The sequence below is a fragment of the Pseudomonas sp. BJP69 genome, from assembly GCF_007633355.1.
Classification (GTDB): domain Bacteria; phylum Pseudomonadota; class Gammaproteobacteria; order Pseudomonadales; family Pseudomonadaceae; genus Aquipseudomonas; species Aquipseudomonas juntendi.
This window is the reverse complement of the sequence record NZ_CP041933.1, coordinates 1660213-1716914: the sequence shown is the minus strand read 5'-3', so window position 1 is coordinate 1716914 and position 56702 is coordinate 1660213. Positions and strand designations below refer to the sequence as shown.

Genomic DNA, 56702 nt, shown 5'->3' with positions numbered 1-56702 from the left:
GGTCAATATCATGGCCAACTTCGTCGCCCCGGCCTTCGTGCTCAGCAACCTGGCGCCGCGCCACTTGAACTTCCGCCGTGCCGGGCTGATCAGCGCCACCGTGGCGGTGCTGATCCTGCCGTGGAACCTGTACAACAGCCCGCTGGTGATCGTGTACTTCCTGTCGGGGCTGGGCGCCCTGCTCGGCCCGCTGTACGGGGTGATCATGTCCGACTACTGGCTGCTGCGCAAAGGCTGCATCAACGTGCCGCAGCTGTACAGCGAAGACCCCGCCGGCGCCTACCACTACAGCAAAGGCATCAACCTGCGCGCCGTGGCCGCGTTCCTGCCGGCTGCACTGCTGGCCATCGTGCTGGCCCTGGTGCCCAACTTCCACAGTGTGGCGCCGTTTTCCTGGCTGATAGGAGCCGGCATCGCCGCCGCCCTCTACCTGCTGATCGCGCCGCGCAACCGCCAGTACCACGATGTCAGCGGCGAGTGCATCGCCGTCGACCACAGCAGCCATTAATCAGGGAAGACTGCCCATGCGTATTCTGATCGCCAACGTCAACACCACCGCAGCCATCACCGAGGCCATCGCCGAACAGGCCCGTACGGTAGCCGCGCCCGGCACCGAAATCGTCGGCCTCACCCCCTGGTTCGGCGCCGAATCGGTGGAAGGCAATTTCGAAAGCTACCTGGCAGCCATTGCGGTGATGGACCGGGTACTGGCCTACGAGGGCCCCTACGACGCCGTGATCCAGGCCGGTTATGGCGAACACGGCCGCGAAGGCCTGCAGGAGCTGCTGAATGTGCCGGTGGTAGACATCACCGATGCCGCTGCCAGCACGGCAATGTACCTGGGCCATGCCTATTCGGTGGTAACGACCCTGGACCGGACCGTACCGCTGATCGAAGACCGCCTGAAGCTTTCTGGCCTGTATGACCGCTGCGCCTCGGTGCGGGCCAGCGGGCTGGCGGTACTGGAGCTGGAAGCCGACCCACAGCGTGCTGTGCAGGCGATTGTGGAGCAGGCCGAACGCGCCGTACGCGAAGACAAGGCCGAGGTGATTTGCCTGGGTTGCGGCGGCATGGCCGGGCTGGACGAGCAGATCCGCCAGCGTACCGGGGTGCCGGTGGTGGATGGCGTGAGTGCGGCGGTGACCATTGCCGAAGCGCTGGTGCGCATGGGGTTGAGTACCTCCAAGGTGCGCACCTATGCCACGCCGCGGGTGAAGAAGGTGGTGGGTTGGCCGATGCGGTTCGGCCGCTAGTCCTTTAGTTGCCAGTGCCGGCCTCTTCGCGGGCACGCCCGCTCCCACAGGGCCCCCACAGCCTTCAGGCTTGTGGTTATCTTGTGGGAGCGGGCGTGCCCGCGAAGAGGCCGGCACTGGCCAACACATCACCCGGGCCAACCGCTGCACTGCCACAGCCAAGGACTAAAACCCTCATGTCGGGCAGCAGCGTGGCCAGGTCCAGCGCACGGTTGAGGCCCTGGCAGTTCAACTGGCCTAAGCCCTCGCCGGGTTTCTCGGCATGGCGCAGGAACACCAGCGTCTGGGTGCCATCCACCGGTTGCGCGCGGCTTTCGACAGCCTCCAGCGCCAGCGGCACGGCGACAGCTGTAAGCACCAGGCTCAGCAGCAGGTGACGGCGACGGCGGAAGAATGTTGGCAACTTCATCAAGGCAGGCTCGTGTGGCAGAGAAATCGGGTTACCCGCCACATCGCCCCGACAATTGCGGGACGCCATCAGTAGTGAATGCCATCCTGAGCGTTGCAAAACGGCCGCTCAATCATCCCGCGTCAGCACTTCCAGCAACTCGATCTCGAAGGTCAGGGCCGAATTCGGCGCAATCGCCCCCACACTGCGCTCGCCATAGCCCAGGTGCGCCGGTACCAGCAGCTTGCGTTTGCCGCCCACGCGCATGCCCATCAGGCCCAGGTCCCAGCCTTTGATCACCCGGCCGGTGCCGATCACGCACTGGAACGGCTTGCCGCGCGACCAGGACGAATCGAACTCACTGCCATCGGCCAGCCAGCCGGTGTACTGGGTAGTGATCAGGGCGCCTTTGACGGCGGCTTTGCCGTCCCCCTCGACCAGTTCGATGATCTGCAGTTCTTGGCTCACGGGCATACTCCAACGCTTGAAAACAAAGCCGCCCTTTTCTCAGGAATGCATCGGTTTGGCAAGCGCGCGTGGTGTTTCGTGCTGGCGCTTCGACCACAGCACACCGCCCAAATGTTTGCCGAGTGGCTGCTGGCGCAGGCCTGAATCAGCTGTTCTGCTCGAAGACTTCCTGGCCGGTCAGTTCCCTGGTCTGGTTGGCGAAGCAGTACCAGGCGGGTTTCTCTTCGACGAAAATCTGCATGTTGAAATCCCAGTCCTGGTCGCCCTCGAGCAGGCCGACCGGTATGGCATGGAAGTCGTTGGCCTTGAGCCGGTAGTACAAGTGCGTGCCGCACTGGCCGCAAAAAGCACGCTGTGCCCAGTCGGAGGAGTCATAAACGCTGGGCGCCCGCCCCTCGATCAGCGGGGGCTTGCTGCAATCAACCACCAGCAGCGGGCCACCGGTCCACTTGCGGCACATGCTGCAATGGCAGGCGCTGATGTGGGTATTGTCGACGGTGACAGTAAGCCGGGTGGCGCCGCACAGGCAGGTGCCGTGTTTTTCCAGGGCCATGGCTGGCTCCTTGAACAGGGGTTGGGCCATGTAGGAGCGGCCTTGTGTCGCGATGGGCTGCAAAGCAGCCCCCGGATTGACGCATCAACGCGAAAATCGAGGGGCCGCGTTGCGGCCCGATCGCGACACAAGGCCGCTCCTACAGGCAGACGGTGTCAGCCTGTTAAATATAGACAGTTCCGCGCAGGTACAACGCCGCCCGCCCGCTGATGATCACCCGGCCATTACCCGGTACTTCACACAGCAACTGCCCTTTGCGCGCCCCGCCCTGCTCGCACGCCAGCACTTGCTTGCCCAGCCGCTCGGCCCACAATGGCGCGAGCGAGGTATGCGCCGAACCCGTCACCGGGTCTTCGTTCACACCAACGTTGGGGCCGAACCAGCGGGTGACGAAATCAAAACCACGCCCTGCTGCAGTCACGGCAATGCCGCGCACATCGAAGGCCGACAGTGCAACGAAGTCTGGCTTCAGGGTATCGAGCAGCAATGCGTCATCGATCACCACCACAAAGTCGTCACTGCGGTACAGCGCCTGCGCCTGGCTCAGGCCCAGCGCTTGCAGCAGGCCCTGCGGCATGTCCTCGGCGAGTGGCTGCTTGGCCGGGAAGTCCATGGCCAACAGGCCGTCCGCACCGCGGCTGACGCGCAGTTCGCCACTGCGGGTATTGAAACGCAGCACCTGCGCCTGCTCGCCCAGTTGCTCGAACAGTACATAGGCCGAGGCCAAGGTGGCGTGGCCGCACAGGTCGACTTCCACGGCCGGGGTGAACCAACGCAGGTCGTAGGTTTCGCCATTGCGCACGAAGTAGGCGGTTTCCGACAGGTTGTTCTCTTCGGCAATGCGTTGCAGTACATCGTCCGGCAGCCAGCTTTGCAAGGGAATCACAGCTGCCGGGTTGCCGCCGAACGGCTCAGCGGAAAAGGCATCGACCTGGAAGATTTCGAGTTGCATGCACACGCTCCTTGTTGCCTGGGCGCTGCCAGGCAGATGTCTGAATAGGGTTACGGGCGTACCGGCGTCAATACCGGCTCACCGGCAAAGAACGCCTGCAGGTTGCGCAGCACCAGGGTCACCGTATCGCGCGCCGCCTCGGGTGACTGTCCGGCTACATGGGGCGTTAGCACGGTGTTGGCCAAGGCTTTCAATGCATCGGGCACAGCCGGTTCGTCGTCGAACACATCCAGCGCGGCGCCGGCCAGTTGGCCACGTTGCAGTGCGGCAACCAGGGCCTGGGTGTCGACCACGCTGGCCCGAGCGATATTCACCAGATAACCTTCGGCGCCCAGCGCCTCCAGCACCCGGGCATCGACCAGATGCCGGGTATTGGCACCACCGGGGGTGGCCACGACCAGGATATCCACGGCATCAGCCAGGTGTTGTGGGCTGTCATACCAGGTGTAGGGCACACCCTGGCGCGGGGTGCGGCTGTGGTAGCTGACGGGCATGTCAAAGCCGAGGTGGGCGCGTTTGGCGATGGCCAGGCCTACGGCGCCAAGGCCGAGAATGCCCAGGCGCTTACCGCTTACCGAAGGGCTGATCACCCGGTTCCACTCGCCGCGGCGAGTGCTGGCATCGCCGCGGGGGATGTCGCGCAGCAGAGCCAGCAGCAGGGCCAGGGTGTGGTCGGCAACGGCAGCAGCATTGGCCCCGGCGCCGTTGGTGACGGTAATGCCGCGTGTGGCGGCGGCGGCTAGGTCGACTTGTTCATAGCCGGCACCGATGACGCAGATGATCTGCAGGTTGGGCAGTGCATCGATTTCGACAGCGGTCAGGCCCAATGGGCCGCGGGTGAGCACGGCGTCGATTTGATTGGCGTGGCGCCGGATGGCATCAGCCCGCTGTTGGGGTGACGGGGCACGAATAAGGCGGTAACCGGCCTGCTCCAGCAAGGGCAGGTAATCATCGACGGTTTCCACGAGTACCAGGACTGTCTTATGCATGCCGCCTCCGTTCACGAAGGGGCATTATGCGGACTGACGCTACAGTACAGTCAATCGCTAATTATCGGTCGAACTGTACTGTACGGGCACCCCTGGCAGTGCGTGGGGCCTGGCAAGCTCGCTACTGCGCGAATGCACGCCCCAACCCACCTGGCACCCCGCTGCTGTCGGTTTCCTGCCAAGGGCCATTCGGGCTCAGCGACCAGCTCCAACCGTTGTCGAAGCGGTAGTAGGTCCGCTGCCGGTAGAACGTGTTGGGTTGTTTATCCAGCACATAGACGCCCAGTTTCGGATCCCAGTGGCTGGCACCACCCGGCGGTGGCGCGAAGCTGGCCGAGGTGCGCGGCATCGGCTTGGGAATGGCCGCCGGCTTGCCTGGCTGGGTAGAAGGCTGGCCGCCGGGCAATGGCTTGACCACCGGCCCCTGGGGCGGCACCCGCTCTATCGGCGGCTCGGGGTGCTCGTAGGGCTGCTGCGTCGTACACGCAGACAAACCCAGGGCCAGGGTAATCAGGGTCAGGCGGACGGCGCTGTGCATGGCATTGCTCTCTTACGGATCGGGGCTGTCGATGGTCAGGTGTTGGGTAGCCTGGGTCGCGCTGGACAGGGGTGCACCTTGGCCGATCCACTCACCTTGGGTCGGCTGACCAGCACGCGACACACGTGCCATCAGTTGGACTTCTGCAAAGTCGGACAGTTTCATCTGCGGCATCATCGCGTCCGCATCAGAAAGCTCCACCTCGATCGGCAACTGCGCCACCGTCACCCGCTTGGCCGCCAATGGCATCGGTGGGCCATTGCTGGCGCGGGCGAAGATGAACACGGTGTCGTTCGGCTTGACCTTGTCCCGCAATGCCGCCGCCAGCTCCACCCGCACCTTCAGGCGCGCCGCGACCGGCGCGGGTTCGTTCGCCCGCGCCGGCGAGCTGCCCAGGCGCTCGGCAGCGCGGTCGATGCCGCCTTGCAATGCCGCGCGCGATGCATCGCCCTCGGGCAACTGCGCCAGCAAACGCTGCCAGTAATCGATGGCTTGCTGGTAACGCTCGCCTTCGAAAGCGGCGATACCGCGCAGCCCCAGGCTGGTGACTTCGTTGGGGTCGCCCTTCAAGGCTTCGTCGGTGAGGGCCTGCAGCTGTGGGCTCCACTGTTTGTCAGCAGCAAAATACAGGGCTTGCGCCCACTGCCCCAGCAGCTCTGGCTGACGCCCGGCCAGGGCCACGGCACGTTCAAAGGTACGCGCAGCATCTGCCGGGCGCTGCTCGGCCATGTAGGCACGGCCGAGGAAGTACACGGCTTCGGCCGAGTCTGGCTGGGCTTTTACCACACGCTCCAGGCGCGTGGTCATTTCCTCCATCGACTTCGGCGCCTGGGCAAACTCCTGGGTCAGGGCCACCTTGTCGGCTGCGCCGAAATGCAGGTACAACCCCAACGCCAGCACCGGCACCAACACCGCGGCCAGCAGGGGGAGTGCCTTGCCCAGGTGGCCTTGGCGCGGGGCGTCAGCGCCCTCGGTGTCGGCCAGCAGCTCACGGGCGGCTTCGTCGCGGCCCTGGGCCAACTGCGCTGCGTCCAGTACCCCGGCAGCCTGCTGCGCAGCCAGTTCGGCGACCCGCTCCTGATACAGGGCCACGTTCAGGGCGGTGCGGTCTTCTTCCTGTTGGCGACGACGGCCACGCAGGATCGGAATCAGCAGGAAGCTGAGGGCAGCGAGCAACAACAGGCCCGCGCTAAGCCAGAATTCAATCATGGGTCGGTTCTTTTTCCAGCAGTTTGGCGAGACGCTCGCGTTCTTCAGCAGACAATGCATCGGTGCCTGGCGTGGCACTGCCACGGCGCCGGCGCACGATCAGCGCCAACACCACGAACCCGCCCGCCAGCAGCAGCCCTGGGCCGAACCACAGCAGCCAGGTGCGACCACTGAGCGCCGGCTTGTAGCGCACGAAATCGCCATAGCGGTCGACCATGAAGTCCACGATCTGCTGGTTGCTCTTGCCCTCGCCCAGCATGCGGAAGATCTCCCGGCGCAGGTCGGCAGCGATGGGGGCGTTGGAGTCGGCAATGTCCTGGTTCTGGCACTTCGGGCAGCGCAGTTCCTTGGTCAACGCCTGGTAACGCTGGCGCTCTGCCTCGTCGCGGAACTGATAGGTATCGATGGCCGCCTTGGCCACGCTGGCCAGGCTCATGCCCAGCAGCACCGCTGCCAGCCAACGCCTCATGGTTTGGCCTCGTCGACCAGGCCCTGGTACAGCGGCGCCAGCTGCTCACGCCACACCGTGGCATCGACGATGCCCACATGCTTGTAGCGGATGATGCCCTTGGCATCGATCAGGAATGTTTCCGGCGCGCCGTACACCCCCAGGTCCAGGCCCAGGCTGCCCTGCTCGTCACGGATGTCCAGCTGGTAGGGGTTGTGGAAATCGGCCAGCCATTTGCGCGCTGCGACGTTGTCGTCCTTGTAGTTGACCCCGTGAATCACCACGCCCTGCTGCGCCAGCTGGTTCAGGTACGGGTGCTCCACCTTGCACGACGGGCACCAGGTGGCCCACACGTTGACCAGTGCCGGGCGGCCGTGCAGGTCAGCCTCGGTCAGGGTACGGTCGCCCTGGGTCGAGGCCAGGGAAAACGCCGGGAACGCTTTGCCGATCATTGCCGAGGGCAGCTCGTCGGGCTTGAGGAACAGGCCCTTGTAGAGAAACACCGCCACCAGCAGGAACACTGCCAGGGGCACTACCATGATCCAACGCTTCATGCAGCTGCTCCAGACACGCCCAGGGCTTCACGCACCCGGGTCTTGACCTTGACGCGGTAGCGCCGGTCGAGGGCCGCCAGCAACCCGCCCAGGGCAGTCAACAGACCGCCCAGCCAGATCCAGCGGACATAAGGCTTGATATGCACGCGCACCGCCCAGGCGCCGTTCTCCAGCGGCTCGCCGAGGGCCACGTACAGGTCGCGGGTGAAGCCGGCATCGATGCCGGCTTCGGTCATCATCGACTGCTGCACGGTGTACAGGCGTTTTTCCGGGTGCAGGGTGGTCACAGCCCGGCCATCGCGGCTGACCACGATCGTGCCTTTGTCGGAGATGAAGTTGGGCCCTTCGAAGTGCTTGGCACCTTCGAACAGGAAGTGGTAGCCACCCAACTCGACGCTCTCGCCCGGCGCCATGCGCAGGTCGCGTTCGGCGCTGTTGTTGCTCGACAACACCACGCCCAGCGCGCACACCGCCAGGCCCAGGTGCGCCAGCTGCATGCCCCAGTAACTGCGGCCCAGCCCCGGCAGGCCCTTGACCAGCCCCTTGTGGCGCGTCTTGTCGAGGATGTCACGCAGCCCGCCGAGCACCACCCAGGCAGCCAGGGCGAAGGCAGTCAGCGTCGGCCAGTCGAAGTCATCGACGATCAGGCCGGCCAGCGGTGCAAGGATGGCGCTGCCCACCAGCACCGGGCTCATCATGCTCACCAGCCATTTGCCCGGGGTGTCCTTCCAGCGCACCACCACGCCAATGCTCAACACCACCATCAGCAGCGCCATCAACGGCAGGAACAACGCATTGAAATACGGTGGGCCCACCGACAACTTGGCCCCGGTAAGGGCATCGAGCACCAGGGGGTAAAGGGTGCCGAGCAGGATCATGGATGCCGCCACCACCAGCACCAGGTTGTTGGCCAGCAGCAGTGTTTCCCGCGACCACAGGGCAAAGCCTACCTGGCTTTTGACCACCGGCGCGCGCAGGGCGAACAAGGTCAGCGACCCCCCGACCACGAACAGCAGGAAGATCAGGATGAAAATGCCCCGCGACGGGTCTGCGGCAAACGCGTGCACCGAGGTCAGCACGCCGGAACGCACCAGGAAGGTGCCCAGCAGGCTCAGCGAGAACGCGGCAATCGCCAGGAGCACGGTCCAGCTCTTGAACACCCCGCGCTTTTCGGTCACCGCCAGCGAGTGGATCAGCGCAGTGCCCACCAGCCAGGGCATGAACGAGGCGTTTTCCACCGGGTCCCAGAACCACCAGCCACCCCAGCCCAGTTCATAGTAGGCCCACCATGAGCCCAGGGTAATGCCCACCCCCAGAAACGCCCAGGCGACGATGGTCCATGGCCGCGACCAGCGCGCCCAGGCGGCATCCAGGCGGCCACCGAGCAAGGCGGCGATGGCGAAGGCAAAGGCCACCGAGAAGCCCACGTAACCCATGTACAGCATGGGCGGGTGCACGATCAGGCCGAAGTCCTGCAGCAGCGGGTTGAGGTCGCGGCCGTCGGTCGGCACCTGCGGCAGCATGCGCTGGAACGGGTTGGAGGTGATGATCAGGAAGCTCAGGAAACCTACGCTGATCATGCCCATCACTGCCAGCACGCGGGCCAGCATCACCTGCGGCAACTGCCGCGAGAACACCGACACGGCAAAGGTCCAGCCACCGAGAATCAGCGCCCACAACAGCAAAGAGCCTTCGTGGGCGCCCCACACGGCGCTGAACTTGTAGTACCACGGCAAGGCGCTGTTGGAGTTGCTGGCCACGTAGGCCACCGAAAAGTTGTCGGTCATGAAGGCGTGGGTCAGGCAGGCGAAGGCGAACGCCAGGAACGCGAACTGCCCCCAGGCCGCAGGCCGTGCCAGGCTCATCCACAGGCTGTCGCCGCGCCAGGCGCCAAGCAGCGGCACGCTGGCCTGCACGGCTGCAAAGCAGATGGCCAGGATCATCGCCAGCTGGCCCAGTTCAGGTATCACCAGTGCGGCGTTCATGGCTTGCTCCCCCCGCCAGCGGCTGCCTGGCCGCTTTCCTTGAGGGCCTTGGTAACCTCGGGCGGCATGTATTTCTCGTCATGCTTGGCCAGCACTTCATCGGCTACCACCACGCCCTGGTCATTGAGCTTGCCCAGGGCGACGATGCCCTGCCCTTCGCGGAACAGGTCGGGCAGGATGCCGCGGTAGGTGATCGGCACCGATTTGTTGAAGTCGGTGACCACGAAGCGTACGTCCAGCGAGTCGGACGAGCGTTGCACCGAGCCTTTCTCGACCATGCCGCCCGCGCGGATACGGGTGTCCAGCGGCGCTTCGCCATTGGCAATTTGAGTGGGGGTATAGAACAGGTTGATGTTCTGCTGCAGTGCGCTCAAGGCAAAGCCGACGGCAACCCCGACGCCGACCAACAGGCCGGCGATGAGCAACAGGCGTTTCTTGCGCTGCGGATTCACTGGTTGTTCTCCCGGCGCAAACGGCGCGCCTCTTCTTGCAGGTAGCGACGGCGAGCCAGCAGCGGCGCGGCGACATTCAGCGCCAGCACCACCAGGCAGATGCCATAGGCCGACCACACGTACAGGCCGTGGTGGCCCATGGCAAGGAATTCGCCGAAGGTGGCAAAGCTCATGGTGCGGCCCTCCGCCCAAGGCTGTTCAAGACTTCGTCCTTGACCCAACTGGCGCGCGCCTCGCGCTTTAGCACTTCCAGGCGCATGCGCAGCAGCAGCACAGCGCCGAAGAAGCAGTAGAAACCCAGCGCCGTGCACAGCAGCGGCAGCCACATTTCTGCCGGCATCGCCGGTTTTTCGGTGAGGGTGAAGGTGGCGCCCTGGTGCAGCGTGTTCCACCACTCCACCGAGTACTTGATGATCGGGATGTTCACCACGCCGACGATCGCCAGCACCGCACAGGCTTTGGCTGCGCTGTCACGATTACTGATCGCCTGGCCCAGCGCAATAATGCCGAAGTACAGGAACAGCAGGATAAGCATGGACGTAAGTCGGGCATCCCACACCCACCAACTGCCCCAGGTCGGCTTGCCCCAGATGGCACCGGTGACCAGCGCCACCGCGGTCATCCAGGCGCCGATCGGGGCGGCACATTGCAGGGCGACATCGGCCAGCTTCATCTTCCACACCAGCCCCACCACCCCGGCCACGGCCAGCAGCACATAGCAGGACTGCGCCAGCATCGCCGCCGGCACGTGGATATAGATGATGCGGAAGCTGTTGCCTTGCTGGTAGTCCTGGGGGGCGAAGGCCAGGCCCCAGGTGATGCCGACCAGCAACAGAAGCACGGCGGCAGTGGCCAGCCATGGCAGCATGCGGCCGCTGATGGCATAGAACCATTTCGGGGAGCCCAGCTTGTGGAACCACGTCCAGCTTATTTTCATCAGGGTACATCCAGGGTATTTGCCGGGCTTGAGAGCCCGGGACTCGTTATTCGCCGACGCTGATCTTCAGCCCGGCCGCTATCGCAAAGGGTGCCAGGGTCACGGCCAGGGCAGTGAGGCTGGCGAGCCAGAGCAAATGGCCGGTTGCCGGCATATTCTGCAACGCCGCTTGCAACGCACCACTGCCCAGGATCAATACAGGGATATACAACGGCAAAATCAGCAACGCCAGTAACAAACCACCGCGCTTGAGGCCAACGGTCAGCGCCGCGCCTACTGCACCCAGCAAGCTCAGCACTGGCGTACCCAGCAGCAGTGAAGCAAGCAGCACCGGCAGGCAGTGGCCGGGCAAGCCCAGCATCAAGGCCAGCAGCGGCGCCAACAATACCAGCGCCAGCCCGGAAAAGATCCAGTGCGCCAGCACCTTGGCCAGCACCAGCAGCGCCAGCGGCTGCGGCGACAGCACCCACTGCTCCAGCGAGCCGTCCTCGAAATCACTGCGGAACAGGCCGTCCAGGGACAGCAGCACCGCCAGCAACGCGGCCACCCACACCAGGCCCGGCGACAAGGTTTGCAACAATTGGCTCTCGGGGCCAACCGCCAGCGGGAACAGGGCCACGACGATGGCGAAGAACACCAGCGGGTTGGCCAATTCGGCCGGGCGCCGGAACAACAGGCGCGCTTCACGGCGCAGCAACAGGATGAATACGCTCATGCCGCCCATTGCCCCAGGTTCAGTTCACGGTAACCGCCTGGCTTGCGCGTCAGCGTATGATGGGTGGTCAGCACGACGGTGCCGCCCTGCTCGCAGTGCGCCGCAAGGTGTGCTTCCAGTTGCGCCACGCCTTGCTTGTCGAGGGCGGTGAACGGCTCATCGAGAATCCACAGCGGCGGGCCGGCCAAGTGCAAGCGGGCCAGGGCCACGCGGCGCTGCTGGCCGGCCGACAGGGTGTGGCAAGGCACGTCTTCGAACCCGCGCAGGCCCACCGCCGCCAGCGCTGCCCAGATAGCGTCGCGGCTGGCCGGTTGATGCAGGGCGCACAGCCAGGTGAGGTTTTCCTCGGCGGTCAGCAGGTCCTTGATGCCGGCGGCATGGCCAATCCATAGCAGGAGGCTGGCCATGGCATGACGCTGCTCAGCCAACGGCTTGCCCCCCAGCAGGATCTGCCCGGCGGTTGGCTGCATCAGCCCGGCCAACAGGCGCAGCAGGCTGGTCTTGCCACTGCCGTTGGGCCCACTGATCTGCAGCATGTCGCCCGCGCCCAGCTCGAAATCGAGTTGCTCGAACAGCAGGCGCCAGTCGCGCTCGCAGGCCAGGCCTGCGGCTTGGAGGTGGAAGGTCACGGTTTCGCCTTATGTGTAGAGGGCCTCAGGTCGGTGTTGCCTGGTTGGCAGGCGAGCCAACCTGAAGCCCGTGTCTCAAGTCGCCCGGTGCGCTGCCGTTATACTGGCAACCACGGGCGGTCGGCATTATTGCACGCGCCGCTGCGCTGCCAAGAGGCCGGGTCCGACAGGTTGTATACAATCATGACTGAAATCAATAGTCTCGGCGCACAAACTGCGCTTGGCAACCAAGCCACCAAGGCGGCCATGACCGGCGAGGTCCTGCGCCTGGTCCAGCCCCAGCCCGGTTTGCTGGCGCCCGGCGAAACCGCGCAAGCCCAAGTGCTGGCGTTGCGTCAGAGCGGCCAGGAGTTCCAGCTGCTCCTGCGGCTGGTCCAGGCCAACGGCGCACAGACCCAGCTGCAGGCCAGCGCCGGCCAACCCCTGGCCCCAGGTAGCCAGGTTACCGTCAGCCAGACCGAAGGCAATCGCCTGGCCATTTTATTGCAGCAGGCCACTGCCAGCCAGGTCGCCACCCTGACCCGCCTGGATACCCGCGAGGTACCTGTCGGCACGCTCCTGCAAGGCAAGGTCCTGACCAACCAGGCATTGGCCCAGGCGCCTGGGCAGGCGCCGGTCTATCGGGCACTGATCAGTTTGCTCAACAGCGCCCAGGCCGGCGCCACCCTGAGCGTCGACAGCCCGCGCCCGCTGGCCGTTGGCAGCCTGCTCAGCGCGCTGGTGCAAGGTGATCAGTCACTGCGCTTCGTGCCACTGAGTGGCAGGCAGGACCAACTGAGCATCGCTCAGCAGCTAATGACCCAACAGAACCGCCAGGCCTCGCTGCCCAGCCTGCTCGACGCGCTGCAGCAGCTCACCCGCAGCGCCGATGCCCCTGGCGACCTGCGCGCCAGCGCCGAACGCCTGCTGGCCGGCCTGCCGGACGTACGGCAACTGGCGGACGCCAAAGGCGTGGCACAAGCCCTGAGCAACAGCGGCGCCTTCCTTGAAGCAAAATTGCTGGGGGGCTACCCAGCCGCTGTCGCCACCGACCTCAAGGCCCACCTGCTGCGGCTGGTGGCGCAGGCACCGAACCTGCCGCCCGGCACGCCAAGCCTGGCTCCGGACAGCCTGGCCGTGACCATGCCCGCCGTGGCACGCGGAGCCCTGAGCCTGCTCGAACGGGTCAGCCCCAAGCCACAGCCTGGGGCATTCCCGCTGCCGTCGCGGTTGCTGAACGCGCTGGAAGACGAAGGCGACCTGCAACAGCTGCTGCGCCTGGCCGCAGCGGCCATTTCCCGCCTGCAGAGCCACGCCATGAGCAGCCTGCAACAAAGCGGCACACTGGAAAACGGCAACCTGCAGACCACGTGGCAAACCGAAGTGCCGATTCGCCACGGCCAGGAGTTCATTCCCCTGCAGGTCAAACTGCAGCGCGAAGAAACGCCACGCCAGCAGGCCGATCGCGAACATGAAGCAGCGGACTCGCTGCGAGCCCTTTGGCGTATCGACCTGGCTTTCGACCTGCCCCCGCTGGGCCCCATGCAGGTCCAGGCCCAGTTGAATCAAGGGCAGCTGTCGGGCCAACTGTGGGCCGAGCGCGAGCAGACCGCGCGCCTGATCGACAGCCAGCTGGACAGCCTGCGCGAACGCTTGCTTGCCCGCGGCCTGGAGGTCGGCGACCTGGAATGCCGCGCGGGCATCCCACCGCAAGGGCCCCGTACCCGAGTAGAACAACGCTGGGTGGACGAAAACGCATGAACGACCGACAACCCCGCCAGGCCATTGCCTTGAGCTACGATGGCCAGCAGGCGCCGAGCCTGACGGCCAAAGGTGACGACAGCGTAGCCGAGGCCATACTGGCCCTGGCCCGCGAGCACGACGTTCCGATCTATGAAAACGCCGAGCTCGTACGCTTGCTGGCGCGCCTGGAACTGGGCGAGCAGATCCCCGAGGCGCTGTACTTGACCATCGCCGAAATCATCGCCTTTGCCTGGCAACTGCGTGGCAAGGTGCCCGTGGGCTTCGACGACGAACCGCCGGGCGAGCGCGACATTACCCCTGCGCCTTCGCCGATGAACGTGCTGCCAGGGGATGACAGCATTAATTAGCACTTGACCGGTGTGCCCGCTGGCTACCCTGCAACGCCCGATAGCCACGGACACCCAACGATGAACTTCCCACAACCCATGAAGCAGCGCCTGTTGCACAGTGCGCTGGCCCAGATGCCGCGCCCCGATACATTGGCCGACAAGTTATTGCGCGACTGGCTTGCGCAACGCGGTGTGCTCCTGTCCCCCGCTGACATCGACGTCGTCACCTTCCACTACCAGGACGCGGAGCGCGAAGAGGGCCAGCCCTGGCTACCTCCACAGGCCAAGGTGATTCAACGCACCAGCCTGACCGATGCCCTGCTGGCCAACTGGCAAGGTGAACCGAGTACAGGCAGCGGGGGGCTTCACATTGGCGATTGGGCGGGTATTGCCCCGCTGCATGCGGTGACGTTTGTCGACCGTATGCGGCCACCTCCCCTGCTTTCCAACGCGATGTCCTACCTGGTCTTCAACGGCCTGTACCGACGTACCGCGAATCAGGAGCTCAGCCCGGCGACACTGCTGCCCATCCGTGCCGAAGTTTTTCAGGACTATGTGTGGGGCTTGCACCTGCACGAACGGCTGAAGGCCCAACTGGACAGCTACTGGCAGCAAAGTCGGAAAGAATACGCACGCGCACTGGAAATGGCCTTCATCACCGCCTGCAACAAGCAAGTCAACGAGGGCAGCCTCAGTGTCCCTGCCTGGCGCCTTGCCTGGCAGGCCGCCGGCCTGTTGCCCCTGGATACGCGGGCGATAACCACCCGCCTGCTGAATGTGTACGGTTATCACAGTACATCGATCATCTACATCAAGGCCGACGACAGCAGCACCGTCGTCCTTTATATGCCGGGCAACGCGTCGCCCCTGCACGAATTCCCGGACCTGTCTGCGCTCAAGCACTGGTTTGCCGAGCAATGCAAAGACCCAGAACGCCGCGAGTGGCTACAACAATGTTTCTCACCCGCGGACTGGGAGGACGGGCTGGAATTCAGCGGCCTCGTCACGGCCTTGAAAGGGCTGGGCTGCTATCCCGCCGCGCATACCCTGCCCGACGATCATCCCGGCTTTGCCACCAGTGGTACATGGGCCCCTGAAAATACCATCGAGTTTGGCTCGCCAACCACCAGCTTACCTATCACAGGTAACCTGTTCGATCACTTGGCCAATCGCCAGAAGCAGCGCAGCTACGACGACCTGGATTACCGCGTCATCACCAACCGCCAGGTCGTCAAGACGCATTGGGGCAGCTACCTGAACGTTGCCCAGTGCTTGCTGGCACCTTTATGCGTGGTGGTGCCCGAGCTCCTTGCGGTGATGGTGCTGGGCGGCGTGGCACAGTTCAGCCTGGGCATGGACCAGGTGATCAACGGCCACTCGCTGGACGAGAAAGTCGAAGGGGTCGAGAACCAGGTCTTCGGCCTGTTCAATGCCTTGCCCTTGCCTATCGGCATCGCCCGCGCCAGCCAGGCGTTTCACTACCGTTTGCCAGGTTTGCTACGGCCGTCCCAGTTGGCGGATGTGCTGGGCGAAGCGGCCAATGTAAGCGTGCCGACGGATGCATTGCAGTTGATACCGGCACAAGCAGCGTTTCGTGAGACGGTACAGATTCCGACAGGCTCACAAAGGGTGGTAGTGACGCACGTTGGGGATGATATGGGCCACTATTTCGAAGGTGCATTCCAGTCGTCACAAGGGTTCAAAATGCAACCTGTGGTGTACGACTTGCACACCGATAGTTTTATCAAGCTCTCTGAATACAAGCAGGCAACGCCTGAGCGCTGGAAGATTGACACCGGCGAACCAGCGGGGCTAGTGCGCGTTGCCAATGCCCAGCGGGTCGTCACCGACGCACAGCGCATGTTCACCCTCCGGCAGTTGGGCATCGAACTGGATCTACCCATCGACTACACGTACTTCAACACCCTGGAACGTACGCCGATTCCGCGCATCGTTTCCAGCATTTGGGTGGGTGACAAGGCCATTTCCCCTGTTTTCCTGGAGGCGCTCGTACACAATGCCCAAGCGCTGGAAAACAGTGATTACCAGTACCAACTGTTCCTCTCGCGGCAAAGCCCCAGGGCCTATGACGCCAACCTTACGCTGCTCAGGAGCAGGACACTTCACATGAGCGTCCTGACGCTCGAGGATCAACCGTTCTACCAAGAGTTCACGCGGTCGCCCTATTTCGCCCAGTACCAGGCAGCACTTGGAATTACCAACCCAGGCATCACCAATTACAGCTCGGCCAGCGACATTCTGCGCTACCGCATGCTCAAGCACATCGGTGGTTTCTATCTGGATGCCGACGACCGCGTGCTCAACGCCGCTTCGGGGCCAGGCACCTCGCCGCTGACCAACCAGACCTTGCGAACGACCACCAATGGCTTGCTCCTGTACCCCCCGGTATCCAATGATCAACTGGGTTTCTACGTCAAATACAACAACAGCATGATCGGCAGCCACCCCGGCAACCCCACACTGGACGCCATTTCCGAGGCCATCCTGCAACGGTTCCAGCTAGACCCCACGTTTTACACTGAACGGCCCGATCGGGTATTCAACCCTGTAGGCTTCAACGCTTATGCTCGCCGCCTCTGCCGCCTGACCGGGCCTGGGGTGCTCAATGATGTGATCGACGCGCAGCTGCCCTGGCTTAGGCAGTTACGCGGCATGTGCAGACTGCTGATTTCGCCTCTCTACGACCTGCACGGCACCCTCGACACGAGCCAGTTGACCCAACTGATTCGTGAGCATGTGCCGCTGGACCGGTTCTTCGAGGCAGGTCGGGCGCATAGCTGGGAACACAACTGAAGGGCCATAGCAGGCGTATGTAGTTATCTACCACTGGCGTGCAGCAGCATCCTGCAACCTTGCAGCTCCCACTCACGCAAGGTAACCACGATGCGCACTACCGGGATCAACGCCACTGGCGTGCACTATGTCCGCGATCATTTGAACCATGTCCCTCGGCCCGATCGCCAGGCCAGCCAGGCCGTGAAGCAATGGTTCGCCGAGCAGGGCCATGACCTCGACCCCGACCGGGTCGATGTGGTGACCCTGCACTACCGTTCCGACCGCAAAGGCGGCAGCCTGGCAGAGGTCAGGCAATGCATCAGCCTAAGCCAGGCCGTGCTCAGCAACTGGCAGGGCGAAAGCAATAACGACCTGTTCGGCGCCTTGTTCCGTGCGCCCTGGGCCGGCACTTTGCCAGAAGGCCCGGTGCGGATCGTCAATGCCCTGCCCGCCCGGGGTTTCAACCACTATGGCGCCGAATTTTCGGTCTTCAATGGGCTGTTCCGGCGCACCGAACCACCGCGCTATGACGCCACTACCCATGTGCCGGTAGCCGCCGAAAGTTTCCAGCAATTCATCGAGAACCTGGACTTCCAGGCACCCTTCAAGAACACCCTGCACACCTACTGGCGCGAGCACATGAGCGCACACCGCCTGGCGTGCAAGCTCAATTTCATTGCCGCCTGCAACAAGCAGGTCAGCGAAGGCAGCCTCAGCGAAGCCGCACGGAAATTGCTGTGGCAAGCCGCCGAGTTGATGCCGCGGGTCGACAAGCTGCGCATGAGCACCCTGAGCATCTATGGCTACGCCGCCACCGACCTGCTTTACCTGTGCAACCCAAGCACGGACCTGACAGTGCTCTACATACCCGGCAACAGCTCACCCTTGCTGGAGTTCGCCAGCGAAAATGCGCTGAAGGACTGGGTCGGCGAGCAGTGCAAAGACCCACTCAAGCGTGAAGCCCTGAAACAGCATTTCCGGCTGGCCGACAGGCCACAGGGCGTGGATTTCAGCGGGCTGGATACCGCACTCGACGGGCTGGCCGAGTACCCCCGGCGCCACGTGTTGCCGCCGGAACACGGCATGTTCAACGATGATGGCATCTGGCCGCCGCGCACCTACGTCAACTACCGGCCAAGCCGCTACAACCCGAGGATCACCGGCGACTTGTTCCAGGCGCTGGCCGAGCGCCAACGCCAACGCAGCTTCGACGACGCCGACTTCATCATCACCAGCGACAGCCAGGTCAGCAAAGCCAAGTGGCGGGGCTACCTGCTTACCACCCTCAATTTACTGGCACCGCTGTGCCTGGTGGTACCCGGCTTGGCGCCGGTGCTGGCGCTCGGTGGCATTGCGCAGTTAGGCCTTGGCCTGGATGAAGCGATCAACGGCAAGACCCTGCAGGCACGGCAGGACGGGGTAGCCAACATCACCTGGGGGCTGTTCAATGCAGTGCCATTGCTGTTGACAGGGGCGTCCAAAGCCTCGGCACTGTTCCAGTTCAAGAGTGATGGCTTCGTGCCGCCGATTCGGCTCAACGACCAGATCGGTTACCCAATGAGCCCGGTGCGCGCCCCCATACTGCTGGCCCCGGCGCCCGAAGGTGCGCCCTACTTCCATATCTGCGAACCGATCCCGCCGCTGCCGCAAGCAGACCCGCTCACCGCCGAGGCCGTGATCCGCAGGCCGAGGTACAACGGCATGCCGGACACCTTGGAATCGGTGATCGACGACTACATCAAGGAGGTGGTGTATGACCTTGAACGGGATGCCTTCATCCTGGACGAGGACATCAACGACGTTGAGCCCGTTGGCTACGTGGCAAGCCCTGATGCTCGCGGCCTGGTACCCGAGCCCCGCGAGCGCGTAGTCACCGACGCGATGCGCACCGCCACCCTGCGCGCGCTGGGTATCGATCTGGTGCTGCCGGGTGAAATCCCACACGCCCCTGCCAACAGCTTGCCCATCCCCAAGCGGATTTCCTGCCTCTGGGTAGGTGACAAGACCTTGCGCCCGGCCTTGCTGAGCAACCTTGCCCACAATGTCGCGGCGCTGGAAAACAGTGATTACAGCCTGCGCCTGTTCCTGTCCACGGCCAACCCTGGCGCTTACGAAGAAAACCTGCGTCTGCTGGCCGAACAGGCGCCGGGGCTGCAGGTGCTACCCCTGGAAGAACAGGCGTTCTTCAGGGCATTCCAGCAGACCAAGTACTATGCCCAGTACGACGCGGCGCTGGACGGCAATGGTGGCGTGGCCACCAACTATGCGTCGGCGAGCGATGTGCTGCGCTACCCGCTGCTGCACCATGAAGGGGGGTTGTACATGGACGTCGACGACACGCTACGGGTGCCAGGCAAGGCCAGGCAACCAGAGCACGGCGAACCACCTGCAACGCCCACCGAAGCGATCAATGAGGTGGACCTGTGCATCCCGCCCAACGGCTTGCTGCTGGCGCCGCCGATGGCCAACGAGAAACTGAGCATGAACTGCCTGTACAACACCAGCCAGATCGGTAGCCACCCTGGCAACCCGACCCTGGAGGCGATCAGCGAGGAAATGCACGCACGCTTCCGCATCCATTCGGACTTCTATGACCACAGACCTAGCCTGGCCGAAGACCCACTGAACTTCTACCGGTATGCCAGCCGCCTGAGCTACCTGACCGGCCCGCGCCTGCTCAGCGACGTGATCGACCAGCAATTGCCCAACCTCGCAACCTTGCGCCAGATGGTCAACCTGTACAACATCCCGCGCATCAATACCGCCACCTTCATCAACACCAGCGCGCTGAGGGAGGCCGTGCACCAGCAATTGCCGCTCAACCGCATCGCCACGGTCGGCGGCAATCACTCCTGGGTCCAGACCTGAGCCTGGGCGCAGGCCTGAGCGGGCCTTGAAGCGGCCCGCCAGGCTCAGTCGCTACGGTGCAGCTTGCTCATCAGCTCTGCCTCGGCCTGGGTCAGGCCGCAGCTCTCGGTCAGCTCGGCGATGCTGGCGCCCATGCCGACCAGCTTGGCTGCCTGGGAGAACGTCACGTTATGAGGGTCGCGTTGCTCCAGTTGCTGGATCCGGTCCGGCAAGGGGGCAACCGCCACGTTCAGCTCGTGCAGCGCGTCCCCCATGCGCACCGTGACGTTCTGGTAGTCATCCAGGCGTTTGGCGAGGTCCTTGATGCGCTGGTCGCGCAAGGCATCGCCCACGGCCTGCTGCGCGGCCACTTCGCGCTGGCGTTTGCTGTAGTTGAGGAAGAACCAGAGGCTCAAGGCCCACAGCAACGCCAGAAAGATTACCGCAACCTCAAAGATCAACTCAGATGTTCTCCAGCTCGGACCACTCTTCCTCAGTCATCATCTTGTCCAGTTCGACCAGGATCAGCAGCTCGCCGTTCTTGTTGCACACGCCCTGGATGAACTTGGCCGACTCCTCGTTACCCACGTTCGGCGCGGTTTCGATTTCCGACTGGCGCAGGTAGACCACCTCGGCCACGCTGTCGACCAGGATACCGACCACTTGCTTGTCGGCCTCGATGATGACGATACGGGTGTTGTCGGTGACTTCGGTCGGCATCAGGCCAAAGCGCTGGCGGGTATCGATCACCGTGACCACGTTGCCACGCAGGTTGATGATGCCCAGCACATAGCTGGGCGCACCCGGTACCGGCGCGATCTCGGTGTAACGCAGCACTTCCTGCACCTGCATCACGTTGATGCCGTAGGACTCGTTGTCCAGCCGGAACGTTACCCACTGCAGGATTGGATCTTCAGAACCTTGTGCAGACGACTTTTTCATTCCCCTAGCCCTCTAAATCCGCTTACTGGCGGTTGTGTTCGGTGTCATTTGTTTGTCGTGCAGCTGCTTGACTGCGCCGCTGGCGATCAGCTCGGCCAGTGCGGCAACATCGAGCAATGCACACATGTGTTCAATTACCGTGCCGGCCAACCACGGGCGCTGGCCACGCTGGCTGCGCCACTTGATTTCCGACGGGTCCAGCCGCAACGAACGGCTGACCTGGTGCACGGCCAGTCCCCATTCGTAGCCCTGCACCGAAATCACGTACTGCAGGCCCTGGCGGAAATCGTCGCGGTAGCGGTCGGGCATCACCCAGCGCGCCGTATCCAGGACCTTGAGGTTGCCCGCCTGGCAGGTGAGGATGCCAAGGAACCATTCGGGCTGACCGAACAGCGGTGTCAGCTCCTGGCCGGCCAGGGTGTAGATCGAGCCCAGGCACACCAGTGGTACGGCCAGGGTCAGGCCGGCGACATCGAACAACAGGCATTCGAAGGGTTCGGCGGCCCAGGCCGGGCGGCCGTCGACAGTGGCCGGTGGCACGGGCGGCGCTGGCAGGTGCACGTCGACCAGTGGCAGCGCCGGTTCCAGCGCAGGTGCTTCGACCAGCACCGGTATGGCCGCCTCGGCCACCACGTCGTGCTCGACCACCGTCACCACCGGCGGGTCTACCGGCATCACGCTGGGCAGCACCGCCAGGCGGGGTTCGGCGAAAGGCCGAGGCGCAGGGCGGGCAACGGCCACGAGCGGTTCGGCAGGTTGCGGCTGGCGGGCATCGCGGGCCTGTTCCTCGCGCACGGCTTCAGCGAACTCATCGGCTGCAGCGGGCTCTACGGGGGGCTGCAACAGCGCCTCGTCTTCGGTGGCCTCCTGCAGCAGGCCATCCAGATACGATTGCAAGGCCATCTGTGGCCGGGTGCCGGTGTACCGGGTCTGGGTCATCAGGCCACCTGCGCTGCGGGTTTGTAGGTCAACAGGTGCTTGAGCAGTGCCCGGTAGGCGACCAGCCCACGGCTCTTGGCGTCGAACTGCGAGGGCGTCACGCCCTTGCGGCTGGCGTCGCGCAGGCGCGTATCCACCGGAATATAGCCCTGCCATACATGCTGGCCGTAGGTGTCACGCAGCAGCTTCAGGGTGCCCAGCGAGGCCTGGGTGCGGCGGTCGAACAGCGTCGGCACGATCTGGTACGGCAGCGCCTGCTTGCGTGACCGGTTGACCATGGCCAGGGTCGCGACCATGCGCTCAAGCCCCTTCACCGCAAGAAACTCGGTTTGCACCGGGATCACCAACTGCTGGCTGGCGGCCAGGGCATTGACCATCAGCACGCCGAGCAAGGGTGGGCTGTCGATCAAGGCAAAGTCGAAATCCTGCCACAACTGCGCCAGACTCTTGGCGATCACCAGGCCCAGGCCATTCTGCCCCGGCGACTGGCGCTCCAGCACGGCCAGCGCGGTGCTCGACGGCAACAGCGAAATCCGCTCGTCGCTGGTGGGCAGCAGCAGTTGCCCCGGCAAGCCCTCAGGCACGCTGCCTTTGTGCAGGAACAGGTCGTAGCAACTGTGCTCGAGGGCATCAGGGTTGTGGCCGAAGTAACTGGTCATCGAACCGTGCGGGTCCAGGTCGACGACGACCACGCGCTTGCCGGCCTCGGCCAGCAGGCCGGCCAAAGCGATGGTCGTGGTGGTCTTGCCGACGCCACCTTTTTGATTGGCTACTGCCCAGACTCTCATCAAGCAAACTCTATGTATTGATTTGAAAGCGCGTGCGATCGATGTGGCAGCGGGCGAGCCCGCGAACACCGGCGAAGCCGGTGCCAATCACCGCGTCGCCTGCTTCGCGGGCTCGCCCGCTCCCACAGGGAACGGCGTCACAGTCAAAATTGTGCTTGTAGCAGTGCCAGAGAATTGACGAATCACTGCCCGGCCACCGTTGCTGGCGTAGCCGGTGCACTTTGTGTGCCAGCCCGGCGCAGGGCAGCATCCGGTGTCGCATTGGCGCTACCCGAGCCCGTCAGGCTGCGGCGCACTTCCAGGTTACGGGAAATCACCAACACCACCCGCCGGTTGCGCGCGCGGCCATCGGCGGTGTCATTGCTGGCTACCGGCTGGTACTCGCCATAGCCGACCGAAGCCATGCGGGCCGGGTTTACCCCCTCCATGGCCAGCAGGCGCACAATGCTCGCCGCCCGCGCCGACGACAGCTCCCAGTTGGTCGGGTACTGCGCGGTGCGGATCGGCAGGTTGTCGGTGAAACCCTCGACATGCACCGGGTTGGCGAACGGCTTGAGAATATCGGCCACCTTCTCGATGATGGCGAACGCCTTGTCGCTGGGCATGGCATCGCCACTGCCGAACAACAGCGATGAATTGAGCTCGATCTCGATCCACAGTTCGTTGCCGCGCACGGTCATCTGGTTGCTTTTGATCAGGTCGCCAAAGGCATCGCGCACGTCATCGCTGATGGTCTTCAGCGGGTCGGTATTGGTTGCCGCAAGGCCCGCTTCGGTCTGCTCGCTGTCGTTGACCAGCGGCTCGGCCGGGCGCACGGTCAATGGCTTTTCCTCGCCCACGGGGATGGGTTTCATGCTGCGCTCAGGGTCGTTGAACACCCCGAGCAGCGCCTGGGAAATGACCTTGTACTTGCCCTCGTTGATCGACGAAATCGAGTACATCACCACAAAAAATGCGAACAGCAAGGTAATGAAGTCGGCGTATGACACCAGCCAGCGTTCGTGGTTTTCGTGTTCCTCGGTATGACGGCGGCGGCGCATGGGTTACTCCATGAAGCCTTGCAGCTTCAGCTCGATGGAGCGCGGGTTTTCACCCTCGGCAATCGACAGCAGACCTTCGAGCAGCATTTCGCGGTAGCGCGACTGGCGCATGACCACGGCCTTGAGCTTGTTGGCGATCGGCAGCAGCACCAGGTTGGCGCTGGCCACACCGTAGATGGTGGCGACGAAGGCCACGGCGATGCCATTGCCCAGTTGCGACGGGTCGGCCAGGTTGCCCATCACGTGGATCAGGCCCATGACCGCACCGATGATGCCGATGGTAGGCGCGTAACCGCCCATGCTCTCGAACACCTTGGCCGCCTGGATATCGCGGCTTTCCTGGGTCAGGAAATCGACTTCGAGGATACTGCGAATGGCTTCTGGCTCGGCGCCATCGACCAGCAGCTGCAAGCCTTTGCGCGCATACGGGTCGGGCTCGCTGTCGGCCACCCCTTCCAGGCCCAGCAAGCCTTCCTTGCGCGCGGTCAGGCTCCAGTTCACCACCCGGTCGATGCCACCCGCCAGGTCGACCCTGGGCGGGAACAGGATCCAGCGCAGAATCTGCAGGGCCCGCTTGAACGAGGCCAGCGGTGACTGCAGCAGTGCTGCCGCCAAGGTGCCGCCCAGCACGATCAATGCCGCCGGGCCATTGACCAGGGCACCGACATGGCCACCCTCGAGGAAGTTGCCACCGACAATGGCAACAAAGGCGAGGATCAGGCCGATCAGGCTCAGCACGTCCATCAGACGCAAGCCTCTACCAGGTGCTTGCCGATCTCGTCCAGGCTATACACCGCGTCGGCCAGGTTGGCCTTGACGATGGCCATGGGCATGCCATAGATCACACAGCTGGCTTCATCCTGGGCCCACACCGTACTGCCGCCCTGCTTGAGCAGGCGCGCACCTTCACGGCCATCGGCACCCATGCCGGTCAGCACCACCGACAGCACCTTGTCGCCATATGACTTGGCCGCCGAGCCGAAGGTGATGTCCACACACGGCTTGTAGTTCAGGCGCTCATCGCCCGGTAGGATCTTCACCGTGCCACGGCCATCGACCATCATCTGCTTGCCACCCGGGGCCAGCAGGGCCAAGCCTGGGCGCAGCATGTCACCGTCCTCGGCTTCCTTGACGCTGATGCGGCACAGTTTGTCCAGGCGTTCGGCAAACGCCTTGGTGAACGCAGCCGGCATGTGCTGGATCAGCACGATCGGTGCCGGGAAGTTGGCCGGCAGCTGGGTCAAGACCCGCTGCAGGGCCACTGGGCCGCCGGTGGAGGTACCGATGGCCACCAGTTTGTACGGCTTGCGTTTAGGTGCCGCAGCCGGCGCCGGCGCGGCTGCCGGGGCCCGGGCCGGCAGCGCACTGCGCGCCGCTGCCGGGCTGCCCACACCCGCCGCCGGCGCATGGCTGCTGGCAGGTGCCGGCGTTGCGGCCGGCGCAGGGCTGACGTAACTGCCAAACCGGCGGTTGCTGCGCGCCAGCGTATGCACCTTTTCGCACAGCAGTTGCTTGACCTTGTCGGGGTTGCGCGAAATGTCCTCGAAGTTCTTCGGCAGGTAATCCACCGCCCCCGCGTCCAGCGCATCGAGGGTGACCCGGGCGCCCTCATGGGTCAGCGAGGAAAACATCAACACCGGCGTCGGGCAGCGCTGCATGATGTGCCGGACCGCAGTGATGCCATCCATCATGGGCATTTCATAGTCCATGGTGATGACATCGGGCTTGAGCGCCAGCGCCTGGTCAATCGCTTCCTTGCCGTTGGTCGCGGTACCTACTACCTGGATCGTAGGATCCGCCGAGAGGATCTCCGAGACGCGGCGGCGGAAGAAACCGGAATCATCCACCACCAGGACCTTGACTGCCATAAACACTCCATTAGGCGGCGCAACCTGCCAAGGTGCGCCACCGAAATCAAATACGCCGCGCGGCGTAACGCTTGAGCATGCTCGGGACGTCGAGAATCAACGCAATACGACCGTCACCGGTAATGGTGGCCCCGGACATGCCCGGGGTACCTTGCAGCATCTTGCCCAGCGGCTTGATTACCACTTCTTCCTGGCCTACCAGTTGATCGACGACAAAGCCAATGCGCTGGGTGCCGACCGACAGGATTACCACGTGGCCCTCGTGCTGCTCTTCATGCACCTGGCCTTGCACCAGCCAGCGCTTGAGGTAGAACAACGGCAGTGCCTTGTCGCGCACGATCACCACTTCCTGGCCATCGACCACATTGGTACGCGACAGGTCGAGGTGGAAGATCTCGTTGACGTTGACCAGCGGGAAGGCGAATGCCTGGTTGCCCAGCATCACCATCAGGGTGGGCATGATCGCCAGGGTCAGCGGCACCTTGATGACGATCTTCGAGCCCTGGCCCTTGGCCGAGAAGATGTTGATCGAACCGTTGAGCTGGGAGATCTTGGTCTTCACCACGTCCATGCCCACGCCACGCCCGGACACGTCGGAAATCTCGGTCTTGGTCGAGAACCCCGGGGCGAAGATCAGGTTGTAGCAGTCCGACTCGCTCAGACGCTCGGCGGCGTCCTTGTCCATCAGGCCCTTCTCCACCGCCTTGGCCCGCAGGATGTTCGGGTCCATGCCCTTGCCGTCGTCGGAAATCGACAACAGGATGTGGTCGCCCTCCTGCTCCGCCGACAGCACCACGCGGCCCGTGCGCGGCTTGCCTGCGGCATCGCGCTCATCGGGCATCTCGATACCATGGTCGACGGCGTTGCGCACCAAGTGCACCAACGGGTCGGCCAGGGCCTCGACCAGGTTCTTGTCGAGGTCGGTTTCTTCACCGACCAGCTCGAGATTGATCTCTTTCTTCAACTGGCGCGCCAGGTCGCGAACCAGGCGCGGGAAGCGGCCGAACACTTTCTTGATCGGCTGCATGCGGGTTTTCATCACCGCGGTCTGCAGGTCGGCGGTGACCACGTCGAGGTTGGACACGGCCTTGGACATGGCCTCGTCGCCGCTGTTCAGGCCCAGGCGCACCAGGCGGTTACGCACCAGCACCAGTTCGCCGACCATGTTCATGATCTCGTCCAGGCGCGCCGTGTCGACGCGTACGGTGGTTTCCGCTTCGCTGACCGCATGCTTGTCGGCGACCGGGGCCGGCGTGCGCGCAGCTGCAGCAGGTTTGCTCGCAGCCGCGGGCGCTGGCGCAGGAGCCGCAGCTGGCTTGGCGGCCGCCGGGCTTTGCGGCTTGGCCGCTGCCGGCGCCTTGGCCGCAGGGGGGGCCTGGACTGCAGCGACGTCACCGCCGAATTTGCCCTTGCCATGCAACTGGTCCAGCAGCGCTTCGAATTCATGCTCGCTGATTTCGTCGCTGGTGGCGCTGGCGGTGCTGTCAGGCGCCACCTCGGCAGGTGCCGCCTTGGCGGCAGGCAAGGCGTCGGCCTGGAAGGTGCCTTTGCCATGCAGCTGGTCGAGCAGCGACTCGAATTCGGCATCGGTGATTTCGTCACTGGCCGCTTCGTGGCTGACGGCAGCAGCCGGCGCTGCAACTTCAGCAGTGAACTGGCCTTTGCCATGCAACTGGTCGAGCAGCGATTCGAACTCGGCATCGGTGATTTCATCACCGCCACCACTCACGCTCTCGCCTTGCAGCTGTTCCTCGGCCGCAGCTTGTGCCTTGACCGCATCGAGCGAATCGAGCAACTGCTCGAACTCGCTGTCGGTGATGTCCTGGTGCTGCTCCTGGTCCACCACCGGTGCCGCGGCAGGCGCTTGCGCGGCAGCCACCGGCACCACCGCTTCTTCGCCACCCTGCGGTTGCGCCGCACCCGGCTCGGCAAGGCGCGCCAAGGCCGCCAGCAGCTCGGGGGTTGCCGGCGTGACTTCAGCGCGCTCGCGCACCTGGCCAAACATGCTGTTGACCGTGTCCAGTGCCTCGAGCACTACGTCCATCAGCTCCGCGTCAACCCGACGCTCACCTTTGCGCAGCACGTCGAACACGTTCTCGGCGATATGGCAGCACTCCACCAGCTCGTTCAGCTGGAGGAAGCCGGCGCCCCCTTTTACAGTGTGGAAACCGCGAAAGATCGCATTGAGCAGGTCAGCATCGTCGGGCCGGCTTTCCAGCTCGACCAATTGCTCGGACAGTTGCTCAAGAATTTCGCCGGCTTCTACCAGGAAATCCTGGAGGATTTCTTCATCGGCGCCGAAGCTCATCAAAGGTGCTCCTTAAAAACCCAGGCTGGACAGCAGATCATCGACGTCGTCCTGGCCGGACACGACGTCTTCACGCTTATCGGCATGAATCTGCGGACCTTCACCCCGAGTCGGATGTTTTTCTCGATCTTTTTCTGCGCGCAATTGATCGTGGTCATGCTGAATGCCCGCAAAGCGGTCGACCTGACTGGCCATCAGCACCAACTTGAGCAGGTTGCTTTCCACTTCGGTCACCAGGTTGGTGACGCGCTTGATCACCTGCCCGGTCAGGTCCTGATAGTCCTGGGCCAGCAGAATGTCATTGAGGTGGCCGGCGACCTTGCGATTACCTTCGGCGCTGTGCGTGAGGAAACTGTCGACCCGCTTGACCAGGTCGCGGAATTCTTCCGCCGCCACTTCGCGGCGCATGAAGCGTTGCCAGTCGGTGCTCAGGGCCTTGGCCTCGCTGGCCAGGTCGTTGAGCACCGGGGTGCTTGCCTCGACCAGGTCCATGGTGCGGTTGGCCGCGCCTTCCGTGAGCTTGACCACATAGGACAGGCGCTCGGTGGCATCGGTAATCTGCGACACCTCTTCGGCCTGCGGCATGGTCGGGTCGATCTGGAAACTGACGATGGCACTGTGCAGCTCGCGGGTCAGCTTGCCGACTTCCTGGTACAGGCCGCGGTCGCGGGTCTGGTTCAGCTCGTGAATCAGCTGCACCGCCTCGCCGAAACGGCCCCGCTCCAGGCTTTCGACCAACTCCTGGGCATGTTTCTTCAGGGTCGATTCGAACTCGCCCAAAGAGTTATGTGATGAATCCATGGCGCGCCCCCTGACGTGACTCAGCCGTTGACGCGTTCGAAGATCTTCTCGATCTTTTCTTTGAGCACCTGCGCCGTGAACGGCTTGACCACGTAACCATTGACGCCGGCCTGGGCCGCTTCAATGATCTGGTCGCGCTTGGCTTCGGCAGTCACCATCAGCACGGGCATGGTTTTCAGCCGGTCGTGGGCACGCACCTTGCGCAGCAGGTCGATGCCGGACATGCCAGGCATGTTCCAGTCGGTCACCAGGAAGTCGTAATGGCCGTTTTCCAGCATCGGCAGCGCCGTGGTGCCGTCGTCGGCCTCATCGGTGTTGGTGAAGCCCAGGTCACGCAACAGGTTCTTGATGATCCGCCGCATCGTCGAAAAGTCGTCAACGATGAGGATTTTCATGTCTTTGTTCAAGTAGACCTCCAAGCAGTCTCAAACGCGCTCGGCCCCGAGCGCGCATTCAATCAATTCGGTACAACGTGGAAAACCGCGTGGAAACAGCCGCAACCCTAGCAGGCTCAGCGCGCCCGCCATTCCCCCAGGCGGCTACGCAGACGCGCGGCACACTGGCTGTGCAACTGGCTGACCCGCGACTCGCTGACCCCCAGCACCTCACCGATCTCCTTGAGGTTGAGCTCTTCGTCGTAGTACAGCGCCAGCACCAGGCGTTCACGCTCGGGCAAGTTGGCGATGGCCTCGGTCAGGGCTAGCTGGAAGCGCTCCTCCTCGAGGCCCCGGGCAGGTTCGACCTGGCCGCTGGCGCCGTCTTCATGCAGCCCTTCGTGCTCACCGTCCTGCAGCAGGTCATCGAAGCTGAACAAACGGCTGCCCAAGGTATCGTTGAGGATCGCGTAGTAATCATCGAGGCTCAATTGGAGTTCGGCAGCAACTTCATGATCTTTAGCGTCACGGCCGGTTCTGGCCTCCACGGCGCGCATCGCGTCGCTGACCATACGGGTGTTGCGGTGCACCGAACGGGGTGCCCAGTCGCCTTTGCGCACTTCGTCGAGCATGGCGCCGCGGATACGAATGCCGGCATAGGTTTCGAAGCTGGCGCCCTTGCTGGCGTCGTACTTGTTGGCCACTTCCAGCAAGCCGATCATGCCGGCCTGGATCAGGTCCTCGACCTGCACGTTGGCCGGCAAGCGCGCCAACAGGTGGTAGGCGATGCGCTTGACCAGGGGGGCGTAGCGTTCGATCAACTCGTACTGGGCGTCTTTCGCCGCCCGGCTGTACATCTTGAACCCGCTGGCGTTCATAGCACCGGTCCCGCGCTGGTCGGCTGCACCAGGCGCTCGACGAAGAACTCCAGGTGGCCACGTGGGTTGGCCGGCAGCGGCCAGCTGTCGACCTTCTGGGCAATCGCCTTGAAGGCCAGCGCGCACTTGGAGCGTGGGAAGGCTTCGTAAACGGCACGCTGCTTCTGCACCGCCTTGCGCACGCACTCGTCGTAGGGCACGGCGCCTACGTACTGCAGGGCGACATCCAGGAAACGGTCGGTAACCTTGGTCAGCTTGGCAAACAGGTTGCGCCCTTCCTGAGGGCTCTGGGCCATGTTGGCCAGCACGCGGAAGCGGTTCATGCCGTAGTCACGGTTGAGCAGCTTGATCAGCGCGTAGGCATCGGTGATCGAGGTCGGCTCGTCGCACACCACCAGCAGCACTTCCTGGGCGGCACGGACAAAGCTGACGACCGACTCACCGATACCCGCAGCGGTATCGATGACCAGTACATCGAGGTTGTCGCCGACTTCGCTGAACGCCTGGATCAGCCCGGCATGCTGGGCCGGCGCCAGGTGGACCATGCTCTGCGTACCGGAGGCAGCCGGTACGATGCGCACACCACCAGGGCCCTGCAATATCACGTCACGCAGCTCGCAGCGCCCTTCGATGACATCGGCCAGGGTCCGTTTGGGCGTCAGGCCCAGCAACACGTCGACATTGGCCAGGCCCAGGTCGGCATCCAGCAACATGACCCTGCGGCCGAGTTCGGCCAACGCCAGGGACAGGTTCACTGAAACGTTAGTCTTGCCGACGCCACCTTTGCCACCGGTCACGGCGATCACCTGTACGGGATGCATGCTACCCATGTTTGTAATTTACCTTGTATCGCTGGGACCCAGGCCACACGTAGGGCAATTCTGCGTACCCCTTGGCATAGCTACTTTGCACACGTTTCATACTCAACCCGCTCGCCGTGGGTTGTGGTAGAGATCAGCGAACATGTCGGCCATTGCCTCTTCGCTGGGCTCCTCCTGCTGCTGCACATTGACCGCGCGGGACACCAGCTGGTGCCCCCGCGGCAGGTGCAGGTCGTCAGGAATGCGCGGGCCGTCGGTAAGATAGGCCACAGGCAAATCATGACTGATGGCAAGGCTCAGCACATCGCCAAGGCTTGCCGTTTCATCGAGCTTGGTCAGGATGCAGCCGGCCAGGCCACAGCGCTTGTAGCTGTGGTAGGCGGCGGTCAGCACCTGCTTCTGGCTGGTGGTGGCCAGTACCAGGTAATTCTTGGCGGCGATGCCACGGCCGGCCAGGGTTTCCAGCTGCATGCGCAGGGCCGGGTCGCTGGCCTGCAGGCCGGCGGTGTCGATCAGCACCACACGCTTGCGCAGCAGCGGCTCCAGCGCTGCCGCCAGCGACTGGCCTGGGTCGACATAGGTGACCGGGACATTGAGGATGCGGCCAAGGGTCTTGAGCTGCTCCTGGGCACCGATGCGGAAGCTGTCCATGCTCACCAGCGCCATGTTCTGCGCGCCGTACTTGAGCACGTAGCGCGCCGCCAGCTTGGCCAGGGTGGTGGTCTTGCCCATGCCGGCCGGGCCGACCATGGCGATCACACCGCCTTCTTCGATCGGCTCTACCTCGGGAATTTCGATCATGCGCGCCAAGTGCGCCAGCAACATGCGCCAGGCATGGCGTGGCTCTTCGATTTCGGCGGTCAGCTCCAGCAACTCGCGGGCAATCGGCCCGGACAGGCCAATGCGCTGCAGGCGCCGCCAGATGTTGGCCTGTTGTGGCTTGCTGCCCTGCAGCTGGGTCCAGGCCAGCGAGCCGAGCTGCACTTCCAGCAGTTCGCGCAGGCCCGACAGTTCGGAGCGCATGGCATCGAACAGGCGCGGGTCAACGGGCGCCGGCGCCGTGGCGGCCGCCGCCTGTGGGGCATCGACATGGGGCTCGACCAGCGGCTCGGCAGCGGTCAGCGACTGCCCGGCGAACAATTGGCGGTTGTTATCGCTGCTGTCCTGGCGGTGGCCCAGCTCGGCCTGGGCCGTGGCAATGCGCGTGTGGGTCTTGCGCAGCTCTTCTTCCAGCTCGGCATTGGGCACACGCGGGGCCAGGGCGGACAGCTTGTAGTCCAGCGCGGCCGTCAGCTCGACACCGCCGGCAATGCGACGGTTGCCAATGATCGCGGCATCGGCGCCCAGCTCATCACGGACCAGTTTCATGGCCTGACGCATATCGGCGGCGAAAAATCGCTTAACTTGCATTATCCACTACCTCAGCCGTTAGGGCCCACGGTGGCAACGATGGTGACTTGCTTGTTGTCCGGTATTTCCTGATACGCCAGCACATGCAAATTCGGTACAGCCAGGCGACCGAAACGCGACAGCATGGCGCGGATCGGGCCGGCGACCAGCAGAATGGCCGGCTGGCCCTGCATTTCCTGGCGCTGGGCCGCTTCGATCAGCGAACGTTGCAGCTTTTCGGCCATGCTCGGTTCCAGAAGAACACCGTCTTCCTGGCCTTGCCCGGCGCGTTGCAGACTATTGAGCAAAATCTGTTCCAACCTTGGCTCCAGGGTGATCACCGGGAGCTCCGACTCAACGCCGACAATGCTTTGCACGATGGCGCGACACAATCCGACGCGCACCGCCGCAACCAGCGCGGCGGTATCTTGACTCTTGCCAGCGTTGTTCGCGATTGCTTCGGCAATACTGCGAATATCGCGCACGGGTACCTGTTCCGACAACAGGGCCTGCAAGACCTTGAGCAGCCCCGACAAGGAAATGACACCCGGCACCAGTTCTTCTGCAAGTTTAGGCGAAGCCTTGGCCAACACCTGCAACAGTTGCTGGACCTCTTCGTGGCCAATCAGTTCATGGCAGTGCTTCTGCAGGATCTGGTTGAGGTGGGTGGCCACTACCGTACTGGCATCGACCACGGTGTAGCCCAGCGACTGCGCCTGCGAGCGCTGGCCCACGTCGATCCACACCGCTTCCAGGCCGAACGCCGGGTCACGTGCGGCAATGCCGTTGAGGGTGCCGAACACCTGCCCCGGGTTGATCGCCAACTCGCGGTCCGGGTAAATCTCGGCCTCCGCCAGGATCACCCCCATCAGCGTCAGGCGATAGGCGCTGGGCTGCAGGTCAAGGTTGTCGCGGATATGCACCGTGGGCATGAGGAAGCCCAGGTCCTGCGACAGCTTCTTGCGCACGCCCTTGATTCGCGCCAGCAACTGACCACCCTGGTTGCGGTCCACCAAGGGGATCAGCCGGTAGCCGACTTCCAGGCCGATCATGTCGATCGGTGTCACATCGTCCCAGCCCAGCTCCTTGGTTTCCAGCGCCCGCTGCGGCGAAGGCAGCAGGTCTTGCTGGCGCTGCGCCTCCTGCAAGGCCTGGGCCTTGGCCTTCTGTTGTTTCTTCCATACGAGATAAGCCCCGCCACCGGCCAGCAGACCCAGGCCGATGAAGGCGACGTGCGGCATGCCCGGCACCAGCCCCATGACAATCATCAACCCCGCCGACACCGCCAACGCCTTGGGCGAGTCGAACATCTGCCGGTTGATCAGTTTGCCCATGTCCTCCGAGCCCGAGGCGCGGGTGACCATGATCGCCGCAGCGGTCGACAACAGCAGTGATGGCAATTGCGCCACCAAACCGTCACCGATGGTCAGCAGGGCGTACACCTTGCCGGCATCGCCGAAGCTCATGCCATGCTGCAGCATGCCGATCAGCATGCCACCGATCAGGTTGATGAACAGGATCAGCAAGCCGGCGATGGCGTCACCGCGGACGAACTTGCTGGCACCGTCCATCGAACCGTAGAACTCGGCCTCCTGGGCCACCTCGGCACGACGGTGCTTGGCCTGGGCCTGGTCGATGAGGCCAGCATTGAGGTCGGCGTCGATCGCCATCTGCTTGCCGGGCATGGCGTCGAGCGTGAAGCGCGCGCTCACTTCCGAGATACGCCCGGCGCCCTTGGTCACCACCACGAAGTTGATGATCATGAGGATGGCGAAGACCACCGCACCGACCACGTAGTTACCGCCGATCACCACCTCGCCGAAGGCCTGGATCACCTTGCCGGCGGCGCCGTGGCCTTCCTGGCCGTGCAGCATGACCACCCGCGTGGAGGCCACGTTCAGCGCCAGGCGCAGCAGCGTGGCCACCAGCAGGATGGTGGGGAATGCAGCGAAGTCGAGCGGGCGCAGGGCGTAGACGCAGACCAGCAGCACCACGATCGACAAGGCGATGTTGAAGGTGAAGAACACGTCGAGCAGGAACGGTGGTATCGGCAACATCATCATTGCCAACATCACCAGCAGCAGCAGCGGTACACCCAGGTTGCCCCGGCCGAGCCCGGCCAGGTTATGACGGGCGTTGCTGATTAACTGAGTGCGATCCACCGCGAATCCTCTTGATGCAAAACTTTGACGCCCAAGGGGCATCTGCGGCTGGCATTGCAAGAAGCCTTCCAACTTTGCGCAACAGGAGATTTATGTTGTGGGCCGGCCTGTGGGAGCGGGCGTGCCCGCGAAGCAGGCGACGCGGTGTCTGGCACCGGCTGCGCCGGTGTTCGCGGGCACGCCCGCTCCCACAGGTTGAGGTGAATGACAGCTTCTAATCCCCTCTCAAGACACAAGGTCAACTGTCGCGGCGCAGGTCTGGCGGGATCGGCAGGTCATCCTTCAACGGCTCAGGGCGCTTGCCCTTGCCCGCACGGTACTGGCGGATCTGGAACACATAGGCCAGCACCTGCGCCACAGCCAGGTACAGGCCGGCGGGGATTTCCTGCTCGATCTCGGTCGAGTAATAGATCGCCCGCGCCAAGGCCGGCGATTCCAGGATCTGAACCTTATGCTCCACGCCAATTTCGCGAATCTTCAAGGCAATGAAATCCGTGCCCTTGGCCAACAGCAACGGCGCCACCCCACCCTTCTCCGGGTCATACTGCAAGGCCACCGCATAGTGGGTCGGGTTGGTGATGATCACGTCGGCCTGCGGCACCGCCGCCATCATGCGCCGCTGCGACACTTCGCGCTGCAGCTGGCGAATACGCTGCTTGACCTCGGGCTTGCCCTCGCTGTCCTTGTACTCGTCGCGCACTTCCTGCTTGGTCATCTTCAGTTTCTTGTGCGTCTGGTACAGCTGGAACGGCACATCCGCAGCCGCGATCAGCAACAACCCGGCCGACATCCACAAGGCACTCCAGCCCACCACCTGCAGGCTGTGAATGATCGCCTGCTCCAGCGGCTCGTTGGCAATCGACAGCAGCGCCTGGCGGTCGTTGATCAGTACCACCACCGCCACTACCAGGATGACGAAAAACTTGGCCAGCGCCTTCAGCAATTCGGTCAAGGCATGCATCGAGAACATGCGCTTGATGCCCGACAACGGATTCATGCGACTGAATTTCGGCTGCAGCAAACTGCCCGAGAACAGGAAGCCGCTCAGCGCGATGGGCGCCACGAAGGAGATCACGAACAGCAGGATCAGCACCGGCTGCACGGCCCAGATGGCCATCTTGCCCGAGGCCAGCAGAAACGCGCCCATCGCCCGCTCGTCCACGATGATGTCGCGGGTCAGGCTGAAATTCATGCGCATCAACGCCAGCAGGGTTTCGGCCAAATGGCCGCCAAACGCCAGCAGCCCACCCGCGCCGGCCAGGGTCACCGCCACCGTGTTCAACTCCTTGGAGCGGGCGACCTCGCCTTTTTCCCGTGAGTCGCGCTTGCGTTTCTCGGTGGGGTCTTCCGTTTTGTCCTGGCCGCTTTCGCTCTCAGCCATGCTCAGCCCGCCCTTGCCAGTTCACGCAGCCACTGCAGCGTTTCGCTGGCCAATGCCTGGTAGTGCGACAGCACATCGGCCAGGCCGACCCAGAAGATGAACATGCCCATGACCAGGGTCAACGGGAAACCGATGGAGAAAATGTTCAGCTGCGGCGCCGCACGGGTCATCACCCCAAAGGCAATGTTCACCACCAGCAACGCCGCAATCACCGGCAGGATCAACAGCAAGCCGGCACCGAACACCCAACCCATGCGCCCGGCGAGCTCCCAGAAGTGGTTGACCACCAGCGCATTGCCCACCGGCAACGTGGTGAAGCTTTCGGTCAGCACCTCGAACACCACCAGGTGGCCGTTCATCAACAGGAACAGCACACTCACCAGCATCGTCATGAACTGGCTGATCACCGTAACGTTGACCCCGTTCCCCGGGTCGACCATGGAGGCAAAGGCCATACCCATCTGCACCGCAACGATCTGCCCGGCAATCACGAACGCCTGGAACAGCAACTGCAACGCCAGGCCGAACAACGTCCCGACGATGATCTGTTCGGCGCACAGCAGCAGGCCGCGCAGGCTAAGCGGGTCGAATTCAGGCAGCGGTGGCAACGCCGGCACGATGACCACGGTAATGGCCACGGCCACGTACAGGCGCACCCGCGCCGGCAGCATGCGGGTACCGAAGATCGGCATGGTCATCAACACCGCCGTCACCCTGAACAACGGCAGGATGAAGGTGGCGACCCAGGTGCCGATCTGCGTATCGGTCAGCTCCAGCATCCGCGCATCAACCTATGAGCTGCGGAATGTTGGTGTAGAGCGTGGTGATGTACTCCATGAACTTCTGCACCAGCCACGGCCCGGCAACGATCAGCGTGATCAGCATCACCAGCAGGCGCGGCAGAAAGCTCAGGGTCTGTTCGTTGATCTGCGTTGCGGCCTGGAACATCGCCACCACCAGGCCCACCAGCAGGCTTGGCACCACCAGCACGGCCACCATCAGGGTGGTCAGCCACAGGGCATCACGGAACAGGTCGACAGCGACTTCAGGTGTCATCGGCGGCTCTCCTTGACGGCGTCAGACGCCGCCGAAACTGCTGGCCAGGGTGCCCATGATCAGCGCCCAGCCATCGACCAGCACGAACAGCATGATCTTGAACGGCAGCGAAATGATCAGCGGCGACAGCATCATCATACCCATCGCCATCAGCACACTGGCCACCACCATGTCGATGATCAGGAACGGGATGAAAATCATGAAGCCGATCTGGAACGCCGTTTTCAGCTCGGAGGTGACGAACGCAGGCACCAGGATGGTCAGCGGCACTTGATCGGGCCCGGCAATGTCGGTGCGCTTGGACAAGCGCATGAACAGGTCCAGGTCGCTTTGCCGGGTTTGCGCCAGCATGAAGTCCTTGAGCGGGCCCTGGGCCTTGTCGATGGCCTGCTGAGCGGTCATCTGTTCTTTCAGGTAAGGCTGCAGGGCATCCTGGTTCACCCGGTCGAACACCGGGGCCATGATGAACATCGTCAGGAACAGCGCCATGCCGGTCAGCAGCTGGTTCGACGGTGTCTGCTGCAAGCCCAGGGCCTGGCGCAGGATCGAGAACACGATGATGATACGGGTGAAGCTGGTCATGAGGATGACGAACGCCGGAATGAAGCTCAGCGCCGTCATGATCAGCAGGATTTGCAGGCTGACCGAATATTCCTGCTGCCCGTCCGCGGTATTGGACAGGGTAATGGCCGGAATCGACAACGGGTCGGCGGCCAACGCCAACGGCGCGGCCAGCAACAGCGCCACTGTCAACAACGGCCCCAACAACCTACGCAGCGCGCCGCTCATCACGTGTTGTCCTTAGGGTTCTTGCCCATCAACTCCATCAACCGCTGGGCAAACTCCGGCGTCGCCTGGCGAGCGTTTTCCGGCACCTGCACCGGCTCTGCCAGCACATGCAATGCCTCGATGCTGCCAGGGGTATGGCCTATCAAAATCTGCTCCTTGCCCACCTGCACCAGCAACAGGCGGTCGCGCGGGCCGATGGCGCGGCTGCCGACGATCTCGATCACCTGCCCACCCTTCACCGCCGTGCTTTGCAAACGCCGCAGCAGCCAGGCCAGGAAGAAAATCAGGCCAACCACCAGCAGCAGGCCGAAGACCATCTGCGCCAGTTGTCCGCCCAGGCTGCCAGGCGCCGCTGCCGGCGTGGCCGTGGGCGTGGCCGCTGCCAGGCAGGCGTGGCTGCCCAACAACGCCGCAAGTGCCGCGATGGTGCGTATCGTGGCCTTCACTCAGCGCAGCTTCTTGATGCGTTCGCTGGGGCTGATCACGTCGGTCAGGCGAATGCCGAACTTCTCGTTGACCACTACCACTTCGCCATGGGCGATCAACGTACCGTTGACCAGCACGTCCAGTGGCTCGCCGGCCAGGCGGTCAAGCTCGATGACCGAACCCTGGTTGAGCTGCAGCAGGTTGCGGATGTTGATCTCGGTGCTGCCCACTTCCATGGAGATGTTCACCGGGATATCCAGGATCACATCCAGGTTCGGGCCTTCGAGGCTGACATTTTCGTTCGGCTTGGGCGAGCTGGCGAACTCTTCCATTGGCAGGCGGCCCGGGCCGCTGTGGCTGCCGGTGTCACCGCCCAGCAGCGCATCGATGTCCGCCTGGCCGGCAGCACCGGTCTCTTCCAGCGCGGCGGCCCACTCATCGGCCAAGGCCTGATCTTCTGGGGAGGTGATCTCGTTTTCGTTAGCCATGGTTTCCTCGACAGGCATTCAATTCGTTAGGGGCGACCGGCACGCCGTCAGCGGCGTTCGATCGGGTCGATGATCTGCAGCGCCAGGTTGCCCTTGTGCGAGCCCAGCCGCGCCTTGAACGCCGGCACGCCATTGGCGCGCAACACCAGGTGCTCGGGCAACTCCACCGGTATCACATCGCCAGGCTGCATGTGCAGGATGTCGCGCAGCTTCAACTGGCGCCGGGCCACGGTGGCAGTCATCGGCACTGCAACATCCAGCACGTCTTCGCGCAGGGCCTTGACCCAACGCTCGTCCTGGTCGTCCAGGTCGGACTGGAAACCGGCATCGAGCATCTCGCGCACCGGCTCGATCATCGAATACGGCATGGTCACGTGCAGGTCACCGCCACCACCGTCCAGCTCGATATGGAAGGTGGACACCACCACTGCCTCGCTCGGGCCGACGATGTTGGCCATGGCCGGGTTGACCTCGGAGTTCATGTACTCGAAAGACACCGGCATGATGGCCTGCCAGGCTTCCTTCAGGTCGACGAAGCACTGGTCCAGCACCATGCGTACCACGCGCAGCTCGGTGGGGGTGAACTCACGGCCCTCGATCTTGGCGTGGCGGCCATCGCCGCCGAAGAAATTGTCCACCAGCTTGAACACCAGCTTGGCGTCGAGAATGAACAGCGAGGTGCCACGCAATGGCTTGATCTTGACCAGGTTCAGGCTGGTCGGCACATACAGCGAGTGCACGTACTCGCCGAACTTCATCACCTGCACGCCACCTACGGCCACGTCGGCCGAGCGGCGCAGCAGGTTGAACATGCTGATGCGGGTGTAACGGGCGAAACGCTCGTTGATCATTTCCAGGGTCGGCATGCGACCGCGCACGATACGGTCCTGACTGGTCAGGTCGTAGCTTTTGATACTGCCGGGCTCCGCGGCGGTCTCGGTCTGCACCAGCCCGTCGTCGACGCCGTGCAACAGGGCATCGATTTCATCCTGGGACAGCAGGTCCTGTACGGCCATGGCGGACTCCTACTGCAATACGAAATTGGTGAACAGCAGCTGGTCGATGACCGGCTTGCCAAGTTCCTTCTGCGCCACTTCCTGGACCACGGCAGTGGCTTTCTGGCGCAGCATTTCCTGGCCGACCGGGCTGCTGGCGAGGGCGTCGAAGCCCTGCCCGGAGAACATCATCACCAGGTTGTTGCGGATGACCGGCATGTGCACCTTGAGCGCATCCAGGTCTGCCTGGTTGCGCGCCTGCATGGTGATGCTCACCTGCATGTAGCGCTCGCGCCCGTTCTGGTTGAAGTTGACCACGAAGGCCGGGGTCAGCGCCTGGTAGATCGCTGCTGGCTTGACGTTGCTGGCTGCCGCCTCGGCGGCCGGCGCCGGTTCGCTCTTGTGCATGATGAACCAGGTAGCGCCCACCGAAAGGCCGATCGCCAGCAACAAGCCGACGACAGCCATGATGATCAGCTTGAGTTTGCCTTTTGTGGCGGGGTCTTTGACTGCTTCGCTCTTCGCCATGCCAATAATCCGTCGTCCATCGGGGGTTCAAAGGAGGATGGCTTGGCCTGAGCAAGTGTTATGCCAGCTTATTCAGAAGTTCGGTTTCAGCAGGATCTGCGGTGCTGTCTTATTCGCGGGCATGCCCGCTCCCACAGGTACTGCATAGGTTGCAAATCCCTGTGGGAGCGGGCGAGCCCGCGAACAGGCCGGAACAGGCAACCGGGCATCAGGCGTAGTAATCGACCGCACTGTCGCCGACAACCACCTGCTGCTCCACAGGCCGGGCGCTATCGACAACCTCGCCCCCACCCTGCCCGGCCCGCCGCGCGGCCACCCCGGACAGGTTGCTGTCCTGTGCCTGGCCCTGTTGCTGCTGCTGCCCCCGCGACTGATCGGCGACGTTGACGTCGGGCTGCGCCAGCCCCTGCTGGGCGAACAGCTCGCGCAGGCGGTGCACCTGGCTGTCCAGGGCATCACGCACGCCCGCGTGGCCGCTGATGAACGTGATCTGGGTAGCCTGGTCCGCCGCCACATTGACGCGAATGTCCAGGCGGCCCAGCTCGGCCGGCTCCAGCTGGATATCCGCCGACTTGAGATTCTGGCTGGACAAGTACATGACCCGGTTGACCAGGCCCTCAGCCCACGCATTCTGGTTCATCGGCAAGGGCTGGTGCAGCGGGCTGGCACTGGCCGGCACCGCGTTGGCGGTCTTGGCCGTGGCTGCCTGGGTCAGGCTGGCCAGGCGATTGGCGAAGTCGTCGATACGGGTGTCGCTGGCAGCGCTCTTGGTGTCTTTCAGGCCATCTTCGAGCAAGGCACCGAACGCCCCGTCACCGGACTCGGTAGCGTCGCCCTCGCTTTGCTCGACCAGAGTCGTCAAGCTATTGACGGCAGCGCGGCCGTCATCGCCCTGGGCCTGAGCCGGATCAAGGGCATGTGCGGAAGTACTGCCTTTGGCCTGGGCGCTGTGCTCCAGCGCCAGGCGCAGGGTTGGCAGGTTGGCCAAGGGGTCGGCGTCAGGGTCGAAGGCTTCTTCGGTGGGTTCTGCCGGCACTGCGGTGGCCAGTTGGGCTTGCGCCGTGGCGGCTTGCAACACGGGCGTCACCGCCTCGGCCTGGGCCTGGATCAACTGCCCGCCGGGCTGGCCATCGGTGACCTGCCCGGCCACCAGGCTGGCGTCCGTCAGCCCGGTATCGGCCTGGGCGGTATCGTCATCTGGCAATTTGTTGCCGTCATCGGCAACCGCAGCCTTGCTGCCCGGGTCTTTCTTGCCGCCAACAGCCGCTTCCGGCTTGTCCTTGGGCCTGGCCTGGGCAACCTTGTCATCGGGCCCAGCCGGCGGGTTGCGCCGCTGCCGGGCCATGACCTGGTCGAAGCCGTCGCCCTTGTCGCCCAACGCCTGCACGGGTTTGTCTGCCTGCAGGGCAGTTGAACGCGCGCTACTGGCGGGGGCATTGGCTTGCAACAAAGGGTTGGGTGCGACAGGCATCGAGCGGTCTCCGCGCCAGAACGTGAGTATCTTCCTGGCGGAGAAAAGCAAGACTCGCGCCAACTAGTCGTCAGCCGGTGGAAATGCGATCTTTCTCACCGCGATAAAAGCGCTTTACCTCCTGATACTCCCGATCAATGCGGCTGATCAGGTCCTCGATGCCATACAGCGGCGGCCGCCGCGCACGCTCTTCAAGCTGCTGGCACAGGCTGGCCAACACCATGGCGCCCATATTGCTGCTACTGCCCTTGAAGCTGTGTGCAGCCATCCTGAGTTCTGCCGCATTTTTCGCCGCGAGTAGCTGCTCCACGCGGCGCTCCGAGTCCGTGAGAAACGTCTCCACCAACGTCAGATACTCATCCTCCATGACCTCACGCAGGCCCTTGAGAACCTGGTGATCGATATGCATGTCCATCACTTGCTCACTCCCTGATCAAGCAGATTATGCCCAAGCCCGCCCGGGGCTCACCATTCGAATTCCACCTGCGCACACCGCCCACCCTCTGCCCAGCGCGCATCACCGGCCAGCTGCCGCACCAGTTTCAGGCCACGCCCACTCAGGCCGTGGTCCGGCACAGCCCGTGCCAGTACGCTCGGCACATCGAAACCAGCGCCGCTGTCGCCGACTTCGATACTCAGACGCCCACCCTGGCCACGCGGTTCAACCCTGAAACGGATGCTTACACAACCTTCAGCCAGCGATGCCAGGCGCCGCGCCCGTTCTTGATAATAGTCGGCAAAGCCCTGCACATCGCATTTGAGCTGCGAATCCAGACCGAGCACGCCATGCTCCAGCGCATTGGAATACAACTCGCTGAGCACGCTGTGCAGGTGGCCAGTGCGCGCTCGCAAGCCGGGTATTTCCTGCAACAACTGCACCAGGTAGGGCACCGGGTTGAAACTTTTGAGGCTGGCACCCCGCACCTCGAACGCCAACGACCAGTCCTGCGGGCTTGACCGGCCGCTGTCAGCGTAGACCACCGGCATCGGTGGCCGCTCTTTGGCACCGAACATGCGGATATCGCACAGGCTGATATCGTCGCGAGGGTGCCCTCCAAAACGCTCCAGGGCCAACAGCACCTCGTCGAACAAGCAGGCCGGGTCACGATTGGCGTTCAGCACCTCGCGCAGGCGCCGCTCGCCGAACAGGCGCTCCTGCTCGTCGGCAGTTTCCAGCACCCCGTCCGACAGCAGGAACAGGCGCTCCCCTGGCACCAGCGGCAACATCTCTGTGCTGGCATCGAAGCGTTCGGCCGCCAGAATACCCAGCGGCAGGTGCCGAGACTGCAGCACCGACAACACCTGGCCATCCAGCGAGAGGTGGTAGACGTCAGGCATGCCGCCATTCCATACCTCTACTGCGCCACACTGCATGCTCAGATTCAGCAGCACCGCGCAGCAGAACATGTCGACCGGCAGAATACGCTTGAGCTTGGCGTTCATCTCGCGCAGGACCTCGGCCATGCCGTAGCCCTTGGCGGTCATGCCGTAGAACACCTCCGCCAGCGGCATGGCACCCACCGCAGCCGGCAAGCCGTGGCCGGTAAAATCACCCAGTAGTACACGCATGTCGCCGGCCGGTGTGAAGGCCGCCAGCATCAGGTCACCATTGAACAAGGCGTAGGGTGATTGCAGGTAGCGGATGTTCGGCGCCGCCAGGCAGCCGGCATGCGCCACCTTGTCGAACACGGCCTTGGCCACCCGCTGTTCGTTGAGCAAGTGGTGGTGGTGCCGGGCGATCTGGTCGCGCTGCGCCAGCACGGTACCCTGCAACCGACGCAGGCGGTCCATGGCGCGGATCTTGGCTGCCAGTATTACCGCGCTGTAGGGCTTGGCCATGAAGTCATCGCCGCCCGCTTCCAGGCAACGCACCAGGGCCTCCTCCTCGTTCAGCGAGGTGAGGAAAATGATCGGCACCAGCGCCTCGCCGGCCAGGGCCTTGATCTGCCGCGCCGCCTCGAAGCCGTCCATGACCGGCATCAGCGCATCCAGCAGCACCAACTGCGGGCGCCGCTCGACGAACAGCGCCACGGCCTGCTCACCATTTTCCGCAGTGACAACCTCGTGCCCCTGGCGGCGCACGATCTGCGCCAGCAACAGACGGTCGGCGGCACCGTCCTCGGCAACCAGTACGGTCAATGCCTGTTCGGCCGGCATGTCGGCGCTCAGCTGATCTTGAAGAGTTTTTCGAAATTGGAGATGGCGAGAATCTTGCGCACATCGGAGCTGGGATTCATCACTTCAACCTCGACCGCTTCGCCCGCATGGTCACGCAGCAGCAACAGCATGCCCAGGGCCGAACTGTCGAGGTGGGTCGTGTCTTTCAGATCGACAACCACGCGATCGTGCCCGCCTGGTTGGCGCTCATAAGCACCGCGAAATTCCTGATGCTGGCTGAAATCGAAGCGTCCTTTGATCTTGATCGTCAACGTTTTCCCATCCTGCGTGAGATCAGTTTCCACTGCCATGCGAGCGATTCCTTCGATGATGGCGAATACAGCTTGTTGAAGGTTTAGCAGGCGATGGCACGGGCGGCAAGAACACGGCGCCCACAGGCCGCTTCACAAAGCGACGCCACGGATTCAGAACTGATCTTGCCGCGGCAGGCGCTGGGACAACTCGTCCAGCAGGCGCTGCTCACGCTTGTCCTCGGCGCGGCGGGCCTCGTCCAGGTAGCGCTGCACCAGCTTGCGCAGCCCCTCCACCCGGGCGTAGGCCTGCTGCCACGCACCACGGGCATTGTCGAGGTTGTTCTGGTGCCAGACCAGGCTCTGCCGCTGCTGGGTCATCGCCGTTTCCAACTGGCCAAGGAAGCGCTGGTAGTTCACCAGCCAGTTGCCATTGACCCCCTGCCCACCGCGGTTGAGCCACTGCTGCTGGTAGTCCTCGCGAAACTGCTCCAGCTCGGCCAGCTTGGCCTGGGCGACGGCAACTTGCTGCTGGAAATGGCCCAGCCGCTGGGCGGCCTTGCGCTCGGCCTCTTCGGCCATGTCCACCACCGGCGCCAGGCGCGCGGCGCGCCCAGGGAGGGCCATGGCCTATCAGCCGGCCGGGGGCGTGAAGATCGCCCCCAGCTCTTCACGGCTCTGCGCCATACCCACGTTTTCACGCAGGCCCTGGCGCAAGAAGCCCACCAGCTTCGACTGCAGGGCAATCGCCAGGTCAGTCTCCGGATCGCCGCCCGCCACATAGGCACCCACGCTGATCAGGTCGCGGCTTTGCGACAAGCGCGACCACAGCTGCTTGAATTTCTGCGCCTGGCGCAAGTGGTCGGCATCCACCACCTGCGGCATCACCCGGCTGATCGAGGCTTCGATATCGATGGCCGGGTAATGGCCTTCCTCCGCGAGGCGCCGCGACAGCACGAAGTGCCCGTCAAGCACACCACGCGCCGAATCCGCGATGGGGTCTTGCTGATCGTCACCTTCGGACAGCACGGTATAGAACGCGGTGATCGACCCACCGCCCGGCAAGCCATTACCCGCCCGCTCCACCAGCTTGGGCAGCTTGGCAAACACCGACGGCGGATAACCCCGCGTGGCCGGCGGCTCGCCAATGGCCAGGGCAATTTCCCGCTGCGCCTGGGCAAAACGGGTCAGCGAATCCATCAGCAACAGCACATTCTTGCCTTTATCGCGGAAGTACTCGGCAATGCGCGTGCAGTACATGGCGGCGCGCAGGCGCATCAGGGGGGCATCGTCGGCCGGCGAGGCGACCACCACGGAGCGCTTGAGGCCCTCCTCACCGAGAATGTGCTCGATGAATTCCTTGACCTCGCGGCCCCGCTCGCCAATCAGGCCGACCACAATGATTTCCGCCTCGGTGAAGCGGGTCATCATGCCCAGCAATACCGATTTACCCACGCCAGTACCGGCAAACAGGCCCAGGCGCTGACCCCGGCCGACGGTCAGCAGGCCGTTGATGCTGCGAATACCCACATCCAGCGGTTTGCTGATCGGGTCGCGGTTGAGCGGGTTGATCACCGGGCCGTCCATCGGCACCCAATCCTCGGCCTTCATCCCGCCCTTGCCATCCAGCGCGCGGCCCGCACCGTCCAGTACCCGGCCGAGCATGCTCATGCCCATGGGCAGGCGGCCGCCGTCATCCAGCGGCACCACGCGTGCGCCCGGGGCAATGCCGACAATGCTGCCCACCGGCATGAGGAACACCTTGGACCCGGCAAAGCCCATGACCTCGGCCTCGACCTGCACCGGGTGATAACTGTCGTCGTTGATCACCAGGCAGCGGCTACCAACGGCGGCACGCAGACCTTCGGCCTCCAGGGTAAGGCCGACCATGCGCAGCAGGCGGCCTTCGACGATGGGCTGGGCGGGCAGCGCAATGGCCTCGGCGTAACTGCCCAGGCGCTTGCTGAAACTGGTGCGTTCAAGGCGCATCAGGGTTGTCCACGGCAGGCTCGAGCGGCGCATCCAGGTCTATCGCCAGGTCGGGTTGAGCCGGGTGCAGGGAATGGTCGTGCAACTGGTCGAACAACTGCGCCACGGCCTTTTCGGTACGCGTTTCCATGCTCGCGTCGATGCGACTGTGCGCGGTTTCGATGCGGCAACCCCCCGGTAACAAGGCGCTGTCTTCCAATAGCCGCCAGTTTTCCTCGTGCCGTTCGCGCAGGGCCTTGGCCAGCTCGAAATCCTGCGGGTTGAGGTGAATACGAATGTTGTCCGCGCCCATGGGCAGCAGCTTGAGTGCCTCGCGCAACACCTGGGTGATCTGGCTGGAGTCGGTGCGCAGCTCACGGCCGATCACCTGGCGGGTCATGTGCGCGACCAGCTGCACCAGCTGCTTTTCGATCTGCGTGTCTTGCTCGGCAATCGGCGCCATCAGGTTGCTCATCAGCCGCTCAAGGCTGTCGAGCTTGGCCTTGAGCGCCTCTTCGGCCTCCTGGCGAACCTTGAGCTGGGTGCTATGGAAGCCCTCGCGCTCACCGGTGGCGAAGCCCTCGTTGTAGGCTTCCTGGCGTATGGCTTCGAGCTCTTCCAGGGTCAGTGGCTGTACTTCTTCCAGCGGCACTTCCTCGATTTCGTCCTCGACCACCTCGGGTTCTGGCTCAGGTTGGGGCTCGGGTTGCGGGTCGAAACTGGGCAACGCCCATACATCCACGCCCTCGAGGTCGCGGGCACGGATCAGGTCGCTGGGGTGGTGTTCTTTGGTGGACATTGGTAATGCCTGTGGGTCATAGCGGCAAGCTTCAAGCGGCAAGTTTGAAGAAAAAGCAGGCTGCGCAAGGGCTGCTGTTTCTTGTAGCTTGCCGCTTGTAGCTTGCCGCTTAAATCATTTCCTCGGCGCCTTTGCCGCCAAGCACGATCTCGCCGGCTTCGGCCATGCGCCGGGCAATGGTGAGGATTTCCTTTTGCGCCGTTTCCACATCGCTGACCCGCACCGGGCCCTTGGCCTCCAGGTCGTCGCGCAGCAGCTCCGAGGCACGCTTGGACATGTTCTTGAATATCTTGTCCTTGACGCGCTCGTCGGCACCCTTGAGCGATACCACCAGCACGTCCGACGACACCTCGCGCAGCAGCGCCTGGATACCGCGGTCGTCGACATCGGCCAGGTTGTTGAAGACGAACATCAGGTCTTCGATCTGCTCCGACAGGTCGCTGTCGATTTCGCGGATCGCGTCCATCAACGCGCCTTCCACGGAGCTGTCGAGGAAGTTCATGATGTCGGCGGCGCGCTTGATGCCACCCAGGGTGGTGCGCGCGGCGTTGGAGTTGCCCGAGAACTGCTTCTCCAGAATCTGGTTCAATTCCTTCAAGGCTGCTGGCTGCACCGTGTTGAGCGACGACACGCGCAGCACGATGTCCAGGCGCACCTTGTGGTCGAAGTTGCTCAGTACCTCGCCGGCCTGGTCGGGGTCGAGGTAGGCGACCACGATGGCCTGGATCTGCGGGTGCTCGTAGCGGATCACATCGGCCACGGCGCGCGGCTCCATCCACTTCAGGCTGTCCAGGCCACTGGTGTTGCCACCCAGCAGGATGCGGTCGACCAGGCCGTTGGCCTTGTCCTCGCCCAGCGCCTGGTTGAGCATCTTGCGGATATAGGCATCGGAGCCCACGCCCAGGCTGGTCTGGTCGCCGACAATGTCGACGAACTCGCTCATCACCTGCTCGACCTGGTCACGGTGCACATTGCCCATCTGCGCCATGGCCACACCTACCCGCTGTACCTCCTTGGGGCCCATGTGCCGCAGCACCTGCGCCGCATCGGTTTCACCCAGCGAAAGCAACAGGATCGCCGCCTTGTCCACGCGGCTCAGCTTGGCGGTAACGGCTCGGTTATCACTCATCGGCGTTGATCCACTCTTTCACGACCTGGGCAACACGGCCCGGGTCTTCGGCCACCAGGCCTTTGATTGCGTTGAGCTGTGCCTCGTAACCCTCGCTTGGGCTAGGCAGCAGAATGCTTGTCGGGCCACCCAAGCTGACGCGGTCGTTGGCCAGTTCGCCATCCAGACCCACCATGCCGCCCAGCTCCATGTCGCTATCCGGGGCAGCTTGCTTGCCGCCCCCTGTAATGTTGTTCAACACCGGCCGCAGTACACCGAATACCAGCACCAGGATGAACACTACGCCCAACACCTGCTTGACGATATCCCAGAACCACGGCTGCTGGTAGAAGGCGATGTCGGCAATTTCCTCGCCACGGTCGGCCGCGAACGGCACGTTGATCACCGTCACGCTGTCGCCACGGCTGGCATCGAAACCAACGGCGTCCTGCACCAGGCGGGTAAAGCGCGCCAGGTCTTCGCTGCCCCACGGGGCACGGGTGGTGTCACCAGTCGCCGGGTCGATCTTGACCTGGTCGTCGACCACCACGGCCACCGACAGACGGGTCATGCGCCCTTGCTGCTGGCGGGTGTGGCTGATCGAGCGGTCCAGCTCGAAGTTCTTCGTGCTTTGCTGACGCTTGTCCGACGGGTACGGCGCGAGCATCGGCTGGCCGGTGGCCGGGTCCATGATCTGCTGGCCATTGGCATCGACCAGCGGTTGCCCAGGCTGAATGGCCGCTGCCGGGGTGGCGGCGCCACCGGTGGTCTGCGGTGCCGTGGCCGCACCGGGCGGCTGGTTGCTCAGCGCCCCAGGCACGCCCTGCGGGCCTTGGCTGCTGGCACGTTGCTCATCAACCGACTGCTCACTGCGCAGCGCTGGTTGGTCGGGGTTGAACTGCTCGGAAGTGGACTCGACCGCGCTGAAGTCCAGGTCGGCGGACACTTCGGCCTTGTAGCGGTCGTTGCCCAGCACCGGCTGCAAAATGTTGTGCACACGCTGGGTGAGCATGCTTTCCACCCGGCGGCTGTAGTCGAACTGCTTGCCAGCCTGGGTCAGCGCAGAATCCTGGATCTGCTCGGACAGCAGGTTGCCCTTCTGGTCCACCACGGTGACCTGTGACTTGTCCAGCTCCGGCACGCTGGTGGCGACCAGGTTGACGATAGCCATCACTTGCCCGGGCTCCAGGGCGCGGCCTGGGTACAACTCGACCAGTACCGAAGCGCTGGGCTTGCGTTCGTCGCGCACGAACACCGAGCTTTTCGGAATGGCCAGGTGAACGCGGGCGGCCTTGACGTTGTTCAGGCTCGACACGGTGCGCGCCAGCTCGCCTTCCAGGCTGCGGCGGTAGCGGGTAGCCTCCATGAACTGGCTGGTGCCCAGGCCCTGCTCCTTGTCGAGCAGTTCGAAGCCCACGTTGCCGTCGCTTGGTGCCACGCCCGCCGCGGCCAGTTTCAGGCGTGCGCGGGCGAGGTCATCGGACTTGACCAGCAAGGCGCCAGAATTGGGTTCGACGTTGTACGGAATGTCGGCCGCAGCCAGGGTGTCCATGACCTGCTTGGTGTCCATGCCCGACAAGCTGCCGTACAGCGGACGGTAATCGGGTTGCTGCGACCACAGCACCACGGCAAAGCCGATCGCCACGCTGGCCGCCAGGCCGACCATGAGGCCGACCTGCCGCAGCACGGGCATCTGCGCGATGTTTTCCAGAAACGCCATGCCGAACAGCGGCGGCTTGGCCGCTGGCGAACCAGCCTTGGCGGGGGCGTTATCGACGACTGCTTCAGCCATGGGTTACATCCGTCCTCAAACCGGCATCTGCATGATGTCCTGGTACGCCTGGACCAGCTTGTTGCGTACCTGGGTCATGGCCTGCATCGACACGCTGGCTTTCTGCGAAGCGATCATCACGTCGGTAAGGTCGACGCCGCTCTTGCCGATTTCGAAGGCGTTGGCCAACTGGGTCGAGGCTTGCTGGGTTTCATGCACCTTGCCAATGGCCTGGCCGAGCATGTCGGCAAAGGTGCTTTGACCGGGCGCCAGCTCGGGGGCAGCGGTGACCTTGGGCAGCGACATGGCGTCGGCCTGCATGGCGCGCATATCCAGCATCAGACGATTGAATTCAACACCTTGGCTCATGACCCTTCTCTCTCCTGCGGCCGCATTTTTTTGACACCCATGCAGCGAATAGCCTACGTAAAGCAACAAAGGTGCCAGCCTCTATCGTTCAGGCAACATCACACCCCTGTGGGAGATTCTATGGTTCCTGGCAAGGGTAGCCGCTGCATCTTAAGTGCCTGTGAGATTGAGCGCCGCCCGCGCGGCGCATCGCGAGCTGCGCTCGCTCCTACGTTTGTTTCGGGCCAGTAACCCCTGTGCCAGATGCGCGCGGCCGCCTTGTTCGTACGACGCGATTTTGAGGCATGCGCCAAGGCGTTCGCGCGCAAATCCCACAGGAATAATTGGCCCGAAACAAACGTAGGAGCGAGCGCAGCTCGCGATTGCGCCGCGCGGGCGGCGCTCGCTCTAACAGGCGCTGCATACCTTGTGGCAAACACCTGTCAGCCCTGATGCGATCCCCGTGCGGGCTTGCCCGCGAACACCGGCGCAGCCGGTGCCATGCAGCGCGTTGGATTCTTCGCGGGCGCGCCCGCTCCCACACAGGCCGCGTCGCGCGTTCGAACTGGGCCTGTCAGCCGAACAAGCTGGCCTCGACGTCAAACCCGGCATCGCGCATCTGCGCCAGTTTGTAGCGCAGGGTGCGCGGGCTGATGCCGAGCCGTTCGGCGGCTTCCTTGCGGCGGCCACGCTCGGCGCGCAGGGTATCGATGATCATCTGGTACTCGTGGCGGCGCATGTCATCCCCCAGGCCGCTGGCTTCAGCGGCGGCTGTCGGTAATGGCTCATTGCCAGCTGACAAGGGAATGGCGCCTGCCAGACAGAAATCCGCCACTTCGATCACCCCGCCCTGCTGCAGAATCAGCGCCCGCTGCAGGGCGTTGTCCAGTTCACGGACATTGCCCGGCCAGGCGTAGCCTTGCAAACAGGCCTGTGCCTGCGCCGACAAGCGCACCGGGGCATGCTTCATCTTCGCCACATGCCGCGCCAGCAGGCGCTCGGCCAGTTGCAAAATGTCGCCAGGGCGCTCGCGCAACGGGCGCCAGGCCAGGGGGAATACCGAAAGCCGGTAATACAGGTCTTCACGGAAACGCCCCGCGGCCACCTCGCCAGCCAGGTCGCGGTTGGTCGTGGCCAATACCCGAATGTCGAGACTGACCGGCTTGCGCCCGCCTACCCGCTCTACCTCGCGCTCCTGCAGCACCCGTAACAGCTTGGCCTGCAGTGCCATGGGCATTTCCGAAATTTCGTCGAGCAGCAAGGTGCCGCCCTCGGCCTGCTCGAACTTGCCGGGCTGGGAAGCAATGGCACCGGTAAAGGCGCCCTTTTCGTGCCCGAACAAGGTGGCTTCGAGCATGTTGTCGGGGATCGCCGCACAGTTGATCGCCACAAAGGGCTGGGCCGCCCGTGGGGATTGCTGGTGAATGTAGCGCGCCAGCACTTCCTTGCCCGTACCAGACTCACCGGAAATCAGCACGGTGGAATCGCTGCGCGCCACGCGCGCAGCCAGCTCCAGAAGCTGGCGGCTAGCCGGCTCGCAGGCCACCGGCCCCTCTTCGCCCGTGACCCGGCCGGCCGCATGCCGCTCGACCAGGCTGAGCAGCGCCTTGGGCTCAAACGGTTTGACCAGGTAATCGGCAGCCCCTTGGCGCATGGCCTCCACCGCACGCTCGACCGCCGCATGCGCGGTCATCAACAACACCGGCAACTGTGGTTGCTGGCGGCGCAACTGCGCGAGCAACTGGTGGCCATCCATGCCGGGCATGTTCACATCGCTCACCACCAGGCTGAAGGCGCCATCGTGCAAGGCCTCCAGGGCTTCCTCGGCACTGCCGACTGCCTGGTAGGCAAAGCCGCCGATTGCCAGCGTGTCACCCAAGGCCTGGCGCAATACGCGGTCATCCTCGACCAGCAGCACCTTGATCGCCATTACACGCCCTCCGCCAATTGCCCGTCGATCAACGGCAGCTCGACCCGCACGCAGGTGCCACGACCGACCTTGGAGCGCAGGCTCAGGCTGCCCTGGTGCGCCCGCACCACCGCCTTGACCACCGCCAGCCCCAGGCCGGTGCCGGTGGCCTTGGTGGTCAGAAACGGCTCACCCAGGCGCGCCAACAAGCTGGCGTCGATGCCGCTGCCGGCATCACTCACGCACAGGTGCAGGGTGCGCTGGCGGCGGAACAGGTGCACTTTCAACCGCGCCGGGCCTTCGCTGGCCTGCAAGGCGTTCTCGATCAGGTTGAGCAAGGCACCCACCAAGGTGTCCCGATTGCAGAGCAGCTCACCCAGGTGGCTGTCGCACTGCCAGCGCACGACGTGACCCTGCACGTGGGCCTGGGCGGCCTGCTGCAAGGCCTGGAACAGGGCCTTGGGGGTGAGCCGATCGCCCAGCGGCAGCTCGCCACGGGCGAATACCAGCATGTCGCGCACCTGGTGTTCCAGTTCGTGCAGGCGCTCTTTCAAAGTCTCGGCAAAGCGCTGGCGGGTTTCGGCATCCAGTGCGTGCGCGCTGTCGGCCAGATGGCTGGCGTAGAGCATGGCTGCCGACAAGGGGGTACGGATCTGATGCGCCAGCGAGGCGACCATGCGCCCCAGCGCCGACAGGCGCTCATGGCGCGCCAACTGGTCCTGCAGGCGTCGGGTTTCAGTCAGGTCGTTGAGCAGCACCAACTGGCCAGGCTCGGCGTCCAGGGAACGGGTGGCGATGGACAGGCGGCGGCCGTCGCGTAGCGAGACTTCATGGCCGTCGTCCTTGCGCGGTGCAAAGCTGCGGGCGATCACCTGGCGCCACAGCTGGCCGAGCAACGGCTCGCCGAGCAGTTGGCAGGCGGCCGGGTTGGCTTCACGCACAAGGCCTTGGCCATCGATCACGATCACCCCGCCAGGCAGCAGGTCCAGCAGGTTCTGCAGGCGGTTGGCCAGGCGTTCCTTTTCACTCAGTTCGTCGATGCGCTGGGCGCTGACCACCGCCAGTTCGCCCTTCAGCTCGCTGACCCGGGCTTCGAGCAGGCTGTAGGACTGGCTCAGCTGGCTGGACACCTGATTGAACAGGGCGAAGGTGTGCTCGATACCCTGGCGGCTGTCCTGCTCGACCGGGGTATGCCCCTGCGGACCGGGGGCTCGGGATAGTTTGGCGGCCTGGGGCATCGTGCTCTCTCGCGTGGCTGACCGTCATAAAAACGGTGTGGTGCCAGCGGTGTAGCAATAGCCGTGCCGGGGATGGGGGCATAACGCTTGGCTTGAGATTTATGGCGGGGGCGCAAATCGAGCGCCGCCCGCGCGGCGCATCGCGAGCTGGCGCTCGCTCCTACGTTTGTTTCGGGCCAATTATTCCTGGGGGATTTGCGCGCGAATGCCTTGGCGCATGGCTCAATATCGCGTCGTACGAACAAGGCGGTCGCGCGCGCCTGTCACAGGCCTCACTGGCCCGAAACAAACGTAGGAGCGAGCGCCAGCTCGCGATGCGCCGCGCGGGCGGCGCTCGATCTAACAGGCACTAGAAAGGTCGAGGTGAACACCCCGACGCCCCCATCAATCCTCCGCCTGCTCCTCGCCCCCCTGGCGGCTCATGCCGTACTTGCGCATCTTCTCCACCAACGTGGTGCGACGAATACGCAAACGTTCAGCCGCGCGCGCAACGATACCGTTGGCATCGTCCAGCGCCTGCTGGATCAGGCCCTGCTCCAGGCTACCCAGGTAGTCCTTCAGGTCCAGGCCTTCAGGCGGCAGCATCGCATGACTGCCGAAATTCGGCGTATTGCCATTGATCGCCACGCGCTCTTCCAGGTCGCTGCGCAGGCTGTCGACCATCTGCTCGTCTTCGTCATCGACGTAACGAAACTTCTTCGGCAGCTCGGACACGCCAATCACCCCGTACGGGTGCATGATCGCCATGCGCTCGACCAGGTTGGCCAGCTCACGCACGTTGCCCGGCCAGCCGTGCCGGCACAACGACATGATCGAAGCGGAGTTGAAGCGAATGGAACCGCGCTTCTCGTGCTCCATGCGCGAGATCAGCTCGTTCATCAGCAGCGGAATGTCTTCCACCCGCTCGCGCAGCGGTGCCATCTCGATGGGGAACACGTTCAGCCGGTAGTACAGGTCTTCGCGGAAGGTGCCGTCCTCGATCATGTTCTCGAGGTTCTTGTGCGTAGCGGCAATGATGCGCACATCAATGCTCTGGGTCTTGTTGCTGCCCACGCGCTCGAAGGTGCGCTCCTGCAGCACGCGCAGCAGCTTGACCTGCATCGGCAACGGCATGTCGCCGATTTCGTCGAGGAACAGGGTACCGCCGTTGGCCAGTTCGAAACGCCCGGCACGGCTGGTGATCGCCCCGGTGAAGGCGCCCTTCTCGTGGCCGAACAGCTCGCTTTCCAGCAACTCGGCTGGGATCGCGCCGCAGTTGACCGGCACAAACGGCGCTTCGCGGCGCTTGGAGTGGTAGTGCAGGTTGCGCGCGACCACCTCTTTGCCGGTGCCTGACTCACCCAGGATCAGCACACTGGCGTCGGTATCAGCCACCTGCTGCATCATCTGCCGCACATGCTGGATGGCCCGGCTGGTGCCCACCAGGCTGCGGAACAGGTTGGGCTCACGCTGCCGGCCGCGCTCACGCGCCTGGTCATACATTTCGCGGTAGACCTGGGCGCGGTGCAGCGAATCCAGCAACTGGCTGTAGCTGGGCGGCATTTCCAGGTTGGAAAGCACGCGGCGGCGAAGGTCTTCCGGGAACTCTGCGGAAGAAATTTCACCTAAAAGCAAAACTGGAAGGAACTCATCCCATGCAGCCACTGTCTTAAGCAACCCAAGCACATTGCCAGGGGCGTTTACAGCGCCGATGAGCACGCACAGCACTTCACGGCTGGAGGCCAAAGGCTCCACCGCCTGCTGCCAGTCGTGGCTGGCGCACGCGAGGTTTTCTTCGCCGAGAAAGTTCAGCACCACCGCGAGGTCGCGGCGGCGCGCGCTGTCGTCATCGATCAGCAGGATCTTGGTTTCACGCCACATGCAATAGCAACTTCCCTAGTCATATCGGCACCCTGCAAGGGGCATGCTCGACATCATTCCGACTGAATGGTCAGTGTTCGGACGTCTGGAATTCGAAAACAGCCACTAGTTAAGTCAAAAAGGGCCATACAGTCAAATTTATGGCGCCTTTTCTAATGTTGTGCGCATCTTACCTGAAGAGATGATATACCTTTGAAGCATTTTTTGCTTGGTTGATCTGCATCATCTCTTCGGCAATTGCCTGGCGTTCACCGGTTGTCACATCGATGAGGTTGCGGTAGACCTCCAAAACCCCTTCCAGCTTTTCGCGCAGCAACCCCTGGTCCATCGTGTGGTTTTCCAGTACCTCGTCGATGCAGGTGCGACATGCCACATCCAACTTGGCAATAGCGTCCCAGTCACGTTCACCAAGAGCGCCGATCAGGGCATCGCAGGTGTCATCGAGGCGTTGCAGTGCGTTCACGTTAATCTCCTTGCCGTCAGCTGGCGGGCTGGGCGTCGGCAATGCCATCCCAACCGCTTTTCACGGTAATCAGCAGTTGCGCAACTTCGTCGATGATGCTGGCATCGTTGTCGACATTCGCCTGCATGAGCCGGTTGGTCATGTATACATAGAGGGCGTCGAGGTTTTCCACATACTCGGGGTTTTCGCTCTTATCGGGCTGCAGGCCGTCACGCAAGCCGATGATGATGTCGATCGCCTTGCCCAGCATCAGCCCCTTCTCGGCGATGTCACCACGCGCCATGGCACCCTTGGCCTGGGCCATCCGATCGAGACCTCCCTCCATCAGCATCTGCACCAGGCGATGCGGCGTGGCTTCGGAAATCTGGGCATGGGAATTGACCTTCTGGTACTGACGAAGGGCTCTCATGGGATTCATCTTGCGACCTCGTGACGGGCAGGCTTAGGGGAGATATTCCTTGTATCGGGCGGATCGAGAAAAACTTTACCGGCCGATGACATGAAGCTGGGCACTGTGCCCAGGCTTCATGCAATGCTCATGGATCAATCGTCGCTGTTCGACTTGTTCAACGCGTTGAGCGTGCTGAGTACCGAGTTCTGCTGCTGACGCAACTGCGTGACCAAGGTATCCATGTTGTTGTACTTGTCCTGCAGGCTTTTTTGCAGCGCTTCCATGCGGGCGTCCAGGGTGTCCTGCTCGGTCTTGAGCTTGGTCAGGCTTTCACTGAGCACCTGGGAGCGTGCGGCAAGTGTACCGGTACTGGCCTTGGCGAACGGCTCGGTGACCTTTTGCAGGCGCGCCAGCAGGCCGTCCTTGCCATTGAAAATGCTGGTCAGATCTGCCGCATTGTTGGTTGCAGCCTTGTCCCACTTCTTGTCGTCCAGGCTTAGCGCACCGCCATCCTGGGCAGACGTTACACCAAATGCGGCCAACGACTTCAGCGTACCGTTGCCCGACACCGCATTGAGTTCCTCACGAATGGAAGTCATCAGCGTGCGCATCGTGGCATCACCGGTCAGCGCCGCAGCCGTCATGGTGCCATCGGCATTCTTGGTGACCTTGGTTTCTGCGTTCATCACCGTGAGCAGGGCATTGTAGGTATCGATGAAACCTTTGAGGCCTGACTTCAATGTGGCGGAACTGGTGGTCAGCGAGAGAATGGTCGCTGTTTTTTCACCACTCGTCGTACTGGTCGGCGATGTGCCCACCAACTTGATATTGAGCCCGCTGACGGCATCATTGATGTCGTTGGTCTTGGACTTCATCGCGACACCGTCGAGCGTATACTCGGCGTCCGCCGGCTCTTCGACCACGGTATAACCGGTATCGATACCCGAATTGCCCGAAAGCGTAATGTCGGAGCCTTCGCCCATCTTGGTTGAGGTAACAATCAGCCGCGAACCGTTGGCATCCGTCAGCACGTTGGCACTCAGGCCCGCCACACCAAACTGGCTGTTGATGCTGTCGCGCACCTGCTGCAAGGTTGCACCGGCCGGAACGCTCAGATCGTAGGCTTTGCCATTCTGCGTCATGGTCAAGGTGGTCGGGGTTTTGCCGGGGTTGACTACCGAGCCCGCACCATTGGCGTAAACCTTGGTCG

The 56702-nt window shown here is 63.5% G+C and carries 57 protein-coding genes and 2 pseudogenes (2 of these 59 only partly in view); 6 read left to right on the top strand and 53 right to left on the bottom strand.

Annotated elements, in window-relative coordinates:
• Together FPB55_RS08055 and FPB55_RS08050 are read left to right on the top strand one after the other, a co-directional pair.
• Positions 1-508 (top strand): annotated as a pseudogene (locus FPB55_RS08055) (NCS1 family nucleobase:cation symporter-1) (its annotated part extends 935 nt beyond the left edge of the window); the annotation flags it as partial.
• A gap of 16 nt (positions 509-524) precedes the next feature.
• Positions 525-1253 carry an aspartate/glutamate racemase family protein gene (locus FPB55_RS08050; protein WP_009681947.1) on the top strand — a complete coding sequence of 243 codons (729 nt, stop codon included), beginning with the start codon at positions 525-527 and terminating at the stop codon, positions 1251-1253.
• A gap of 178 nt (positions 1254-1431) precedes the next feature.
• On the opposite strand, the pseudogene FPB55_RS08045 reads toward FPB55_RS08050, so the two are convergent.
• The 15 genes and pseudogenes from FPB55_RS08045 to ccmA all read right to left on the bottom strand — a co-directional run.
• Positions 1432-1662: pseudogene (locus FPB55_RS08045) on the bottom strand (histidine phosphatase family protein); the annotation flags it as partial.
• A gap of 108 nt (positions 1663-1770) precedes the next feature.
• On the bottom strand, positions 1771-2109 hold the full coding sequence (locus tag FPB55_RS08040; protein WP_054890118.1) for an FKBP-type peptidyl-prolyl cis-trans isomerase: 339 nt from the start codon (positions 2107-2109) through the stop codon (positions 1771-1773).
• A gap of 145 nt (positions 2110-2254) precedes the next feature.
• A complete protein-coding gene (locus FPB55_RS08035; RefSeq protein WP_054890117.1) occupies positions 2255-2662 on the bottom strand; it encodes a GFA family protein in 408 nt (135 codons plus the stop codon).
• Between the two features lie 163 nt (positions 2663-2825).
• Positions 2826-3614 (bottom strand): PhzF family phenazine biosynthesis protein, encoded by a 789-nt coding sequence (locus FPB55_RS08030; RefSeq protein ID WP_125855058.1) that lies wholly within the window; start codon positions 3612-3614, stop codon positions 2826-2828.
• A 50-nt stretch (positions 3615-3664) separates the two neighbouring features.
• Positions 3665-4603 (bottom strand): 2-hydroxyacid dehydrogenase, encoded by a 939-nt coding sequence (locus tag FPB55_RS08025; RefSeq protein WP_144187939.1) that lies wholly within the window; start codon positions 4601-4603, stop codon positions 3665-3667.
• A gap of 121 nt (positions 4604-4724) precedes the next feature.
• Positions 4725-5141 carry a hypothetical protein gene (locus tag FPB55_RS08020; RefSeq protein ID WP_054881300.1) on the bottom strand — a complete coding sequence of 139 codons (417 nt, stop codon included), beginning with the start codon at positions 5139-5141 and terminating at the stop codon, positions 4725-4727.
• Between the two features lie 12 nt (positions 5142-5153).
• Positions 5154-6350, bottom strand: a complete 1197-nt coding sequence (gene ccmI, locus FPB55_RS08015) for a c-type cytochrome biogenesis protein CcmI (RefSeq protein WP_144187937.1) — start codon at positions 6348-6350, stop codon at positions 5154-5156.
• Positions 6343-6819, bottom strand: a complete 477-nt coding sequence (locus FPB55_RS08010) for a cytochrome c-type biogenesis protein (RefSeq protein WP_054890112.1) — start codon at positions 6817-6819, stop codon at positions 6343-6345. The genes ccmI and FPB55_RS08010 overlap by 8 nt, the downstream gene beginning before the upstream one ends.
• Complete coding sequence (locus tag FPB55_RS08005; RefSeq protein WP_144187935.1) at positions 6816-7352, bottom strand: DsbE family thiol:disulfide interchange protein; 537 nt, start codon at positions 7350-7352, stop codon at positions 6816-6818. The genes FPB55_RS08010 and FPB55_RS08005 overlap by 4 nt, the downstream gene beginning before the upstream one ends.
• A complete protein-coding gene (locus tag FPB55_RS08000) occupies positions 7349-9322 on the bottom strand; it encodes a heme lyase CcmF/NrfE family subunit (protein ID WP_178097535.1) in 1974 nt (657 codons plus the stop codon). Before FPB55_RS08000 ends, FPB55_RS08005 begins: the two co-directional genes overlap by 4 nt.
• 11 nt (positions 9323-9333) lie before the next feature.
• Positions 9334-9789: a cytochrome c maturation protein CcmE gene (ccmE, locus tag FPB55_RS07995; protein WP_009681934.1), complete on the bottom strand. Its 456-nt coding sequence runs from the start codon at positions 9787-9789 to the stop codon at positions 9334-9336.
• Positions 9786-9962 carry a heme exporter protein CcmD gene (gene ccmD / locus FPB55_RS07990; RefSeq protein WP_009681933.1) on the bottom strand — a complete coding sequence of 59 codons (177 nt, stop codon included), beginning with the start codon at positions 9960-9962 and terminating at the stop codon, positions 9786-9788. Before ccmD ends, ccmE begins: the two co-directional genes overlap by 4 nt.
• Positions 9959-10726, bottom strand: coding sequence for a heme ABC transporter permease (locus FPB55_RS07985; RefSeq protein ID WP_054890110.1), 768 nt, complete (start codon positions 10724-10726; stop codon positions 9959-9961). Before FPB55_RS07985 ends, ccmD begins: the two co-directional genes overlap by 4 nt.
• A 46-nt stretch (positions 10727-10772) precedes the next feature.
• Entirely contained in the window at positions 10773-11441 is a 669-nt protein-coding gene (gene ccmB, locus FPB55_RS07980; protein ID WP_115295243.1) for a heme exporter protein CcmB, read from the bottom strand.
• Positions 11438-12070 carry a cytochrome c biogenesis heme-transporting ATPase CcmA gene (gene ccmA / locus FPB55_RS07975; protein ID WP_054904662.1) on the bottom strand — a complete coding sequence of 211 codons (633 nt, stop codon included), beginning with the start codon at positions 12068-12070 and terminating at the stop codon, positions 11438-11440. The genes ccmB and ccmA overlap by 4 nt, the downstream gene beginning before the upstream one ends.
• A 183-nt stretch (positions 12071-12253) precedes the next feature.
• Between ccmA and FPB55_RS07970 the strand changes: the two genes are divergently transcribed.
• From FPB55_RS07970 to FPB55_RS07955, 4 genes are all read left to right on the top strand, one after another.
• Positions 12254-13810, top strand: coding sequence for a flagellar hook-length control protein FliK (locus FPB55_RS07970; protein WP_144187931.1), 1557 nt, complete (start codon positions 12254-12256; stop codon positions 13808-13810).
• Positions 13807-14160 carry an EscU/YscU/HrcU family type III secretion system export apparatus switch protein gene (locus tag FPB55_RS07965; RefSeq protein ID WP_054911368.1) on the top strand — a complete coding sequence of 118 codons (354 nt, stop codon included), beginning with the start codon at positions 13807-13809 and terminating at the stop codon, positions 14158-14160. Before FPB55_RS07970 ends, FPB55_RS07965 begins: the two co-directional genes overlap by 4 nt.
• 60 nt (positions 14161-14220) lie before the next feature.
• Complete coding sequence (locus tag FPB55_RS07960; RefSeq protein WP_144187929.1) at positions 14221-16956, top strand: DUF6543 domain-containing protein; 2736 nt, start codon at positions 14221-14223, stop codon at positions 16954-16956.
• A gap of 90 nt (positions 16957-17046) precedes the next feature.
• Complete coding sequence (locus FPB55_RS07955) at positions 17047-19806, top strand: DUF6543 domain-containing protein (protein ID WP_125855051.1); 2760 nt, start codon at positions 17047-17049, stop codon at positions 19804-19806.
• A 44-nt stretch (positions 19807-19850) separates the two neighbouring features.
• Here FPB55_RS07955 and FPB55_RS07950 read toward each other — a convergent pair whose 3' ends face one another.
• The 38 genes from FPB55_RS07950 to fliD form a co-directional block, all read right to left on the bottom strand.
• Positions 19851-20246 carry a DUF2802 domain-containing protein gene (locus FPB55_RS07950; protein ID WP_009681924.1) on the bottom strand — a complete coding sequence of 132 codons (396 nt, stop codon included), beginning with the start codon at positions 20244-20246 and terminating at the stop codon, positions 19851-19853.
• Position 20247: 1 nt separating this feature from the next.
• Positions 20248-20727 (bottom strand): chemotaxis protein CheW, encoded by a 480-nt coding sequence (locus FPB55_RS07945; RefSeq protein WP_003254393.1) that lies wholly within the window; start codon positions 20725-20727, stop codon positions 20248-20250.
• A gap of 12 nt (positions 20728-20739) precedes the next feature.
• Positions 20740-21666, bottom strand: coding sequence for a CheW domain-containing protein (locus FPB55_RS07940; RefSeq protein ID WP_144187927.1), 927 nt, complete (start codon positions 21664-21666; stop codon positions 20740-20742).
• On the bottom strand, positions 21666-22454 hold the full coding sequence (locus FPB55_RS07935; RefSeq protein ID WP_009681922.1) for a ParA family protein: 789 nt from the start codon (positions 22452-22454) through the stop codon (positions 21666-21668). The genes FPB55_RS07940 and FPB55_RS07935 overlap by 1 nt, the downstream gene beginning before the upstream one ends.
• A 182-nt stretch (positions 22455-22636) precedes the next feature.
• Positions 22637-23494 carry a flagellar motor protein MotD gene (motD, locus tag FPB55_RS07925; RefSeq protein ID WP_009681921.1) on the bottom strand — a complete coding sequence of 286 codons (858 nt, stop codon included), beginning with the start codon at positions 23492-23494 and terminating at the stop codon, positions 22637-22639.
• A 3-nt stretch (positions 23495-23497) separates the two neighbouring features.
• Positions 23498-24238 (bottom strand): flagellar motor protein, encoded by a 741-nt coding sequence (locus FPB55_RS07920; protein WP_009681920.1) that lies wholly within the window; start codon positions 24236-24238, stop codon positions 23498-23500.
• A complete protein-coding gene (locus tag FPB55_RS07915; RefSeq protein WP_054881286.1) occupies positions 24238-25362 on the bottom strand; it encodes a chemotaxis response regulator protein-glutamate methylesterase in 1125 nt (374 codons plus the stop codon). Before FPB55_RS07915 ends, FPB55_RS07920 begins: the two co-directional genes overlap by 1 nt.
• A 46-nt stretch (positions 25363-25408) precedes the next feature.
• Positions 25409-27670, bottom strand: coding sequence for a chemotaxis protein CheA (locus FPB55_RS07910; protein WP_125855050.1), 2262 nt, complete (start codon positions 27668-27670; stop codon positions 25409-25411).
• A 12-nt stretch (positions 27671-27682) separates the two neighbouring features.
• A complete protein-coding gene (locus FPB55_RS07905; RefSeq protein WP_054881284.1) occupies positions 27683-28471 on the bottom strand; it encodes a protein phosphatase CheZ in 789 nt (262 codons plus the stop codon).
• 20 nt (positions 28472-28491) lie between these two features.
• The gene (locus FPB55_RS07900) at positions 28492-28866 is read right to left on the bottom strand and encodes a chemotaxis response regulator CheY (RefSeq protein WP_166524971.1); all 375 of its coding nucleotides are present in this window, start codon (positions 28864-28866) and stop codon (positions 28492-28494) included.
• 116 nt (positions 28867-28982) lie between these two features.
• The gene (gene fliA / locus FPB55_RS07895) at positions 28983-29723 is read right to left on the bottom strand and encodes an RNA polymerase sigma factor FliA (protein ID WP_009683227.1); all 741 of its coding nucleotides are present in this window, start codon (positions 29721-29723) and stop codon (positions 28983-28985) included.
• Positions 29720-30562 (bottom strand): flagellar synthesis regulator FleN, encoded by an 843-nt coding sequence (gene fleN / locus FPB55_RS07890; protein WP_172828404.1) that lies wholly within the window; start codon positions 30560-30562, stop codon positions 29720-29722. Before fleN ends, fliA begins: the two co-directional genes overlap by 4 nt.
• Before the next feature lie 84 nt (positions 30563-30646).
• A complete protein-coding gene (gene flhF, locus FPB55_RS07885) occupies positions 30647-31954 on the bottom strand; it encodes a flagellar biosynthesis protein FlhF (RefSeq protein ID WP_115293636.1) in 1308 nt (435 codons plus the stop codon).
• Between the two features lie 11 nt (positions 31955-31965).
• On the bottom strand, positions 31966-34095 hold the full coding sequence (flhA, locus tag FPB55_RS07880; RefSeq protein ID WP_054881281.1) for a flagellar biosynthesis protein FlhA: 2130 nt from the start codon (positions 34093-34095) through the stop codon (positions 31966-31968).
• A 238-nt stretch (positions 34096-34333) separates the two neighbouring features.
• Positions 34334-35476, bottom strand: a complete 1143-nt coding sequence (flhB, locus tag FPB55_RS07875) for a flagellar biosynthesis protein FlhB (protein ID WP_009683221.1) — start codon at positions 35474-35476, stop codon at positions 34334-34336.
• Positions 35477-35478: 2 nt separating this feature from the next.
• Positions 35479-36255, bottom strand: coding sequence for a flagellar biosynthetic protein FliR (fliR, locus tag FPB55_RS07870; protein ID WP_054881280.1), 777 nt, complete (start codon positions 36253-36255; stop codon positions 35479-35481).
• Positions 36256-36262: 7 nt separating this feature from the next.
• Positions 36263-36532 carry a flagellar biosynthesis protein FliQ gene (gene fliQ / locus FPB55_RS07865; protein WP_012273497.1) on the bottom strand — a complete coding sequence of 90 codons (270 nt, stop codon included), beginning with the start codon at positions 36530-36532 and terminating at the stop codon, positions 36263-36265.
• Between the two features lie 21 nt (positions 36533-36553).
• Positions 36554-37321 (bottom strand): flagellar type III secretion system pore protein FliP, encoded by a 768-nt coding sequence (gene fliP, locus FPB55_RS07860; protein ID WP_054881279.1) that lies wholly within the window; start codon positions 37319-37321, stop codon positions 36554-36556.
• The gene (gene fliO, locus FPB55_RS07855) at positions 37321-37767 is read right to left on the bottom strand and encodes a flagellar biosynthetic protein FliO (protein ID WP_054881278.1); all 447 of its coding nucleotides are present in this window, start codon (positions 37765-37767) and stop codon (positions 37321-37323) included. The genes fliP and fliO overlap by 1 nt, the downstream gene beginning before the upstream one ends.
• Complete coding sequence (fliN, locus tag FPB55_RS07850; RefSeq protein ID WP_029885654.1) at positions 37768-38235, bottom strand: flagellar motor switch protein FliN; 468 nt, start codon at positions 38233-38235, stop codon at positions 37768-37770. It lies immediately after the preceding gene.
• A 47-nt stretch (positions 38236-38282) separates the two neighbouring features.
• On the bottom strand, positions 38283-39251 hold the full coding sequence (fliM, locus tag FPB55_RS07845; RefSeq protein ID WP_009683214.1) for a flagellar motor switch protein FliM: 969 nt from the start codon (positions 39249-39251) through the stop codon (positions 38283-38285).
• Between the two features lie 9 nt (positions 39252-39260).
• On the bottom strand, positions 39261-39758 hold the full coding sequence (gene fliL, locus FPB55_RS07840) for a flagellar basal body-associated protein FliL (RefSeq protein ID WP_144187925.1): 498 nt from the start codon (positions 39756-39758) through the stop codon (positions 39261-39263).
• A 208-nt stretch (positions 39759-39966) separates the two neighbouring features.
• Entirely contained in the window at positions 39967-41229 is a 1263-nt protein-coding gene (locus tag FPB55_RS07835) for a flagellar hook-length control protein FliK (RefSeq protein WP_144187923.1), read from the bottom strand.
• Positions 41230-41299: 70 nt separating this feature from the next.
• Positions 41300-41647 carry an Hpt domain-containing protein gene (locus tag FPB55_RS07830; protein WP_033690485.1) on the bottom strand — a complete coding sequence of 116 codons (348 nt, stop codon included), beginning with the start codon at positions 41645-41647 and terminating at the stop codon, positions 41300-41302.
• 47 nt (positions 41648-41694) lie between these two features.
• A complete protein-coding gene (locus FPB55_RS07825) occupies positions 41695-43386 on the bottom strand; it encodes a fused response regulator/phosphatase (RefSeq protein WP_144187921.1) in 1692 nt (563 codons plus the stop codon).
• Positions 43387-43394: 8 nt separating this feature from the next.
• Entirely contained in the window at positions 43395-43697 is a 303-nt protein-coding gene (locus FPB55_RS07820) for an STAS domain-containing protein (RefSeq protein ID WP_009683209.1), read from the bottom strand.
• Positions 43698-43811: 114 nt separating this feature from the next.
• The gene (fliJ, locus tag FPB55_RS07815) at positions 43812-44264 is read right to left on the bottom strand and encodes a flagellar export protein FliJ (protein WP_144187919.1); all 453 of its coding nucleotides are present in this window, start codon (positions 44262-44264) and stop codon (positions 43812-43814) included.
• 6 nt (positions 44265-44270) lie between these two features.
• The gene (gene fliI / locus FPB55_RS07810) at positions 44271-45626 is read right to left on the bottom strand and encodes a flagellar protein export ATPase FliI (protein WP_054904676.1); all 1356 of its coding nucleotides are present in this window, start codon (positions 45624-45626) and stop codon (positions 44271-44273) included.
• On the bottom strand, positions 45616-46404 hold the full coding sequence (gene fliH / locus FPB55_RS07805) for a flagellar assembly protein FliH (RefSeq protein WP_054904677.1): 789 nt from the start codon (positions 46402-46404) through the stop codon (positions 45616-45618). Before fliH ends, fliI begins: the two co-directional genes overlap by 11 nt.
• Positions 46405-46513: 109 nt before the next feature.
• Positions 46514-47533, bottom strand: a complete 1020-nt coding sequence (gene fliG / locus FPB55_RS07800; protein WP_003254434.1) for a flagellar motor switch protein FliG — start codon at positions 47531-47533, stop codon at positions 46514-46516.
• Positions 47526-49304, bottom strand: a complete 1779-nt coding sequence (gene fliF, locus FPB55_RS07795) for a flagellar basal-body MS-ring/collar protein FliF (RefSeq protein ID WP_054881272.1) — start codon at positions 49302-49304, stop codon at positions 47526-47528. Before fliF ends, fliG begins: the two co-directional genes overlap by 8 nt.
• A 15-nt stretch (positions 49305-49319) precedes the next feature.
• Positions 49320-49652, bottom strand: a complete 333-nt coding sequence (gene fliE / locus FPB55_RS07790) for a flagellar hook-basal body complex protein FliE (protein WP_003254438.1) — start codon at positions 49650-49652, stop codon at positions 49320-49322.
• A gap of 553 nt (positions 49653-50205) precedes the next feature.
• The gene (locus FPB55_RS07780) at positions 50206-51561 is read right to left on the bottom strand and encodes a sigma-54 dependent transcriptional regulator (protein ID WP_029887010.1); all 1356 of its coding nucleotides are present in this window, start codon (positions 51559-51561) and stop codon (positions 50206-50208) included.
• Positions 51561-52778 carry an ATP-binding protein gene (locus FPB55_RS07775; protein WP_054882221.1) on the bottom strand — a complete coding sequence of 406 codons (1218 nt, stop codon included), beginning with the start codon at positions 52776-52778 and terminating at the stop codon, positions 51561-51563. Before FPB55_RS07775 ends, FPB55_RS07780 begins: the two co-directional genes overlap by 1 nt.
• Positions 52779-53162: 384 nt before the next feature.
• A complete protein-coding gene (gene fleQ / locus FPB55_RS07770; protein ID WP_144187917.1) occupies positions 53163-54638 on the bottom strand; it encodes a transcriptional regulator FleQ in 1476 nt (491 codons plus the stop codon).
• Positions 54639-54807: 169 nt separating this feature from the next.
• A complete protein-coding gene (locus FPB55_RS07765) occupies positions 54808-55149 on the bottom strand; it encodes a flagellar protein FliT (RefSeq protein ID WP_047149861.1) in 342 nt (113 codons plus the stop codon).
• Positions 55118-55519 carry a flagellar export chaperone FliS gene (gene fliS / locus FPB55_RS07760; RefSeq protein ID WP_054881826.1) on the bottom strand — a complete coding sequence of 134 codons (402 nt, stop codon included), beginning with the start codon at positions 55517-55519 and terminating at the stop codon, positions 55118-55120. The genes FPB55_RS07765 and fliS overlap by 32 nt, the downstream gene beginning before the upstream one ends.
• 125 nt (positions 55520-55644) lie before the next feature.
• On the bottom strand, positions 55645-56702 hold the 3' portion of the coding sequence (gene fliD, locus FPB55_RS07755; protein ID WP_144187915.1) for a flagellar filament capping protein FliD. Its footprint extends 331 nt past the window's final position; 1058 of the gene's 1389 nt are visible here — the last part of the coding sequence; its start codon lies beyond the right edge, outside the window; it ends in the stop codon at positions 55645-55647.

What these genes read in the sequence shown, in the direction of transcription:
- FPB55_RS08050 (WP_009681947.1), top strand. Translation starts at nt 525, where the DNA reads ATGCGTATTCTGATCGCCAACGTCAACACCACCGCAGCCATCACCGAG.
- FPB55_RS08035 (WP_054890117.1), bottom strand. Translation starts at nt 2,662, where the DNA reads ATGGCCCTGGAAAAACACGGCACCTGCCTGTGCGGCGCCACCCGGCTT.
- FPB55_RS08030 (WP_125855058.1), bottom strand. Translation starts at nt 3,614, where the DNA reads ATGCAACTCGAAATCTTCCAGGTCGATGCCTTTTCCGCTGAGCCGTTC.
- FPB55_RS08025 (WP_144187939.1), bottom strand. Translation starts at nt 4,603, where the DNA reads ATGCATAAGACAGTCCTGGTACTCGTGGAAACCGTCGATGATTACCTG.
- FPB55_RS08020 (WP_054881300.1), bottom strand. Translation starts at nt 5,141, where the DNA reads ATGCACAGCGCCGTCCGCCTGACCCTGATTACCCTGGCCCTGGGTTTG.
- ccmI (WP_144187937.1), bottom strand. Translation starts at nt 6,350, where the DNA reads ATGATTGAATTCTGGCTTAGCGCGGGCCTGTTGTTGCTCGCTGCCCTC.
- FPB55_RS08010 (WP_054890112.1), bottom strand. Translation starts at nt 6,819, where the DNA reads ATGAGGCGTTGGCTGGCAGCGGTGCTGCTGGGCATGAGCCTGGCCAGC.
- FPB55_RS08005 (WP_144187935.1), bottom strand. Translation starts at nt 7,352, where the DNA reads ATGAAGCGTTGGATCATGGTAGTGCCCCTGGCAGTGTTCCTGCTGGTG.
- ccmD (WP_009681933.1), bottom strand. Translation starts at nt 9,962, where the DNA reads ATGAGCTTTGCCACCTTCGGCGAATTCCTTGCCATGGGCCACCACGGC.
- FPB55_RS07985 (WP_054890110.1), bottom strand. Translation starts at nt 10,726, where the DNA reads ATGAAAATAAGCTGGACGTGGTTCCACAAGCTGGGCTCCCCGAAATGG.
- ccmB (WP_115295243.1), bottom strand. Translation starts at nt 11,441, where the DNA reads ATGAGCGTATTCATCCTGTTGCTGCGCCGTGAAGCGCGCCTGTTGTTC.
- FPB55_RS07970 (WP_144187931.1), top strand. Translation starts at nt 12,254, where the DNA reads ATGACTGAAATCAATAGTCTCGGCGCACAAACTGCGCTTGGCAACCAA.
- FPB55_RS07965 (WP_054911368.1), top strand. Translation starts at nt 13,807, where the DNA reads ATGAACGACCGACAACCCCGCCAGGCCATTGCCTTGAGCTACGATGGC.
- FPB55_RS07960 (WP_144187929.1), top strand. Translation starts at nt 14,221, where the DNA reads ATGAACTTCCCACAACCCATGAAGCAGCGCCTGTTGCACAGTGCGCTG.
- FPB55_RS07955 (WP_125855051.1), top strand. Translation starts at nt 17,047, where the DNA reads ATGCGCACTACCGGGATCAACGCCACTGGCGTGCACTATGTCCGCGAT.
- FPB55_RS07945 (WP_003254393.1), bottom strand. Translation starts at nt 20,727, where the DNA reads ATGAAAAAGTCGTCTGCACAAGGTTCTGAAGATCCAATCCTGCAGTGG.
- FPB55_RS07940 (WP_144187927.1), bottom strand. Translation starts at nt 21,666, where the DNA reads ATGACCCAGACCCGGTACACCGGCACCCGGCCACAGATGGCCTTGCAA.
- FPB55_RS07935 (WP_009681922.1), bottom strand. Translation starts at nt 22,454, where the DNA reads ATGAGAGTCTGGGCAGTAGCCAATCAAAAAGGTGGCGTCGGCAAGACC.
- motD (WP_009681921.1), bottom strand. Translation starts at nt 23,494, where the DNA reads ATGCGCCGCCGCCGTCATACCGAGGAACACGAAAACCACGAACGCTGG.
- FPB55_RS07920 (WP_009681920.1), bottom strand. Translation starts at nt 24,238, where the DNA reads ATGGACGTGCTGAGCCTGATCGGCCTGATCCTCGCCTTTGTTGCCATT.
- FPB55_RS07915 (WP_054881286.1), bottom strand. Translation starts at nt 25,362, where the DNA reads ATGGCAGTCAAGGTCCTGGTGGTGGATGATTCCGGTTTCTTCCGCCGC.
- FPB55_RS07910 (WP_125855050.1), bottom strand. Translation starts at nt 27,670, where the DNA reads ATGAGCTTCGGCGCCGATGAAGAAATCCTCCAGGATTTCCTGGTAGAA.
- FPB55_RS07905 (WP_054881284.1), bottom strand. Translation starts at nt 28,471, where the DNA reads ATGGATTCATCACATAACTCTTTGGGCGAGTTCGAATCGACCCTGAAG.
- FPB55_RS07900 (WP_166524971.1), bottom strand. Translation starts at nt 28,866, where the DNA reads ATGAAAATCCTCATCGTTGACGACTTTTCGACGATGCGGCGGATCATC.
- fliA (WP_009683227.1), bottom strand. Translation starts at nt 29,723, where the DNA reads ATGAACGCCAGCGGGTTCAAGATGTACAGCCGGGCGGCGAAAGACGCC.
- flhF (WP_115293636.1), bottom strand. Translation starts at nt 31,954, where the DNA reads ATGCAAGTTAAGCGATTTTTCGCCGCCGATATGCGTCAGGCCATGAAA.
- flhB (WP_009683221.1), bottom strand. Translation starts at nt 35,476, where the DNA reads ATGGCTGAGAGCGAAAGCGGCCAGGACAAAACGGAAGACCCCACCGAG.
- fliR (WP_054881280.1), bottom strand. Translation starts at nt 36,255, where the DNA reads ATGCTGGAGCTGACCGATACGCAGATCGGCACCTGGGTCGCCACCTTC.
- fliQ (WP_012273497.1), bottom strand. Translation starts at nt 36,532, where the DNA reads ATGACACCTGAAGTCGCTGTCGACCTGTTCCGTGATGCCCTGTGGCTG.
- fliP (WP_054881279.1), bottom strand. Translation starts at nt 37,321, where the DNA reads ATGAGCGGCGCGCTGCGTAGGTTGTTGGGGCCGTTGTTGACAGTGGCG.
- fliN (WP_029885654.1), bottom strand. Translation starts at nt 38,235, where the DNA reads ATGGCTAACGAAAACGAGATCACCTCCCCAGAAGATCAGGCCTTGGCC.
- fliM (WP_009683214.1), bottom strand. Translation starts at nt 39,251, where the DNA reads ATGGCCGTACAGGACCTGCTGTCCCAGGATGAAATCGATGCCCTGTTG.
- fliL (WP_144187925.1), bottom strand. Translation starts at nt 39,758, where the DNA reads ATGGCGAAGAGCGAAGCAGTCAAAGACCCCGCCACAAAAGGCAAACTC.
- FPB55_RS07835 (WP_144187923.1), bottom strand. Translation starts at nt 41,229, where the DNA reads ATGCCTGTCGCACCCAACCCTTTGTTGCAAGCCAATGCCCCCGCCAGT.
- FPB55_RS07825 (WP_144187921.1), bottom strand. Translation starts at nt 43,386, where the DNA reads ATGCCGGCCGAACAGGCATTGACCGTACTGGTTGCCGAGGACGGTGCC.
- FPB55_RS07820 (WP_009683209.1), bottom strand. Translation starts at nt 43,697, where the DNA reads ATGGCAGTGGAAACTGATCTCACGCAGGATGGGAAAACGTTGACGATC.
- fliJ (WP_144187919.1), bottom strand. Translation starts at nt 44,264, where the DNA reads ATGGCCCTCCCTGGGCGCGCCGCGCGCCTGGCGCCGGTGGTGGACATG.
- fliI (WP_054904676.1), bottom strand. Translation starts at nt 45,626, where the DNA reads ATGCGCCTTGAACGCACCAGTTTCAGCAAGCGCCTGGGCAGTTACGCC.
- fliH (WP_054904677.1), bottom strand. Translation starts at nt 46,404, where the DNA reads ATGTCCACCAAAGAACACCACCCCAGCGACCTGATCCGTGCCCGCGAC.
- fliG (WP_003254434.1), bottom strand. Translation starts at nt 47,533, where the DNA reads ATGAGTGATAACCGAGCCGTTACCGCCAAGCTGAGCCGCGTGGACAAG.
- fliF (WP_054881272.1), bottom strand. Translation starts at nt 49,304, where the DNA reads ATGGCTGAAGCAGTCGTCGATAACGCCCCCGCCAAGGCTGGTTCGCCA.
- fliE (WP_003254438.1), bottom strand. Translation starts at nt 49,652, where the DNA reads ATGAGCCAAGGTGTTGAATTCAATCGTCTGATGCTGGATATGCGCGCC.
- FPB55_RS07780 (WP_029887010.1), bottom strand. Translation starts at nt 51,561, where the DNA reads ATGGCGATCAAGGTGCTGCTGGTCGAGGATGACCGCGTATTGCGCCAG.
- FPB55_RS07775 (WP_054882221.1), bottom strand. Translation starts at nt 52,778, where the DNA reads ATGCCCCAGGCCGCCAAACTATCCCGAGCCCCCGGTCCGCAGGGGCAT.
- fleQ (WP_144187917.1), bottom strand. Translation starts at nt 54,638, where the DNA reads ATGTGGCGTGAAACCAAGATCCTGCTGATCGATGACGACAGCGCGCGC.
- FPB55_RS07765 (WP_047149861.1), bottom strand. Translation starts at nt 55,149, where the DNA reads ATGGCATTGCCGACGCCCAGCCCGCCAGCTGACGGCAAGGAGATTAAC.
- fliS (WP_054881826.1), bottom strand. Translation starts at nt 55,519, where the DNA reads ATGAATCCCATGAGAGCCCTTCGTCAGTACCAGAAGGTCAATTCCCAT.